This is a genomic window from Bacillus sp. FSL W8-0183, from assembly GCF_038006825.1.
GTDB classification, from domain to species: Bacteria; Bacillota; Bacilli; order Bacillales; family Bacillaceae; genus Bacillus; species Bacillus altitudinis.
Genome location: NZ_JBBOVY010000001.1, coordinates 3,912,744 through 3,961,952, shown reverse-complemented (window position 1 = coordinate 3,961,952; position 49,209 = coordinate 3,912,744). Strand labels below are relative to the sequence as shown.

The window sequence follows — 49,209 nt, the reverse complement described above, 5'->3', positions numbered from 1 at the left end:
AAGGCTTCTCCCCCCTCCTTTTCTTTTTAAAATGACCAGTATCAAACTGTTATAGAACACGAAAAAGAGCAAATGGTCATCACCATTCGTGCACATACTTTGTTGAAAACAATTAATATAGTAGAAAAACGTCTTTTCGACAAATTACACAGGTTGTGGATAAACAATTCAACAAGCTGTGTAATAACTTTCCACAGGTTATCCACAAATTGTGGATAAGATAAATAGGCCAGATAAGTAATTAAGAGTTAAAACACAAATATAATATCAAAATAAACAAGATGGTGCAATGGGTGTCACAAACTTATCCACACACTTTACATCCTGTTGAAAAATAATTATCCACATAGGTTATTTGTGTGAAAAAAATGTCGATAATGGATGTGGATAGTCAAAATATGCCGGAAAAATATCCACAACCTTGTTTTGAAGGTTTTTTTGAAGGAAAAAAAGAATAAAATGCTGGAAACTAAAAAAGAAGGTTTCTTCACTTGATAACTTGTGTTATGCTTATAAGGTTGATAATAAGAGTTTTATCATTGATATTGACAATCGATGGGTTACACAAATATAATGAGTTAGACTGTCTTAAACAGCTATTCCTCAGGGAGGTGTCATAAATGAAAAGAACGTTTCAACCAAATAACCGTAAGCGTAGTAAAGTTCATGGCTTCCGCAGCCGTATGAGTTCTAAAAACGGACGTCTAGTTTTAAAGCGACGCCGCAGCAAAGGTAGAAAAAAATTATCAGCTTAGGCCACTGAATAATGTCAGTGGTCTTTTTTACATAAAATCGTAAATGAACTGTCAGTTTTTATCGGAGTGGAAGAAAACATGAAGAAGCGAAACAGGCTAAAAAAAAATGAAGAGTTTCAAACAGTGTTCAAAAAAGGTCAATCAATGGCTAATCGCCAATTCGTCATTTATCAGCTGGACCAACCAAATCAAGAAGAACTGCGTTTAGGATTGTCTGTCAGTAAGAAGATAGGTAATGCAGTGATAAGAAACCGGATTAAACGACTGATCCGTCAGGTGTTCTTAGAGGAAGGTCATAAGCTAAAGCAAGAAAAAGACTACATTGTTATCGCACGAAAACCAGCAAGCGAATTGACCTTTGAAGAAACAAAGAAGTCTCTCCAGCATTTATTTAGAAAATCCGCTGTTTATCAACAACAACCGAAAAAGTCTTCGTAATAGAAACTTTCGTTGAATCAATTTTTAAAAGCGCTTCCTTCATCTAGTGAATTAAAATGAAACCACCACTTTGTAATGAAAAAATGTTACCATACTGATTAGGTGAGTCACTTTCGTAATCAATTCCAACTTAAATAAAGTTTGAAGTAATGGGAGGAATCTTGTTGAAAAGGCGATTATTACTAATATTTAGCTTGATTGGCGTATTGGTTCTATTGGCAGGATGTACACAAATCAATGAACCAATCACATCAGATAGTAAGGGATTCTGGAATTCGTACATTGTATACCCGCTATCTCAATTAATCACTTACATGGCAAACTTAACTGGTGAAAACTATGGTGTAGCGATTATTATCGTAACTCTTTTAATTCGTTTGCTTATTTTACCATTAATGATTAAACAATTAAGAAGTACAAAAGCAATGCAAGCACTTCAGCCAGAACTAAAGAAACTTCGTGAAAAATATAGCTCAAAAGATCAAAAAACACAGCAGCAGCTTCAACAGGAAACAATGGCTCTTTTCCAAAAGAATGGTGTAAATCCATTAGCAGGGTGTTTCCCAATCTTAATTCAAATGCCAATTTTAATTGGTTTTTATCATGCGATCATGAGAACAGCTGAAATCAAGAAACATACTTTCTTATGGTTTGACTTAGGCAGTCCAGATCCATTATTCCTGTTACCGATTATTGCAGGTGTAGCTACTTTTATTCAGCAGAAGCTAATGATGGCTGGAAATCCTTCGGACAACCCTCAAATGGCGATTATGCTTTGGGTGATGCCGATTATGATCGTTGTATTTGCAATCAGTTTCCCAGCGGCACTTTCACTGTACTGGGTTGTAGGTAACATTTTCATGATCATTCAAACGTTGGTCATTAAAACACCTCAAGTAAAAGTTGATACAAAAGAAAAAGCTGGCGGGAACAAAAAATGAAGGAAATAACTGCTGTCGGTCGCACAGTCGAAGAAGCAGTAGATTCCGGACTGAAACAAATTCAACTACTACAAGAAGAAGTGGATATCACAATAGTAGATGAAGGAAACAAAGGGTTTTTAGGATTATTTGGTAAAAGACAAGCTGTTGTCAAGTTAGTAGAAAAGCGAGATGCGCTCAAATTAGCAACACAGTATTTAGATAAAATTGTTAAATCAATTGATCCTAAAGCAAACATTGTTTCGAAAAAAGAAACGAAAAAGATCTCTTTTCACATTGATGGAGACAAAACTTCATTAATGATTGGAAAAAGAGGACAAACACTGTACTCTTTAGAAACCTTGGTGCAGTTAGTGTTTAATCGTTATTCTGATCAGTATCATCATATTACAATTGATATTGGAGATTATAGGAAGAAACGACAAGAAGCACTTGAACAATACGCAATCAAAACGGCAAATCGTGTTTTAAAAACGAAGAGAAAGGTTCATTTAGAACCGATGCCTTCGAATGAACGAAAAGTCGTTCATGATACGATTGCAGCATTTTCTAAAGAACTTGCCACGGCATCCGAAGATACAGGCAGCAAGCGTCATGTTGTGGTGATGTATAAAAAATAGCAGAAAGGCTAAGATTCAGCAAAGCTGGATTTTAGTCTTTTTTTATTGAAAAATTACCTTTTAATAGTAGATTCCTCCTTTATTTCTAAAAAGTTAGTGTGTTATTTAGATCGAAAACGTCATTTTCCCTTAGTTGCAAAGGGAGAAGGGCGTTTTAATTTATTGGATTTAGGTGTAAGATGTGAAGACAAGTTTAGAACGTCGTTATTCACATGTGGATAAGTTAAGTGTTAAAATAGACAGGGTGCAAAACTGTGGATAATTAAATGTGGGCTACTTTCGCTTCGCATGCATTTATGGTATCTTTAAATTTTGGATTAAGCGTTTTTGATATAGAGATGGACAACGTCCATTTAATAGATATAAGACTGTCTATTGAATAGAGAAAGAGGTGAATGAGCGGTGGATACAATTGCAGCAATTTCTACACCAATGGGTGAAGGGGCAATTGCCATTATACGTTTAAGTGGGCCTGATGCAGTTCAGATTGCTGATCGCATGTATAAGGGGCCTAAGGAGAAAAAACTTGTATCAGTGGATTCTCATACAATTCATTATGGTCATATTGTAGATTCAAGTACCGAGCAAGTGATAGAAGAGGTCATGGTGTCTGTATTAAGAGCACCAAAAACATTTACGAGAGAAGACGTTATTGAGATCAACTGCCATGGCGGAATTGTCACGGTCAATAAAGTCTTGCAGCTTGCTTTAAAAGAAGGAGCGAGATTAGCGGAGCCAGGTGAGTTTACAAAACGTGCTTTCCTAAATGGAAGAATCGACTTGTCACAAGCAGAAGCCGTAATGGACTTGATTCGTGCAAAAACTGACCGTGCGATGAATGTCGCAATTACTCAAATGGAGGGACGTCTCTCCGGTTTGATTAAACGTCTTCGTGGTGAGATATTGGAGACACTTGCCCATGTAGAAGTGAATATTGATTATCCAGAGTATGACGATGTTGAAGAAATGACACATCGAGTCTTAGTTGAAAAGGCGACATCTGTGAAAAAGGAAATTGAAGCGCTTCTAACGACTTCACAGCAGGGGAAAATCCTACGTGAGGGCTTATCTACTGTTATTATTGGAAGGCCAAATGTTGGGAAGTCTTCCTTATTAAATAGTCTTGTTCAGGAAACAAAGGCGATTGTGACCGATATTCCTGGAACAACCAGAGATGTCATCGAGGAATATGTGAATGTAAGAGGAGTACCGCTCCGTTTAGTAGATACTGCGGGTATACGTGAGACTGAAGACATTGTTGAGCGTATTGGGGTCGAACGATCAAGACAGGTCTTAAAAGAAGCTGACCTGATTTTACTTGTGCTCAATTATAGTGAAGAGTTATCTGAGGAAGATATTAAGCTATTTGAGGCTGTCTCAGGTATGGATATTATTGTGATTGTCAATAAGACAGATCTTGAGCCTAAACTTGAAGTAGAAAAGGTAAAAGAGTTAGCGAAGGATCGTCCGGTTGTTACAACATCTTTATTACAAGAAAAAGGGATTGATGAGCTTGAAATGGCCATTCAATCTTTATTCTTCACAGGCTCAATTGAAAGTGGAGATTTAACGTATGTGAGCAATACTAGGCATATTGCGCTCCTTCAAGAAGCAAAACAATCGATTGAAGATGCTCTAGAAGGAATTGAAATGGATGTACCGATCGACATTGTTCAAATAGATTTAACGCGCTGCTGGGAGCAGCTAGGTGAAATTATTGGGGATGCTGTTCATGAAAGCTTAATCGATCAGTTATTCTCTCAATTCTGTTTAGGAAAGTAAAGGGAGGAACAAAAGAAATGGGTTATGAAGCTGGCCAATATGATGTAATCGTCGTCGGTGCCGGTCATGCTGGTGTTGAGGCTGCTCTTGCTTCTGCAAGACAGGGCGCCAAAACACTTGTATTGACCATCAATCTCGATATGGTTGCTTTTATGCCATGTAATCCGTCCGTAGGAGGTCCCGCTAAAGGGATTGTCGTCAGAGAAATTGATGCGCTAGGCGGGGAAATGGCACGAAATATAGATAAGACGCACATTCAAATGCGTATGCTGAATACTGGAAAAGGACCTGCTGTCCGTGCGTTAAGAGCGCAAGCAGATAAGTTTCAATATCAGCACGAAATGAAAAAAACAATGGAAAATGAACCAAACCTAACAATGCTACAAGGGATGGTAGACCATTTAATTGTAGAAGATGATGAATGTAAAGGTGTTGTGACTCAAACAGGTGCAAATTATCGCGCGAAATCTGTTGTTCTAACGACTGGTACTTTCTTAAAAGGCCGCATTATTTTAGGGGATCTTTCTTATTCAAGCGGTCCTAATAATCAGCAGCCTTCCATTAAATTATCGGATCATCTAGCAGAATTAGGATTCGATTTGGTTCGCTTTAAAACTGGGACACCACCTCGAGTAAACAGCCACTCGATTGATTATAGTAAGACGGAAATTCAACCAGGTGACGATGTACCACGTGCGTTTTCTTATGAAACTGTGGAATATATTACAGATCAATTACCATGCTGGTTAACATACACGAGTTTAGAGACTCATCAAATTATTGATGAGAATCTTCACCGTTCTCCTATGTATTCAGGTATGATTAAAGGAACAGGCCCTAGATACTGCCCGTCTATTGAGGATAAGGTGGTTCGTTTTAATGATAAACCGAGACATCAAATTTTCTTAGAGCCAGAAGGGCGTAATACGCAAGAAGTGTATGTTCAAGGTTTATCTACAAGTCTGCCAGAGGATGTACAGCAGCGAATGCTGTCAACCATTCCAGGGCTTGAAAATGTACAAATGATGCGAGCGGGTTATGCCATTGAGTATGATGCGATTGTGCCTACACAATTGTGGCCGACACTTGAGACGAAGAAAATTTCTGGATTATATACAGCTGGCCAAATCAATGGTACCTCTGGTTATGAGGAAGCTGCAGGTCAAGGAATTATGGCAGGTATCAATGCAGGAAGAAAAGCATTGGGTAAAGAAGAAGTCATTTTAAGCCGATCTGATGCATATATCGGTGTTCTCATTGATGATCTTGTCACGAAAGGTACAAATGAACCTTACCGTCTTTTAACTTCTCGTGCAGAGTACCGCTTACTTCTGCGTCATGACAATGCTGATTTAAGATTAACTGAACTTGGATATAACATTGGTTTAATTTCTGAAGAGAGATTCCAAGCATTCACACAGAAAAAAGAGGCTATTGAAGCAGAGAAAAAACGTTTATATTCTGTCATTATTAAACCTACAGCAGAGACACAGGAATATATCCGTTCTCTTGGTGGAAGTGAATTGAAGGACGGTATTCGCGCTAGTGATCTGATGAAGCGTCCAGAGATGAACTATGAATCTGTTGTGAAACTAGCTCCTGCTGACACACCGCTTCCTGCTGATGTGTGTGAACAGGTAGAGATTCAAATTAAATATGAAGGTTATATTGAAAAGTCGCTCCAACAAGTTGAAAAGCTGAAAAAGATGGAAAACAAAAAGATTCCGGATCGAATCGATTATGATGCCATCAAAGGGATTGCAACTGAAGCGAAGCAAAAGCTAAAAGAAGTCCGACCGCTTTCTGTTGCACAGGCTTCTCGTATTTCAGGCGTTAACCCTGCTGATATTTCTATCCTTTTAGTGTATTTGGAGCAGGGACGTATTGCGAAGATAGCAGAGTAGAAAGGATGTCGGCATGAACATTGAACAATTTACAGCAGCACTAGAGGAGAAAGGGATCACTCTTTCTCCAGTGCAGCTTGAACAATTTGAAACTTACTTCCATATGCTTGTAGAATGGAACGAGAAGATGAATTTAACGTCCATTACAGAAAAGGAAGAAGTATATTTAAAGCATTTTTATGACTCGATATCAGCAGCATTTTTTATTGATTTTCACAATGTGACAACAATTTGTGATATTGGAGCTGGTGCTGGTTTTCCAAGCATTCCTCTTAAAATTTGTTTCCCTCATCTACATGTGACCATTGTTGATTCTCTCCAGAAACGCATTACGTTTCTCAATGAGTTAGCAAAAGGGTTAAACTTACAAGATACTACTTTTTATCATGATCGTGCGGAGACCTTTGGACAACGTAAAGATCAACGTGAAAGCTATGACCTTGTCACCGCTAGAGCAGTTGCGCGCTTATCTGTCTTGAGCGAACTATGCCTGCCTCTTGTGAAAAAGGAAGGTTTGTTTGTTGCATTAAAAGCATCTGCTGCAGATGAAGAGATGCAAGCAGGAAAAAAAGCCGTCACTGTCCTCGGAGGAGAGGTTGTTGAAAAGCATTCCTTTGTTCTTCCTTTAGAAGAAAGCGAACGGAACATCATTGTCATTGAAAAGAAAAAACAAACACCAAAAAAATATCCTAGAAAACCAGGAACACCTAATAAATCACCAATAGAGGGTTGATCATGTAAAAGGTCGGTTTTTCTTCAATATTTATGATTTTACAGAAGGAAAAAACATGAGAAAATAGAATTATAAAAAGGTAGTTTTTAAAGGTGGTGTAGGTTCATGAAGCATTCACTCTCACGCTTCTTCGGGCTTGGTGACAAAGAACATCCTGAGCGTGATACCGAAATAGAGGCAGAGATTGCTGAGCATGAAACATTAAAGGAAGAGATACAGGAGCTCCCGGTCGACACAATTATGCCTAACCGTTTTCAGCCACGCACCATTTTTTCAGAAGAAAAGATACAAGAGCTGGCCACAACCATTCATACCCATGGCATTATTCAACCGATTGTTGTTAGACCAACAGAAGAAGAAGGAAAATATGAACTGATCGCCGGCGAAAGACGTTGGAGAGCGGTACAAACTCTTCAATGGGAGAAGATCCCCGCTATTATAAAAGATTTTACTGATACGGAAACGGCATCTGTGGCATTGATTGAAAATTTGCAAAGAGAAGAGCTGTCTGCAATTGAAGAGGCTCATGCTTATGCACGTCTTTTAGAGCTTCATGATTTAACGCAAGAAGCGCTTGCTCAGCGTTTAGGTAAGGGACAATCGACTGTTGCAAACAAACTAAGACTTTTAAAGTTGCCTAAAGAGGTACAGCAAGCCATTTTGGAGAAAAAAATCTCTGAGAGGCATGCCCGTTCACTTGTACCTCTAAAGCTGCCAGAATTACAGATCACGCTGTTGCAGGAAATCATCGAAAAGCAGCTGAATGTGAAACAGACTGAAGAGCGTGTAGTGAAGATGCTTGAACAAAAAACAGATCGCAAACCGAAGCCGAAACGTAAGGCGTTTAGCCGAGATACGCGAATTGCGATGAATACCATTCGTCAGTCTCTCCACATGGTAGAAGACAGCGGACTTAAAATAAATACCGAGGAAGAAGAATTTGAGGAATATATCCAATTAACGATTCGAATTCCTAAATAGAAAGAAGCTGATGAGCATTACTCGTCAGCTTTTTTGTCTTTCTCTCCCTTCAATTCATGATATTTACTTATTATTAATTAATTGGTAAAATATGATTTTCATAGTAGAAGGGAGGTGACATATAACCGATGAAAATGAAAAAGACTATTTTTGCTATTATCTGTTATTTACTAATCTCTTTTTCTCTTTTTTCAAATGAAACGACTGTGTTTGCTGTGAGCACGTCAACGAATCATGAGACCCATTCAGCGGAAGAAACGATTACGAAAGAAGAACTGAGTACTCTGAAGAAACAAGGTGTGGTTTCGACAGATGTAACGGTTCAACAATTAAATCAAGAGCAAGCGTCTCAGGACGATGCGATCGATGTGATCACAGCTGATGATGATTTGGAGAACTATGGTTTAAGGCAAAACAAACAGGATGAAATGGTAACAGATGAAAGGCCGAATACCATTCGCCATCTTTTTGGTAAACCGTATCCTGGAACCGATATTATGCCTCAAAAAGGGGATATATTGGTGACGAGCACTGGAGCTTTAAATGGTTTAATTGGTCATGCAGGCATCGTCATTAATGAGAAAAGCTATGCATCCATTCCTGGGTTCCGGCAGCATCCCAATATTGATTCCATTCAAAGTTGGTTTCGCTATAGTGCCAATACAAAGGTGATTCGGATCAATCATCAGGAAAAGGCAGATTTAGCAGGGGATTGGGCGCATGATTACGTGAAAGACCATCCGAAGGCTCGATATTCGATCACTATGTCTATTCAATCTTTGGACCCTACATATTGTTCAAAGATTGTATGGCAGGCTTACGCGAAAACCGGGGACGCTGTTGGACATGCCACATTTACCATTAAAGCACCCTATGGGTTTTTGAAAAAGAAGAACTATAAAACAGTGACACCTAAAGTCATTGTAAGTGAAGGCCGAAAAATTGGCGGGCTAAACTTTTGATTGTATCTCCCTCACTTTTATGAAAGTGGGGTTTTTTTGTCTCGTAATCTTCTTTAAAAAGATATATTAATATATCTTCTAAGCGCATTTTTATGCATCTATTCATGTACGGAAACACAGATTCATTCACGAATTTATAATGGGGGAACAAAAAAAGCAAACGTTTCATACTTTTTTTGATAGAATAGGAAGTATGAATGAATGAGAAACTTGTTAAGTTGAAAGTGGGTGACATCGTGGGGAAAATCATAGCGATTACCAACCAGAAGGGCGGCGTTGGGAAGACGACAACTTCTGTTAATTTGGGTGCGTGTTTAGCATACATAGGAAAACGAGTGTTGTTAGTTGATATTGATCCGCAGGGAAATGCCACGAGTGGTATTGGGATTGAGAAGGCAGACGTAGAGAAGTGCGTGTACGATATTTTAGTAGACGATGCAGATGTACTTGATGTGATTAAGACGACAGAGGTCGAAAATCTTGATGTCATTCCTGCGACGATACAGCTTGCAGGGGCTGAAATAGAGCTTGTGCCTACAATCTCACGTGAAGTGAGGCTGAAGAGAGCACTTGAATCTGTGAAGCAAAATTATGATTATATGATTATTGACTGCCCGCCATCACTTGGATTACTGACGATTAATGCGTTAACTGCATCCGATTCTGTTTTAATACCGGTTCAGTGTGAATATTATGCGCTTGAAGGATTGAGTCAATTGTTGAATACGGTTCGTCTTGTGCAGAAACATCTAAATACCGACCTTGCCATTGAAGGTGTCTTACTGACAATGCTTGATGCAAGAACAAACCTTGGAATTCAAGTCATCGAAGAAGTAAAAAAATACTTTAGAGATAAAGTCTATCAGACCGTGATTCCGAGAAATGTGAGACTAAGTGAAGCGCCTAGTCATGGGAAACCTATTATCTTGTATGATCCACGTTCAAGAGGTGCAGATGTCTATTTAGACTTAGCAAAGGAAGTGGATGCGAATGGCTAAAGGTCTTGGAAAGGGTATTAATGCGCTATTTAACAATGTGGATTCCAATGAAGAAACTGTCGAAGAAATTAAGTTGAAGGATTTACGGCCGAACCCTTATCAGCCAAGGAAAACGTTTGATGATGATGCCTTGTCTGATCTCAAAGAATCGATTCAGCAGCATGGTGTTTTACAGCCGATTATTGTTCGTAAATCGATTAAAGGATATGACATTGTCGCAGGAGAACGCCGTTTCCGTGCAGCACAACAAGCTGGTTTGACAACGATTCCTGCGATCGTCAGGGAATTTTCAGAAACACTGATGAGGGAGATCGCTCTTTTAGAAAACCTGCAGCGTGAGGATCTATCTCCACTAGAGGAAGCGGAAGCCTATGCGTCCTTGCTGGATCATCTCAGTGTGACGCAAGAGGAATTAGCGAAGCGATTAGGGAAAAGCAGACCGCATATTGCGAACCATCTCCGTCTGTTGACTTTACCGGATGACGTACAAAAGCTGATTGCGGATGGAACATTATCCATGGGACATGGACGCACGCTGCTTAGTTTGAAAAACAAAAAGAAGCTGGCGCCATTGGTAAAGAAGGTCGTGGACGAAGGATTGAATGTCCGTCAGGTTGAGAAACTTGTTCAGCAATTAAATGAAAATGTTCCACGTGAAACAAAGAAAAAAGAAGCACCAAAGGATCGCGTGTTGAAAGAAAGAGAATCTTTCTTACAAAATTACTTTGGTACTTCAGTGACGATCAAGAAACAGAAGAAAAAAGGGAAAATTGAGATTGAATTTCTCTCAAATGAAGATTTAGAAAGAATCCTTGAATTGCTTTCTACGAGAGAATCATCGGAATGACCATCTTGATATGAGATGGTCTTTTTTATATTCTTCCCGTGATATTTTGAATAGGGGTAAAGAGAGAACGGCTTTTTTCTCTCGTCCAATCCATTTGATCAATGTGGGATAGACTTTCAGAAAGTGTATTGGCCATAGACATTACAAGATGAAGACGTGTGTTTTGGAGAACGAAGTATTCCATAAAACCGCTCACGTTGACGATTCCATTAATATGAATATTTCCTACTTCTGGTAGATCTTTTTGCACACCTGCACCGGGCTTTAACGGTCCTTCTCCAATTTGAAACGATCCTACACTTTTCACTCTCCCTAAACAGGCATCAACGGCTACGATAAATGGGTGTTTATGAGCTTGTTCAATTTCAGCGAGCTTTTCCTTTAAATTGACCGCATGCACTGGGTCAGAGAGAGTGCCGTATACATGCAGCTTTTTTAAATCAAGACTTGAAAGCTTTGTTCCTACAAGTGGACCTAGAGAGTCACCGGTTGAGCGGTCTGTTCCTATGCAGACGATGGCAACGGGTCTTTTTCCTGCTTTCTGGAGATGCGAGAATAAAATACTTTTAAGCTGCTGAATGGCATTTGTATCCGTATGGGACACGTATTCTTTCACCCTATTTCTTAAAAAAAGACCGTTCTTGCTATTCATAGGTCTCACTTCCTTGTCATAGTAGTTAGTATCAGTATACGGAAACAAGCTTAATTCTATACCTATGAGGTGATGATTGTGTGGAAGGCTGGTTCAAGGTGGACGCTTTTAATTTTAGGAAGCTTGATAGGAGCGGGATATGCCTCCGGTCAAGAAATTTGGCAGTTTTTTGGCCTTGATAGCGGACTAGCCATTCTACTGTTTACGCTCATGTTTATGCTGTCTACCTATGTGGTGTTAAAAATCAGTTATGAGGTTCGTGCCGATCATTTTGTGCCGGTGTTAGAGCGTCTTGTAGGTCCTTGGCTGGCCAAGGTGTATGATATTTTAATTGTTCTTTATCTATTCACGACAACAACAGTCATGATTGCCGGTGGCGGGGTGACACTTGAGATGTATCATGTGCCATTTTGGGTTGGAATCGGTGCATTTTGTTTATTTTCATTTATGATTTTTTTCTGGGATGTGAAAGGGCTCTTATCTGTGAATGCTTTCATTATACCAATTTTGGTGGCGGGGCTCATCTATGCGTTTGTTTTTTATTATATGAATCATGATCATATGTGGAGAATTGATTTTGGCCAGCAATACAATTGGCCTGCCAGTATCGTCTTTGCTTCTTTGAATATATTATCTGTTGTGGCGGTGCTGTCTTCAGTGGGGAAAGAAATGAAGGGGCTTGGAGAGGCCAAGGTTGCGAGTATATTAAGCGGTTTGATTTTTGGTGTCATTTCTTATGTGTATAACGAAATACTAGTTGATATTTCTGGGAGTCTTTCAGCAGAGGGGATTCCTTTGTTTACAGTATTAGAGGGGGCACCAACATCATTGTTTGTGTTTATGACCATTGTTCTTTGTTTAGCGATTTATACAACAACCGCTGCGGGATTATTTGGTTTATCCAGCCGCATGCTCTCTTTTGTACGAATGCCCCGCTGGTTCATTGTATTCATCATGCTTCTTTTGATGGCACCTTTAACCTCTCTTGGATTTGCTGAATTGATTGCTTTCTTGTATCCGATTTACAGCTTGCTCAATCTTTATTTGCTTGTCTGTTTAATGCTGTATCCGATTTTAAGTAAAAAGATATTTTTTCGTTCTAAAAATTATACTGATAAAATAAAATAAACACCTCTCTTTTAAAGAGAAGTGCTTATTTTATCCGAATGGAATCAATCGCTTCCTTGATATCGTCATATACAGGCATGTGCTGGAGACGCTGCATGCGTTCCTCTATTTCTGAGATGGCTTGTCCCTTTAAATGCTGGGATACATGCTGTTTGACAATGGTTGTCTGGTTCATCATGTCTTCTGTTTTGGACAATTGGTACTCCAAGTGCATGCGTGTGTTTGCCAATTCATCGTGAAGCCGCATTTTCAGCAATCGCTTTAAATCTTTTCGTTGTCCTTCTCTGCGCATGGCCTGAATAGCGGCAATTTCTTCAGGTGATTGCGATTGTGTTTGTGGTGCAGATTGACTTTCGAATACAGACATGGAGCGGCGGGCACTCACATTTTGCAAGAAACGCTGGGCGTCACTAGGAGGTTTATTTTGATTGATCATATGGCGGCTCCTTTCTTAACGAATACCCATTTGCATCGCAAGGCGTCTATCTGCCTTGGCATAGTCATCACCCATTGTGTACATATGTCTTGAAAGGGTGGAAAGTTCTTGTTCGTAGTCTCTCAAGGTGTACAAGGCATTCAGTTGTTTTTCATGAGAATAAAAGGATGATTGCGGCTGCTCCATCCTTACTTCCTCTAACAGTGCTTCTACATCGCTATGGGTTAATAAATCATAGTGACCAAAGCCGACAAGTCCTTTCAGTTCTTGTTTTACATGATGGACGGCATCTTTTACACTATCATCAATTCCATCTATTTTCTCAAATACAGTGTGTACTTCATGTTCAATAATACTTTGTAGATCATAAGATGAATTTTTTAGTAAATGGGATTTTATGATAATTTCAAGCCCGCTTTGTGCATATGCACGGCCTGAATGGATTTCTTGTAAAAGCATCGCTGTAAAACTTGTATTGTGATCAAGCTGTTCATCTAAAATACGAGCGGTTCCATTCGAATGGAATGAATACCCATTTATTTTAAACTCTCCTGAAACGAGAGCTAAAAATGCATTTGTATCAAATGATTCGTTCCATTCTATATTCATCGATGCAAAAGCTGATCTTAAAAAGGTGTCAATTTCTCTTGGTTTATATTTTATGGATTCTTGGACCGATCCCTGCTCCCGGGGCGGTACGGTGTACTTGACTTGTCCAACTCCATGATCATGGCGATTGAGTAAACCTACATAATGATTGGGTTGAATATATTCTGTGAGAACATGGGTGTATTTTCCTTCTACTGCTTTTTGCTGAATGGAAGGTGCCAGGCTGCTCCATATATTTGGGCTATCGAATGTGATGGCTTTTTTGACAGCTGGCTGTTCTGTCGCAATGTAAGCACAAACAGCACCGGCAAGCGCTTGTCCAGTGAGATAGATGGTTGCATTCGGGTGCTTCTGACAGACGTCCTCGATGTATTCCTTCCCTTTAAAAAAGACATGATCTTGCTTTCCGGCTAAGGATTTTCTTTCAATGGGGTAGGCATAATCCGTTTTTAACAATGATTGGGTAGCCGTTTGAACATCTTGTGTCGATGTCACCGTCATTTGTTTTGGCAGAGGACAGTGAAACGCGACAATGAACTCATCTGACTGTTCCTGCTGCATCGTTAAACCATATAATTGATGATCTATTTTTAGAAAATCGTTGACAGTGAGCGTATGCTGACCTACTTCTATCGTATGGTTCTGCTGGTAATTCTCTGAGTTTCCAGCGTGATCGGATATGATTTTATAATCTTTGTCGGTTAATCTATCCTTTCGATTGACCATCGTACCTGCTCCCTCACATAACATTTATGCAGATATCATAAATCAAAAAATATGGAAAAACCACAGCGTTCTACCAATAAAAACCTTTTGACCTACAGTGTTTGTGACAATATTGAAAAAAAGCGGAGTTTAAGTAACTATTGGTCACAAATAAAATGATCTAAAAGAAGGGTTTTTTCTATAAAAAAGAACGGGATTGATACATGACAGCGGCTCTTTATTTTGTGCATTGCTCTCCATCGGCGTTTTTTTGTACAATAGATTTAATGAAGTGAGCAAGAGAGGTGAATGCTGATGGCAGACAAAGCGTTTGGGTTACATGATGTTGTTGAAATGAAAAAACCCCATCCATGTGGTGCCAATCGGTGGAAAGTCATTCGTTTGGGCATGGATATTCGTATTAAATGCGAAGGGTGCGGGCACAGCGTGATGATTCCAAGAAGAGATTTTGAACGAAAAATGAAGAAAATTCTCGTCAAGCATGAGGAGCCAACTGCTTAAGTAGGCCTCATGCTTTTTTGATGAAATTTGTCTTTTGTTCAGAGAAACAGATGCAATTTCTTATTTTAAAGCTCCGATTTAGTCTTTTTGGTAATGTTTCTTCTATTGAAAATGCATGATGGTTAGCTTGTCTTTTCATGTAAACCTACTTATAATTGCTCTAGGTTCATATTACGCAGTATAACGAGCACGTTTCATATAGAGGAGATGAAAGAATGGCTTTAACAGCTGGTATTGTTGGCTTACCTAACGTCGGGAAGTCAACGCTATTTAATGCAATTACACAGGCTGGAGCGGAGTCTGCTAACTATCCGTTCTGTACCATTGATCCAAACGTCGGAATTGTAGAAGTTCCAGACGAGCGTTTGCAAAAACTAACAGAATTAGTGCAGCCGAAAAAGACAGTTCCGACTGCTTTCGAATTCACTGATATTGCTGGTATTGTGAAAGGTGCATCTAAAGGAGAAGGTTTAGGGAATAAATTCCTTTCTCACATTCGTCAAGTAGATGCGATCTGTCATGTGGTGAGAGCTTTTGCTGATGATAACATTACACATGTGTCAGGTAAGGTTGACCCAGTGTCAGATATTGAAACGATTAATTTAGAATTGATTTTGGCTGATCTAGAAACGGTTGAAAAGCGTTTAACTCGTGTGAGTAAGCTTGCGAAACAAAAAGATAAGGAAGCGGTAGCTGAATTTGATATTTTGGAAAAGCTGAAGGACGCATTTGAAGCTGGGAAATCTGCAAGATCGGTTGAATTTACAGATGAGCAGCAGAAGCTTGTGAAGCAGCTTCATTTACTCACGTCAAAACCTATTCTGTATGTAGCAAATGTGAGTGAGGACGAAGTAGCAGATCAGGACGGAAACGAATATGTACAGCAAATTCGTGAGTTTGCATCTGGCGAAAACGCTGAAGTCATCGTCGTTTGTGCGAAGATTGAATCTGAAATTGCAGAGCTTGAAGGAGAAGAGAAGCAAATGTTCCTTGAAGAGCTGGGCATCAAAGAATCAGGTTTAGATCAGTTGATTAAAGCGTCTTATTCACTTCTAGGTTTAGCTACGTATTTCACAGCAGGTGAGCAAGAAGTGCGCGCTTGGACATTTAAAAAAGGAATGAAGGCGCCGGAATGTGCTGGAATCATTCATACGGACTTCGAGCGTGGATTTATTCGTGCTGAAACGGTTGCTTATGAAGATTTACTAGCTGGCGGAAGTATGTCTGCTGCAAAAGAAGCAGGAAAAGTTCGTTTAGAAGGTAAAGAATATATAGTGAAAGATGGAGACGTCATTCATTTCCGTTTTAACGTATAGGTTCTTGTCATAGGCCAAGTAATTTGTTATAATATACAATTGTGAGTAATATAATTTATTGCTCCTTGCCCGTATAGGGCCGCTTAGACCAAAAGGAGGTGCAATCAGATGAGAAAGTACGAAGTTATGTACATCATCCGCCCAACAGTTGACGATGAGGCTAAAAAAGCAGTTATCGACCGTTTTAATAACGTGTTAACTTCTAACGGTGCGGAGATCACTGGAACAAAGGATTGGGGTAAACGTCGTCTTGCATACGAAATCAACGATTTCCGTGAAGGCTTCTACCAAATCGTAAACGTTCAATCTGACGCTGCAGCAGTTCAAGAATTTGACCGCTTAGCTAAGATCAGTGACGATATCATTCGCCACATTGTTGTTAAAGAAGAAGAGTAAATCATTGAAATATATATTTAAAGGTGGTCTTTCAATATGCTAAACCGTGTTGTATTGGTCGGAAGACTAACAAAAGACCCTGAGCTTCGCTACACGCCTAATGGTGCGGCTGTAGCCACGTTTACTCTAGCTGTGAATCGTACGTTTACGAATCAATCTGGAGAGCGTGAAGCCGATTTCATTAACTGTGTTACTTGGAGAAGACAAGCCGAGAACGTGGCTAATTTCTTGAAAAAAGGAAGTCTTGCCGGTGTAGACGGTCGCTTGCAGACAAGAAACTATGAAAACCAGCAAGGACAGCGTGTCTTCGTGACAGAAGTTCAAGCTGAAAGTGTTCAATTTCTTGAGCCTAAAAGCGGCGGTGCTGGTTCAGGTGGATACAGCGGCGGTGGCAATAGCGGAGGCCAGTATTATGGCGGCAGCCAAAATGATCAGAATCCATTTGGAAATGAACCAAGTCAAAATCCATATGGCAATCAAAACAACCAAAATCGTAATCAGGGAAATAGCTTCAATGATGACCCATTTGCGAATGATGGTAAACCGATTGACATCTCCGATGATGATTTGCCATTCTAATTGATCTGAAAAAAATGACCAAAGGAAAGGTGTGAAAACAAATGGCAGGTGGACGCAGAGGCGGTCGTGCGAAACGTCGTAAAGTATGTTTCTTTACTTCTAACGGAATCACGCACATCGATTACAAAGATGTTGATCTTCTTAGAAAGTTTGTTTCTGAGCGTGGTAAAATTTTACCTCGTCGTGTAACAGGAACTAGCGCTAAGTATCAACGTAAATTGACATTAGCGATTAAAAAATCACGTCAAATGGCATTACTTCCATACGTTACTGGTGAGTAAGTCGTTGACTTAAAAGCGAAGGGCCTTGAGCTCTTCGCTTTTTTTATTTGTCTCACTTTTATGAGAAAGTCGTTTCTGGCAGTCTAACTAGGGGAAGTATGTAAAAAGAGAGTCAACGTGACAGTTTGTTCTATACAAATACTAGGTTAATCTGTCATATTGGTATTTTAAAATATACTTGCAGTCAGGGCGTGGGAAGATGATTGAATTTAAGAATGTATCGATGCAATTTTCTGATGACCGCTATGCCGTTCAATCTGTTGATTTGGAGATTCAGAAAGGTGAATTTTTTGTATTGATTGGACCTAGTGGAAGCGGGAAAACGACGACTTTGAAAATGATCAATCGTCTCATCTCTTCTACAGAAGGTGAGATTTACATAAAGGGTCGAACCATCAGCGATTATGATATTTATGAGCTGCGCTGGGATATTGGTTATGTGCTTCAGCAAATAGCGTTGTTCCCTCATATGACCATAGAAGAGAATATTGCTGTAGTGCCAGAGCTGAAACAATGGAAGCGGACTGAGACGAATCAGCGTGTTGATGAGTTGATGTTCATGGTGGGGCTTGAGCCTTCTACCTATCGACATCGAAAGCCAGCAGAGCTTTCAGGTGGACAGCAGCAGCGAGTCGGCGTAGCACGGGCACTTGCTGCTGATCCTGAGATTGTCCTAATGGATGAACCTTTTAGTGCGTTAGATCCACTGACGAGAGAGAAATTACAAGATGATCTGCTTGAGTTACAACGCCGTATTCAAAAGACCATCGTTTTTGTGACACATGATATGCAGGAAGCCATGAAGCTTGGAGATCGGATATGTGTGATGAATGAAGGAAAAGTGGTGCAGGTTGGACGCCCAGAGGAATTGATTCAGCATCCAGTGAATCCATTTGTGCGGGAGTTTGTTTCAGGAGCTGCCCGTCATGTAGACCATCAAGCATTTGAGCTGACAACTATTTCTCAGCCCATGCCTCAAGAAGATCTGTTAGGCGATGAAGCGGTCTCCATCCATGCGACGCTGGAAGAGGTTCTATCTCGACTGGCAGAGCATGAAGAGCTTGTTGTTGAGAAGGATGGGGAACGGATCGGACTCATCACTCGTCAAGCGGTGATTCAGTATTTAGCCGGTACTTCTGCTGAGAGGGGCGAGACACATGAATGAATGGACCAGTGTGCTATGGGCTCGAAAAGATCAGCTCGGACACGCCTTACTTGAGCATATTCAAATTTCCTTCATTGCGTTATTTCTAGCGATTTTGATTGCCATTCCATTAGGGATTTATTTAACGAGAGTCCCTAAGATAGCAGAGTGGATCATTGGGGTGACGGCTGTCTTGCAGACAATTCCGTCTTTGGCGCTGCTTGGACTACTGATTCCTCTCGTTGGGATTGGTCAAGTGCCCGCAATTATCGCTCTTGTCGTCTATGCTCTTCTTCCTATTTTAAGGAACACATATACAGGCATTCGTGAGGTCGATCCGTCGCTGCGGGAAGCGGCGCTCGCTATGGGAATGAATCACCGCAAACGCTTATTAAAAGTAGAACTCCCTCTTGCTATGCCAGTGATCATGGCAGGTATCCGAACGGGGATGGTCCTCATTGTAGGGACAGCCACTCTTGCAGCTCTTATTGGGGCAGGTGGATTAGGGAGTCTGATTCTGCTTGGAATTGATCGAAATGATATGTCTTTGATCATCATTGGTGCTATTCCAGCTGCATTACTTGCGCTCTTATTTGATGTGGTCTTGCGGACACTTGAGAAAATCTCCTTTAAAAAAACCGTGATCTCTGTAACGGTCTTTGCTGTAATAGCAGGAGCAGTTGTCGCTACCCCATTGCTGTTTCAACAAGAAAAGAAAGAGATCACCATTGGAGGGAAGCTGGGGTCAGAGCCTGAAATTTTGATCTCTATGTATAAGCTTTTAATTGAGCAGGATACAGATATCCAAGTCAATCTTAAGCCTGGTCTTGGTAAGACGTCCTTTGTTTTTCAAGCACTGCGGTCTGGTGATATTGACATCTATCCTGAATTTACAGGGACAGCGATTTCTGAATTTCTGAAAGAAACAGCGAAAAGCACGGATAAGGAAAAAGTGTATGAGCAAGCGCACCAAGGTTTGGCGTCATCCTTTCAGCTTCAGCTTCTTCAGCCGATGGCTTATAACAATACATATGCTTTAGCCGTGCCTCAATCACTAGCGGATCAATATGATTTATCAAAGATTTCAGATCTGGGTCAAATCAAGAATCGTATACGTGCTGGCTTTACTTTAGAGTTTTCTGATCGTCAGGATGGATATTTAGGCATTCAAAAAGCTTATCAGTTTTCTTTTGACGATGTGGTCACGATGGAACCGAAACTTCGATATCGAGCCATTCAAAAAGGGAATATTCAGTTGGTCGATGCGTATTCGACAGACAGTGAATTGAGACAATACAAGTTGAAGGTGCTGGATGATGACAAGCATGTTTTCCCGCCCTATCAAGGAGCGCCCTTGCTAAGACAGGAGACATTAAAAGAGTATCCTGAGATTGAGGCCTCTCTCAACAAGCTCGCTGGTCAAATTACAGATGATGAGATGAGAGAAATGAATTACGAAGTCAATGTGAAGGGGAAAGATGCATTTCAAGTAGCCGAAGCCTATTTAAAAAAGAAAAAATTACTTCAATAATCAAGGGGAAGCAGGTCTGCTATATATAAAGCGGCCTGCTTTTGAAAAGAAAAAAACAAAAATCATTGACATCTATTTCAAAAAAGAATATCCTTAATTCGAGATAAATATATTTTTTGGTCATATATCTCGAATTCGAGATAATATAAAAGCGTCTGTCAAGACATAATGAGTAGGGACATGTTACGTCATGAAGAGGAGGTCATTAGAAGTGAAGAAAACAGAAGGAATTCACCATATCACAGCAATTGTTGGTCATCCTCAGGAGAACGTTGATTTTTATGCAGGTGTTTTAGGTCTGCGTCTCGTGAAAAAGACCGTCAATTTTGATGATCCAGGCACATACCATTTATATTTTGGAAATGAAGGAGGTTCTCCAGGTACCATTATTACGTTTTTCCCTTGGCCAGGTGCACAAAAGGGACAAATTGGAGCAGGTCAAGTAGGTGTGACAACATATGTCGTACCGACCGGTGCCTTCTCTTTTTGGAAGGAACGCCTTGAGCAGTTTGACGTTTCTTATGAAATGATTGAACGCTTTGGTGAGGCCTTTCTCTCATTTGAAGATCCGCACGGTTTATTGATAGAACTTGTAGAGCGTGAAGAAGGAAAACAGAATGACTGGACATTTAATGGGGTGACACCAGAAGTAGCGATTAAAGGGTTTGGCGGAGCTGTTTTATTAACTTCACAGCCTGAGCAAACGATGCAGCTACTAGAGCAAACGATGGGACTTGAAAAAGTCGGCACAGAAGGAGATTATGTGAGATTCCGTTCGTTTGGAGAAATCGGCAATGTCATTGATGTGAACAAGACACCTGTTGCACGAGGACGTATGGGCGTGGGAGTTGTACATCATATTGCGTGGAGAGCAACAGATGATCAGGATCAATTAGATTGGCAAAGCCATATTGCGCAAAGCGGATATCAAGTGACGCCTGTGCAAGATCGAAATTATTTCAATGCGATTTATTTTAGAGAGCTTGGCGGCATATTATTTGAGATTGCGACCGATCCTCCAGGGTTTGCACACGATGAATCTGTGGAAACGATGGGTGAAGCGTTGAAACTGCCACCGCAATATGAGGCGCAGCGTAGTCAAATTGAACAAATCGTGCTGCCGATTGAGGTAAGAGAAATCAAAGGGAAAGGAGATTCATGATGAAGCATCTTTTTCAAAAAGGAAAGAATGAACAAAAGCCTGTCCTTCTCATGCTGCATGGAACTGGCGGGACAGAGCATGATTTATTGCCGCTTGCAGAAGTGGTAGACCCTGAAGCATCTGTTCTTAGTGTGAGAGGAAATGTATCAGAAAACGGCATGCCGCGTTTTTTCAGGCGTTTGGCAGAGGGTGTTTTTGATGAGCAAGATTTAATTGAGCGTACAGAGGAATTATATACATTTATCGGGGAAGCAGCAGATAAGTATGGATTTGATCGTCACAATGTGGTAGCCATCGGCTATTCAAACGGGGCGAACATTGCTGGAAGTCTGTTATTCCATTACAGAGATGCGTTGAAAGGAGCGATCCTGCATCATCCAATGGTCCCAAGACGAGGGGTTTCATTACCTTCATTAGCGGGGAAACAAGTCTTTATAGCAGCTGGTGAAAATGACCCAATGTGTCGTCCTGAGGAATCTCAGGAACTGGAGCAACTGCTTCAGGAGGCGGGAGCATCCGTAACGCTTCATTGGGAAAATCGTGGACATCAACTAACGAGAGAAGAAGTCGATGCTGCGGCATTGTGGTATCGTCGTCAATTTAAATAAGGTGGGGAATACAGGTGGGATTTTTACAGAAGCTATTTGGGCAAACCAAACAAAAGGAGATGGAACAAGTGGAAAACGTAAAACTAGCGATTATTTATTATAGTTCAACAGGTACAAACTATCAGATGGCAAAATGGGCTGAGGCTGGAGCGAAAGAAGCTGGTGCTGAAGTCAAAATTTTAAAGGTTCCTGAATTGGCACCAGAAGCCGTTGTTGCATCAAATCCAGCATGGAAAGCACATTTAGATGAAACAAAAGATGTCCCTGAGGTTCAGTTAAGTGACTTAGAGTGGGCAGATGCCATTATTTTCAGCATGCCGACACGTTTCGGTAACTTACCGGCTCAAATGAAGCAATTCTTAGACACAACAGGCGGTTTATGGTTCCAAGGGAAACTAGCAAACAAAGCAGTGAGTGCGATGACATCTGCACAAAACCCAAATGGCGGACAGGAGCAGACAGTTCTGAGCCTTTATACAACGATGTTCCACTGGGGAGCCATTATTGCCGCTCCTGGATACACGGATGATTCCTTATACGGCGCAGGGGGTAACCCTTACGGTGTGAGTGTGACTGTTGACCAAAATGGAAAGATCCAAGAGGATGCAGAAGCAGCCGCAAAACATCAGGCGAAACGTACAGTGAATGTAGCGGAATGGATCAAAAAAGGTCAAAACGCTTAATAGATGTATACAAAAAGAATGCAGCCACTCCGCTGCATTCTTTTTTCATTAATAAGGATCTGAAGGTGTGCTGTTGTTGATCGCATCGTTGACAGCCTGTGCCGCGCCTGTTGATCCAATGGGACCGCTTGGCTCCTCTTGTTTGAAGGCTTTTAAGCCATCGGCCACACGTTTTCCGTAGTCAGGATCAGCTTTTGTGAAGTTTTCGATCATTTGGTCTTGGATGTCTTTTTGGCAGGTAGCTAAGGTGTTGACTAAGTTTTTAATCAGTTCCTCACGTTCCCAATCATTGAAGCGGCGATAGGTTTCTCCGGCTTGTCCGAAATTGTTCGGGCGGTCAATGGCTTCTCGCTTGACTTCACCCTCTACAAAAGGCGTATGATCCTTTCCATCTTGCTGCGCTTCTTTTAATCCTCCGAGAATGGACGGTTCATAATTCACATGTGGGTTTTGTCCTTTTCCTTGATCCACATGATATTCCATTTGCCCATCTCGCTGATTGGTGGCAACATGCTTTTTCGGTGCATTGATCGGCAGCTGTAAATAATTTGGCCCGACTCGATATCGCTGCGTATCAGAGTAAGAGAAGGTACGCCCTTGCAGCAATTTATCATCTGAGAAATCTAATCCGTCTACAAGAACCCCCGTCCCAAAGGCAACCTGTTCCACTTCCGCAAAATAATTTTCTGGATTTTTGTTTAGCACCATTCGTCCGATCGGTTTCCATGGATAGTCATCCTTGTACCAGAGCTTTGTCGGATCGAGTGGATCAAAGTCTAGATGGGGATGGGTGTCATCTTCCATGATTTGCGCGTATACTTCCCATTCAGGATGATCCCCTTGTTCAATGGCTTCATATAAATCCTGTGTGGCATGATTAAAGTTTTCCCCTTGAATGGCTTGGGCTTGTTCTTGTGTCAGGTTGCGAATTCCTTGCTTTGGTTCAAAGTGATATTTGACCAACACTGCTTTTCCTTCATGATTCACCCATTTATAGGCATGGACGCCAGAGCCTTGCATGTGCCGGTATGTGGCAGGAATACCCCATGGCGAGAAGAGAAATGTCACCATATGTGTTGCTTCAGGTGATTGTGAAACGAAATCAAAAATGCGCTCACCATCCTGACGATTGGTGACAGGGTCAGGCTTAAAGGCATGAACCAAATCAGGGAATTTCAAAGCATCTCGAATAAAGAAAATTTTGAGGTTGTTCCCAACGAGATCCCAGTTGCCGTCTTCTGTATAAAATTTGATCGCAAATCCCCGCGGATCGCGTAAAGTTTCTGGTGAATGTCCGCCGTGAATAACAGAAGAGAATCGAACGAAGACAGGGGTCTTTTTTCCTTTCTCTTGAAATAATTTGGCTCTTGTATAAGTGGAAATGGGTTCGTCACCGAATGTACCGTAGGCTTCAAAGTATCCGTGTGCGCCAGCACCTCGTGCGTGAACGACACGTTCAGGGATGCGTTCACGATCAAAATGACTGATTTTCTCTAGGAAATCGTAGTTTTCAAGCGTAGTCGGTCCTCTATTCCCAACGGTTCTCATGTTTTGATTATCTGTTACCGGGTGACCTTGGCGATTCGTCAAGGTTTCTTCTGACTCTGAAGATGATGTAGGCTGTTGATCTTCTTTCAAGGTAGAATCCCTCCTTCAATATCTCCTTAACAATATGGTCATGTTGCTCCCTATTTCATACAAGGATTGATATAATGAGTGAAAACTTTTATGAGGAGCGGACCTAATGATTCGATTACACTGCCTTCACGCACATCCATCTAATATTTCTTACATTGACGACGCTTTCTATGACACAGGATTTGATCTGCATCACATCGTCGATTCATCATTTATGGAACGAGCCAAACAAGATCCCGCATTTGATCTTGAGCAGCAGCAAACCTATGCTATCAACAGACTCATGCAAGAAGAAGAGGCTGATCTTGTTTTATTAACGTGTACACAATACATTGCGGCTTTGGGGGAGCAGCAGCACCTGTTCAAACAACCAATTGTTCCGATAGATGAGCCGTTATTTGAGCAGATTTGTGAGCGAGAGGGTCCGCTTCAGCTAGTGTTTTCAAACCCAGATACAGTAGAAGGAACGATGAAGCGACTGTCTTCATATGTAAAAGAGCGGGGAAAGCAGTTGAAGGCAGAAGTGGTTGTGCTAGAGGATGTCTTTCATCTTTGCTTGAACGGTGATATACAAGCCTACCATGAGCGAATTATGGAACAGTTAAGGCAATCTGTGAAGCAGCAGCATGGAGATATTTGTGTAATGCAGCTCTCGATGGTTCACGCTGCAAAGCAGGTGGAGCAGGAAACAGGAGTGTCCATCATTCATCCGCTTTCACCACTTAAACCATTTGTTTATCAAAAAATAACGGCTTTAAAAGAGTGAACCCGTCAGGTTCGCTCTTTTTGTATAGAAACGTAAATGGGATGACATGTTAAAAAAATAATGGAGCGCAAACTATTTTTAACAGGTACGCGTCTATCCAATATAAGAAATAACAGATGCGCATTTAAGATAAAGGAGCTCTTTGTAAAATGAAGAAACGAAAGATTGATGATCAATTTGCGGATTACGTAATGGAGCATAAACACAGTTTTTATCGATTGTCCTATAGCTATGTCAAAAACCCAGAAGATGCGATGGATGTCGTTCAAGAGGCGATTCATAAAGCACTCAAATCTGTTCACAGATTAGAGGATGCGACCAAGATGCATAGCTGGTTTTATAAAATCGTCGTAAACGCTGCCCTCGACTTTTTACGAAAGAAGAAGCGTGTGCAGGTGACAGATGATGATACGCTTGAATTCTTATCACAGGGCGAATCAGATGTATATGAGGATCAAGACGTTAGACGAGCTATAGAGGATTTGCCTGAGATGTATCGGGTGATCATTATTTTGAGATTCTTTGAAGATTTAAAACTAGAGGACATCGCCCAAATTCTCGATGAAAATGAAAACACTATTAAAACAAGATTATATAAGGCGCTGCGGCTTTTAAAAGTAGAATTATCACAGGAGGAAATATAAATGGATAAGTATTTGGAACATTTAAAAGATGAATATTTAGAAATCCCTATCCCACCAGAATATGATGCTATGGTTGAACGAACGTTAAAAAGAAAAAATAAAAAACCTCATTTTCAGCAATGGACCATCGGACTTGTTGCAGCTGCAGCTCTTTTTATCACAACTGTTAATGTTAGTCCACAGGCAGCAAGAGCGATTTCAGAGATGCCTGTCATTGGCGAGCTGGTGAAAGTCGTGACGTTTACAGAATTTAAAAAGAGCGATCAAGGCACGAATATTGATCTTAAAACACCACACGTTTCAGGACTTGGGGACGGGACATTGCAAGACAGCCTGAATCAAAAATATTTAGCTGAAAACAAAAAGCTGTATCAAGATTTTGAAAAGGAAACAAAGGGTTATAAAAATGGTCATTTAAGTGTTGAGAGCGGTTATGAAGTGAGAACGAACAATGATCAAATCCTTTCACTAGGCCGATACAAGGTGACGACTCAGGCTTCTGCGGCAGAGGAAATGACATATGATACAGTTGATAAGAAAAATCATGTACTCATTACATTACCAAGCCTGTTTAAAGATGATCGTTATATTGATGTGATTAGTGAGAATATTAAAGAACAAATGAAGAAACAGATGAAAGAGGATTCAAACAAAATGTATTGGATTGGCAAGCAAGATATGGCGGATCCATTTAAGAAAATTAAGCCGGATCAAAACTTCTATATCAATTCAAAAGGGAAGCTTGTGATTTCCTTTAATGAATATGCTGTGGCGCCTGGTTACATGGGTGTTGTTGAATTCACGATTCCAACAAGCGTGTTAAAAGATATTCTCGTTAGCGATACGTACATTCATTAAAAAGAAAACAGACAAAAAAGACTGCTGAATGATTCAGCAGTCTTATCTTGTTTTATTAAGAAAGTGCGTCTGTCAGTGCAGGTACGACTTGTTTCTTTCTTGATACAACACCTTTTAGTAACGCTGTGTTGTTTTCAAGCGTGACGTTAAATGCTTTTTCTACTTTTGCTGCTTCTGCACCGAGTGCAAGAGCAAGGGAGTCATTTTCTAAAATATCTGTGATGACTAAAACAAATAGATCAAGACCTTTTGCTGCAATGACTTCATTGATTTTCGCTTCAATGTCAGCCTGTCTTGCTGTCACTTCTGCGATATCTACTGTATTGACTTGCGCAATTTCCACTTTGCTTTTGCCTAGTGCGAATTCTTTTGCATCAAGTGTAATTAATTCTTGAACCGTTTTTTGGCTTAGGTCAGCTCCTGCTTTCAGCATATCTAAACCATATACTTCAGGGTCTACTCCTGCGATTTTAGCCAGCTCATGCGCAGCATCAACATCCTGCTGTGTGCATGTTGGGGATTTGAATAGTAAGGAATCAGAAATGATCGCAGACAAAAGCAAACCAGCGATTTCTTTTTCAATTGTGACTTGGTGCTCTTTGTACATTTTGTTTAAGATCGTTGCTGTACAGCCTACTGGCTCAGCACGATAGTAAAGAGGTTCACTTGTTTCAAAGTTGGCAATACGGTGATGGTCAATGACCTCTGTCACTTGTACTTGATCAATATCGCTTACACTTTGTTGGAATTCGTTATGATCGACAAGAATGACTTGTTTTGTTTCGTTTGCAGCCGTTTCAATGAAACGAGGTGCTTCTTGTTTAAAGAAATCTAATGCGTATTGTGTTTCTCCATTGATTTCTCCAAGTCTGACAGCTTCTGCTTGAACGCCAATTTTGTTTTTCAGATCAGCGTAAGCGATAGCAGAGCAAATCGTGTCTGTGTCAGGGTTTTTGTGTCCGAATACGAGTGTTTTTCCCATGTGAATTCTCCTTCTTACTTTTATTGATGATGTTTCTATTCTAACAGCTTTTGACCTTGAATTCAGGGTTTATAGCTAAGAATAATCTAAAAAATTGTAACATGCTGTCTGAAAAGTTGCATGTACAAGACGATCTAAGTTGTTCCACGTGAAACGTTCTTGGAATAGCCTGCATTTTACTTGCGATTTACGGCTATGGTAAAATAAAGGTTGGGTCAAGATATGACGGAGCGTACATCGTACGTATACATAGAAGTACACATTGAGCAAGATATAGAAAAATGATTGGATTGAGGTGAAGGTGTGAAACAAACAAAAGCGTTAGTAGAAGGCGCTATCATGATCAGTATTTTTGCGGTCATGACGCTGTTTTATTTGTATGTGCCACTTTTAGCCATTATTTTCTTCATGGCTGCTCCGATTCCGATCATTCTCTATACAATCAGGCATGGCTTGAAAAAAGGAATTGCGGCTGGCGCTATTGGCATAGTGATCAGCTTTTTAATTGGGTCTATTAATGGGCTGTTAAGTGCGCCAATGCTGATTGCTGTTGGAGTAGGTATGGGTGTTTTCTACAGAAGGAGGCAGCCAGGTCAGGCTATTATTACGGGTGCGCTGATCTACTTATTCAGTTTTCTCATTTACTTTGTTGTCAGTGTCCAGCTGTTTCAAGTAGATATACTGGGTGTCGCAAAGGAATCAATTGACCAAATCATGCCGATGGTAGAGAGTACCTTAAAACAATCTGGGGCTTCTGATCAGGACATAGCAAAACAACTCAAGCAGTTTAGAGAGATGCAGGATACGGCATTAAATTCTTTACCTGTAGCGCTTTTGATTTTTGTCACGCTCATGTCTTTCGTCAATCATTGGTTTGTGCGGCCGTTGATCAAACGGTTTGTTCCAGACATGCCAGCTCTTAAGAAATTTAAGGATATGCGGCTGCCAAAAAGCATGGTATGGTATTATTTACTCACACTGCTTTTGATGCTGATTCAGCCGGAGAAAGGCAGCTTTTTATCGCTCGTGCAAACGAGTGCTTTTCAAATTTTATTTATACTGGTGTTTATTCAGGGCTTTTCTTTTATCTTCTATTATTGCCACGAAAAAAACATCTCAAAAGTGGTACCCATTTTTGCCGTCGTATTGACGATTCTCTTTCCGCCAATCGGTGTGATTGTGCGTATTATAGGGATTGCTGACATAGGCTTTGATTTAAGAGAAAAAGTAAAAACAAATAATTCACTCTGAATGTTGAGGAGTTGATATCAGTGCCAAGCTTCTATCGAAAACCTGTCATCAAGTATCCGATCTTCGCGTTAATTGTTCTTGCGGTGATCACAGTCCTCCTCAACCTTTATTTTAATTGGATCATAGGAGCGGTTGGTCTTTTAGTCCTTGCGGGTGTGCTCTACTTTTTAAAGTGGGCAGATACGCAGGTACAAAAAGAGATTGATTCATATATTTCAACATTATCCTATCGAGTCAAAAAGGTTGGAGAAGAAGCATTAATGGAGATGCCAATTGGTATTATGCTGTTTAATGACCAGTATTATATCGAATGGACCAATCCATTTCTCGCTTCGTGCTTCCATGAAAGCACACTTGTCGGCAGATCCTTGTATGATACATTTGAATCCATTGTGCCTCTTATTAAACAAGAGGTTGAGACAGAAAATGTGACGCTGAATGACCGGAAATTCAAAGTCATTATTAAACGGTCAGAGCGCCTTTTATATTTCTTTGATGTCACGGAACAAGTGCAGATTGAAAGACAGTATGAAAATGAACGAACGGTGTTATCTTATATCTTTTTAGACAATTATGATGATGTCACGCAGGGTCTTGATGATCAGGTGCGCAGCGCGATTAATAGTGAAGTCACATCGCTGTTAAACAATTGGGCACAAGAATACGGCATTTTCTTAAAAAGAATTTCATCTGAACGATTTATGGCTGTATTAAACGAGAGCATCTTAGCAGAGCTTGAAGCGTCGAAGTTTTCCATTTTAGACGAGGTTCGTGAAAAAACAGGGGCACATAGCGCCACACTTACCCTTAGTATTGGAATCGGTGCGTCTGTTCCTTCTTTAAAAGAACTTGGCGCACTTGCGCAGTCGAGTCTTGACCTTGCCCTCGGACGAGGCGGGGATCAGGTAGCGATTAAACAGCCGAATGGGAAAGTGAAATTCTACGGTGGAAAAACCAATCCAATGGAAAAACGGACACGAGTACGCGCACGGGTCATTTCACATGCTTTAAAAGAAATTGTATCTGAAAGCGGTAATGTCATGATCATGGGGCATAAGTTCCCCGACATGGACTCTATCGGTGCCTCGATCGGGATTTTAAAGGTTGCTCAGGCGAATGGAAAAGAAGGTTACATCGTCATTGATGCCAACCAGATTGGGGATAGCGTTCAACGCTTAATTAGTGAAATTAAGAATTATGAAGAACTTTGGTCCCGTTTTATCACGCCTGAGGAAGCGATGGAGCTTGCAAAGGATGACACATTGCTTGTGGTCGTAGATACACATAAACCGTCCCTTGTGATGGAAGAACGACTGCTAAATAAGATCGAAAACGTCGTTGTCATTGACCACCATAGACGTGGTGAGGAATTTATCCGTGATCCTTTACTTGTCTATATGGAGCCGTATGCTTCATCTACAGCAGAGCTTGTGACAGAGCTCTTAGAGTATCAGCCGAAGAAATTGCGGATTAACATGATTGAGGCGACTGCGCTTCTTGCTGGGATCATCGTGGATACGAAGAGTTTCTCTCTGAGAACGGGGTCAAGAACGTTCGATGCAGCATCTTACCTTCGTGCAAAGGGAGCAGATCCTGTCCTTGTGCAAAAGTTCTTAAAAGAAACAGTCGATCATTACATCAAACGGGCAAAACTCATTCAGCATACAGAGCTGTATCAAAATCAGGTGGCCATTGCTTCATTGCCATCTGACAGGTCGGAGTATTATGATCAAATTACGATTGCCCAGACAGCGGATTCCCTGTTGTCAATGAGTGAGGTAGAAGCGTCATTTGCTGTCGCTAGACGAGATGACGACACGGTATGTATTAGTGCCAGATCATTAGGAGAGATCAACGTTCAAATTATTATGGAAGCATTAGACGGCGGCGGTCATTTGACTAACGCTGCTACCCAGATTTATGGTATAACCATTGAAGAAGCGGTAGGGAAGTTAAAGGCTGCCATAGACGAATATTTCGAAGGAGGGGTTCAAAGATGAAAGTCATCTTTCTAAAAGACGTAAAAGGCAAAGGGAAAAAAGGCGAAGTCAAGAATGTAGCTGACGGATACGCTCACAACTTTCTCATCAAACAAGGGTTAGCTGTTGAAGCAACTCCAACGAACCTAAGTGCATTGGAAGGGCAGAAAAACAAAGAGAAAAAGAATGCCATCCAAGAGCTTGAACAAGCAAAACAATTAAAAGAAACACTTGAGGCGTTAACAGTGGAACTCACTGCAAAATCAGGTGAAGGCGGCCGTTTGTTTGGCTCAATTACAAGCAAACAAATCGCTGATAAATTGCAAAAAGATCATCAAATTAAACTCGATAAGCGCAAAATCGAGCTGAATGATGCCATCCGTGCATTAGGTTACACAAATGTACCGGTAAAGCTTCATCCAGAGGTACAAGCAACGTTAAAGGTACATGTGACAGAGCAGGCATAAGCAGAAAAGAACCCGTCTCACGAGGAGGCGGGTTCTTTATCGAGTACAGAATTCAAATTGGCTTATTTGCTAAGGTTAGTGGGTTTGTTGAATATGATGAACCTTTATCTTGCCCCAAACACTTTTCCAATTTTTCTTAACAATACGTTCTTCATAGATTTTTGCTCTTTCTTTTGTTTCCTCAAAATAAGGTGTTGGTTTTATCAATAAATTTAATACATCTTCAATTCCATAAGGGGCTGTTAAGATAACGTCGTTCTGCTCATCTAATGTAAGCCCCAAGGCTGTCGCTGTTTCAGGAAATTTTGAGATAGCGTCTGTTGATGAAGAATATGGCGGTATGTTATTTGCTATGTGCATTCTCGCTTCATTTTTGACAGACCAGGGAATTAGAGGGTTTATACTCTTAAGTTTTTGTTCCAATTGCTTTTCTATTGTTTCATCGAGTTTGCTTTTATCGAAATAGATGACATCAACATCGGGCATTGGTGTCCGTTCAGTATAATCATGAAGCGTATCCCAAATTTTTGAACGAACAAAGCCCGCACATACCCACCAGTCAGGCAAATTCAGAGATTTGGCATCTTGTAAGATTTCCATCATCCATTCATCATCTTTTACAAGTTGTATTATGTCTTGTTCACTTTTTAATTTCAATATGATCGCCTCCCGAACGTATTTTCTTATTATAGCTCATAACAAGAAAAATTCGTATAATTTTCCTTAAAAAAGTAAATGATGTCTTTTTATCTTGTATCGCTATCTGGAAGCCGAAAATTATAGAATGTTCTAAGGATTGTTAAAGTATATTGAACATACTTGAGATTGATTTTGCGTAGATATGTCTCTTATCATCTCCATGTGCTGTTACGAGGGAGCGTGCTAATAAACCTGATACGACTTCTAATTTGATGCATAAAAGCGTTCGTTGCTTTGCCCAATTTAATTCAGTTTCCAGTTGATCTGAACTTCTATTATGAAAAAGAGGAAAGAAACATCTTTTATAGTCAATCAAGAGCTTTGCATCTCAGAAGGAAACCCGTCTCACGAGGAGGCGGGTTCTTTTTTTATGAAGGATCTGAAATATAGACACTGCGTCCGGCACGCATACCGAATAAAAACATGAAAAATAGGATGATGATAAAGATGATAATTGCTGGTGTCCATGTCTGTGTGGAATCAAAAAGGATACCAATCATGAACGGCCCAACAGCAGCTAATAAATAACCGAGAGACTGCGCCATTCCAGAGAGGGCAGCTGCTTGTTCCATATTGGTTGTACGTAAACCGATAAATGTGAGGGCAAGACTGATACTGGCCCCTTGTCCAATGCCGATCAATAGAACAGAGATGACAAGGATAGGCGTTGATCCTCCAAAAAGAAGTCCAATCATGCCGAGTAAATACACAAGGACAAGGCCGGCGACAAGCGGTCTTTGCGTTTTTAATTTTTCTGCAAGAACGGGCGTTAAGAAGGTGGATGGCAGACCAGCGAACTGCATAATGGACAGCATCCAGCCAGCTGTCGACAGGTTCATTCCATGTGATGTTAAAATATCAGGAAACCATGCGATACTGCTATAGAAAAGGAATGATTGCAAGCCCATAAAAAAGGTCACCTGCCAAGCGACACGTGAACGCAATATTGGCTGCTCTGTGAGCGAAATGCTTTTGACGGCCGCTGTGTTCTGATGAAGAAGCTGCGGCGCCCACACCATCATAGCAAGAAGGGCAAGTCCAGCCCATACAAGGAATGATGTATTCCAGCCGCCAGGCATTGCATGACTGAGCGGAACGCTGACACCAGATGCAAGTGCAGCAAAAACGGACATCGATGTCGTATACACGCTTGTCATTAATCCAGCATGTGCAGGGAATTTATGTTTCACAAGTCCAGGTAAAAGCACATTACAAATCGCAATCCCGACGCCGACTAGCGCTGTTCCCATCATTAAAAAGGTGATGCTGCCCAATGAACGAATGACAATCCCAAAGAGCAGGACAGCAAGCCCAAGCCAAAGTGTTCGTTCATTCCCAAGACGTTTTCCGATTTTAGGTGCAATGGGAGATAGCAATGCGAATGAGAGCAGTGGTAATGTCGTGAGGAAACCAGCCAGTCCATTTGAAAGCTGTAAATCAGAACGAATGGCACCGATCACAGGACCAACAGACGTAATGGCTGGCCTCAGGTTAAAGGCAATGAGTAAAATCCCAGCAATCAGCAAAATGGTTTGCCCTGTACTGCGAGGATGAAATGTTGATTTTTCTAGTTGTTGTTCCATGAATGTAAACTCCTTTATTTCTTTAAGAACGATCTTTCTTCTGTTCAAGCTCCGCTAATTTAGCTAATAAGATGTGCTGCGGCATATGCATGATTTGCTCTAACGGTACATTGAGTGATGCAGCAAGCTTTTGTGCGGTATCGGCTGAGATTTGTAAAGGTCTCATGCGCAAATCCCTCCTCTTTCAATCTATACGTTCCAATATACCATATCGACTTTGTGACTTGCTGATAAAAAATTAAGGTTTTCTTTTATAAAACCACTTGATGGCCGATAAGAAATTTTTTTGAAATTGTTTGAGATGGTGGCCCTCTCCTTGTTCAATGTGAAAGTGAAGCTTTCGTTCCTGCATCCCTTTCTGTAATAAATGATCATGGAGTTGTTTGTTGAATAAAGGCATGTGCTGTTGGACAGATGTTTTGCCTTTCCCTTCTTCACTGCCTACAGACAAATAGACAAGGTGGTCCGCAGACTGAATGCTTTGTTGTTTAGCAAATGGTAGAAAATCTTGATACCAAAATGATCCAGAGATAGATGCGATGTTTTTAAAAAGAGCAGGGTACATCAATAAAGTATAAATTGCAAATAGCCCACCTAATGAAGCACCTATGTGACTATGTTCATGACCGGTCTGTTTGACTGGGTATTCTCTTTTGATATATGGAAGCAAGTCATTTGCTAAAAATGACACATATGTCTGTGCCTCACCTTTAAAGTCAGGGAATCCAGAACGCAGTGATGATGCTTTCCATGGTGTATATTCGTCAAGTCGATTGAAGGGGTGTATACCGACGATGATGATTGGCGAGATGGTTTTGGCTTCAATCATACTTTCGATCTCTAGCAAGTGGGTTCTAAACAAAGAAGAGCCATCTTGTACAAAGACAGCTGGAACATCAATAGAGGTGCCCGGTGGAAGGTAAATATCAAGCTGCCGCCCGTTCAATTCGTCATATAGAAACGTTCCGTTCATGTGTATTCTCTCCTTCAAGTTTTCAAGCTCTGCTGAAAAGAAGAACAAAGGGCTAAAATGTTTAGCCCTTTGTCAAGATGCGCATCTTTTTAGTTGGTTTGATCTAGCCATTTGACAGCCTGATCAAGGAAGGTGGTTTTGCTTAGTGCTGTTCCTCCCTGAAGCATAGGATCAACGACATTTTCATTGATGTGCCCATTTTTCACAGCTTTTAGACTGTTCCAAATTTTATTTCCCTCTAAGTCCTTCAATGCATTTGGATTCGATGAGTTTTCCTCTTGGGAGAACTGAACAAAGATATAGTCAGGATTGAGTTCGCCTAGGCGTTCCAATGAAATCATTGCTTGTGCTTTGGCTTTTTTGATATCACTTGGTGCTGTAAACCCTAAGTCCCCATATAAAGTAGAGTTGAAGTATACGTCTTCAGGGTACACGTACAGGTCGCCCTGTCTAATGCGTAAAATGACAGCTGTTTTGTTGTTGCTTTTGTCTTTCAGGGTTTCTTTCGCTTGTTTGAGATCTTTCTGATAATCAGAAATGATGCTTTTCGCTTCTTCACTTTTTCCAGTCAGTTCACCGAGTAATAAAAGGTTGCTTTCCCAGTCGGAAGAGACATGTGATACTGGGATCGTCGTTTGGACTTTATCTAGTTTTTTAATTGTTGCAGGCGGGAACTTGGTTGATCCGAGTATCACGTCTGGTTTTAGCTTTAAAATTTTTTCTAGGTTCGGTTCTGTTTTTTCACCGATGCCTTCTGTTTTCGCTGTGATGTCCTTAAATAATTCAGGGAAAGTGCCGCCTACAGTAGAAGCACCAATAGGTTGGATACCAAGTAATTTTGCATCTTCCATTGATTCTAGGCTTCCAGCAATGACGATTCGTTTCACTGGTGTTTTGAGTTTGTACGTTTGATCTAAATATTTGATGTTTGTTTCTGCTGCTTCAGCTGACTTGTTTTTGGTTGTGTTTGAAGCGGGTTTATTTTCTGCCGCACCACAGGCTACTGCGGTGATTGTCATGATACAAAGGATAAGCAATGCTAACCATTTTTTCATTTGTTTTCTCCTTTAACTGATAATTGTTCTCAATTAAAGATTGTAGTAGTCTTTCGTCCTTTTATCCATAGACAATGATCTGTCAAATGATGGACTTTTTACGGAAAAAAAGATAAAAGGTCCTGAATGACTCGTTGGTGACTTGCTGCTGTGTATTCACGCCAAGGGTCAGAAGTGAGCGGATAGACGGCTTGTTGCGTCACAGCCTTGAGATTTTGCCAAGCCTCCTGTTGCTTTAATTTTTGATAAAAAGCAATGGTTTTTGGTTCTTTATGCAACAAGAGGAAGATGGCATCTGGGTCTAGCTGCTGTATAGAGTGAATGCTGATTTTTTTTTCGATGAGCTGGCCATCATTCTGAAAAGCTGGCAGAAGGCCAATGTCATGAAAAATTACTTCTGACAAGGTGCGATTGACAGATAAGTAGAGCTGATCTTGAAAGATACGAAGAGGCAGGACGGTTCTTGGTGGATGATCAACAAGGCATGCCTTTTTCGCTTGAATGACGAGTTCTTCGTAATGAAACAGCCATTCTTCTGCTTCCCTCGTTTCGTTTAAGAACAGAGCTGTTTGTCTGAATTGAGTGCGCCAATCCAATTGTGTGAATGGAACAAAGTGCACAGGACAGATGGTTTTCAACGCTTGTTTTTCTGCCTCTGTCACATGATCATTGGCAATGATCAGCTCAGGTTGCGCTTCCTTCAATTGCTGTAAATTGGCTTCAGCGTGCTCGTTGATACGATGTGCACTCAGATGGATCGGAATTTCTTCTGCATAATGCTCAAAATCATGTGCTGTCCATTTAGGGTGAAGAGGGGCAGCATATGGGATGATATGAATGGGTGTGAGCTGCCCGAGTATGGAATGGCCATAGGCAGCCATTTTCCGTTGACGGCTTTTCATATAAGCAGAAGGAGTGATACCCGTTTTTTTCTTAAAGATGCGGCTAAAGTAATAGGGGTCTTGATAGCCGATGTCCTGTGCAATGTCTTTGAGCTTTGCATGACCTTTCGCCATTAACTGTTTGGCTCTAGCCAGTCTTTTCTTGGTGATATAATCAGTGACACTCACATCAAAATGCTTTTTAAATAGCTCGCTGTAATGATTGGCGCTGATACCAGCCATATGAGATAGACTTGTAAGGCTGAGAGGTTCTTCGGAATGTTGATCGATATATTGTTTTGTTTTGAAAAGGGCGTGTGTTGTGTCACAAATGTCTTCTTTATGCAGTGTGAAAAGCTGCAGGATGAGCTGTTGAAAAAGGGTTTGGCTTCTAAAAAAGCTAATGGATTCAGGTTTTTGCCATTCTGTTGTCATGTCGGACAGTAAAGAATGAATTTGTTCAATCGAGCTAATATCGATAAATTGCCATACATTCAGTAAAGAACGGGCATGTTCAGTTGATACTTCTTCTATGCTTTGACCTTGTAGCGTGTACATCTGAAATCGAAACAGATAGAGCTCGTGTTTTTGATAAGGCTCTGTTTTCAACATAAATGTTTCCCCAGGCATCATCGTATAGAGTGTCAGATTTTTCAATCGCCATCTTTGATCATTCAATGTAAGTAAACCATTGCCGCTTATGCTAAAGAGGAGGCAGAATGTATCTGACAACTGCTGCTCCGTATGTGGAAGATCTGCATTATTTATTTTTTCAGTATATGTTAATCGATAAATGCATTGTTCAGCATTTACCTTTGTACATAATTGATGATTGTTTCCCATAAAACCACCTGATCTCTTATTAATTGATAAACATTCTCAATTGAATTGTATCAGAAAGAGCTGGAAAATGGTGTGTTTATTCTGTCAAAAAAGCACCCTGATGGAGATCAGGGTGCGTAGGGTGTAGAGAAACACTTGTATTCGTTGTCCGTCCTGCGCCTGTGATAAGGGCGATCTTTTGAGATAGGTCACTATGTTTCGTGTGTTCACTAGCTTTTTTTCATATCTGTGGTTGTTAAAGGATCATCATGATAGAGTGCAAAACGAAAAGCATAATTCATCAGCACCGGCAAAACGGACGTATGTCCTTCTTCAGGGAACTCGTGATAGGTCGTATGCAAGCCGTATGACGATAAAGGCAACATACGATTTGCTAGTGAATTGGCATGATCATTCATTTGACATGGATGATGTTTTTCTAACTCACCTACACCTACAAGCAGCCTGACATCCATAGGCACCTGACGTATATAGTTGGTGAATTGGTGTTCTTTTTCTAGAAATAATTTTTTGTTCCAGTGGATAGAAGGGCTCCCTGCAATATATGTCTGATAAGCATCAGGGTGCTCAAATAGTGTGTGTAATACAAAAAGACCGCCAAGAGAATGCCCAAACAGTGTTTGACGACTTTGGTTGATTGGAAAGCGTTGTTCGATATAGGGCTTTACCGTCTTTTCTAAAAAAGAAAAGAAAGTAGAAGCGCCGCCATATGTATGGTTGGAGAAGTCCTTTCTTTTCCTCCCAATGGAAGCATCAGGGGCGGTAAGAGTGAGATCATAATGCCTAAGCGGATGATAGGGCGCTTCTGTCTGATAGCCAATTCCAACAATGATAGCAGGTGCGACACCTGTTTTTTCAGGTCTTCTTGACTGTAAACGAATGGCTTCGACCATTGTACCAAAAAGCGAATTTCCATCAAGTACGTACATGACTGGAAAACCAGCCGCTGGAGGAGTAGCATTCGGTTTAAATATAAAAAGTCTGTATGGGTGTGCTGTGATATCCAGTTGCTCCGTCCCAGGTATAAAAAAGGGACGGCTTTCTCCGAAAAGTGAATTCTCAGTACCCATTCCTTCAGGGCGTTTCAACATATATAAAAATTCCCTTCCTCAAAATGATCCTCATATGGTGATAAAAGCAGACTTGTGAATATTGGTTGGATGAGAGTATTACTTGAAAACTTCACATGAAAATGATTCTCAATTATCATGTGAGCAAACCAAATAATAATAGTTATTAATTATAAAGTCAAATGTTCATAAAGTTGTATAAATGTTAATTTTGTCCAATTAATTAATACGGCCTGCTCTGCTTCTATATTTTGCGTCGGCAGCCGGTCATCGAGAAGTTCCGCCATACCAAGCACCGTCCTTTCATACAAAAATACACTACTCTTCTTTTTAACATTTTCATTCATAACAAAATGAAATGGTCAGTCGAGGTTCTGCTGGAGAGCGTGTTGAAAGAGGAGGGGCTGTTTTAAAAATGGCAAAATATCATATAACATCAAAAATGAGGCAATAAAAAAAGTAAGGGATGCTCCCTTACTTTTTGATCAATTAGTGTACATATCTGTAAACACCATTCAATTAAAATCCATCTGTGACATCATATTCGTAACGGATATCGGCTTTGACATTGCTCATAGTAGATCTCGCCGTAGCTTTTGCGTTGTACTTAAAGCTCCATTTTTGAGCGACTCTTAATTGATCATCCAGAGATATACGATAAGAACCACTTGTTGCAGAGGAGAAAAGTGATTGATACCAAATGTTACTATCACTAGCCATCAGTTTGTGTGTGACATTCCCTTGGTTTGGTGTTTGAGTGCTAGTTGTCGTAATTGATTTAACGATTGCATTTTTAGGAATTGAAGAATTGTTCGTTAAATCCATTGTAATGATAGAAGAATCAACCCCTAAAAAATTTAAAGATGAATTCCCCAAGTTGGTAGCCGTCCCCGAAAAATTGAATGTCCCATTTCCAGATTTAATACGATCTTCAATGGAAACAGTAAAATACATATTCCCTGTATATGTACCACGGGTCACTTTCACAAAATAAGTTTCTGAAGTTGAAGTCACGTCACCAGTATTTGCAAAAATAAAGGGTGTGACTGAATTAGGATTAATCACCCTGGAACCTGGCTTAGAACCCTTCGAATTATACACCTCGATTTTCATACCCGTATATTGCTTATTATAAGAACTTCGTACATAAACCCTTTCACCTTTATTAATCGTGAACTGATAATACGCTTCATTTTCACCTTCAGGTAAGATTGTCGTGTCTGAACGATTATTTTTCCAATATCCCATTGAACTTGCAGTGTTAGGACTGTTATTCCCTGTAATAGCTGCTTCCGCTGACGTAGGTACAAAAAAACTAGTAACAAGCGCCAATAATAATGATGGTAATAATAAATGTTTAAAGATAGTATTTTTCATATATTAACCTCCCTTGTAATAATTACTATATCGACATTAAACTAACAAATTTTAACTGAAATGCCGATATATTTAATAATCACTATTTTCTTAAAAAAGGAGAATCAAAATGAATATTAATACGTCATACACAGCCCGTGCTTCGAACACTTTGAACCAAATAGACGCTAAAGGTCAATCAGCTATTAAAAGTACAAACGAAGTGATGACCGAATCTGATAGACGAATGAAAATATTAGATGAAAAATACGAAAAAATAAATGAACAAAATAAACGATTCAAAGATCCTCATGGTCACATATTTGATAAGTATCGAAATCAACACTCTCCTTATTTCAGAAGTGATCTAACTAAAGTGGAGAGAGAAGCTGCTTATACGATGGAAATTGGATGGGCTAATTCTGGAACAGGTGGACAATATGACTTCAATGACGCTATATTCCGTAATGAAAAACGGTACGATCCTACCCAAGAAAGTGTAGAAAAGAAACTATTAAATCGTCAGAAGGTAAACGAACAACTGCAAGCTTTGTTTTCTACCAATGGTTTGAACATTCCTAAAAACGCCAATTTAACTTTTACCATTGATCCGAATCATTTTAAATTAGTGGTGAGTGGATCAACTGACGAGTCGCTGGTCAAACAAATAGAAGACATATTGAATACAAGCAACAATACAAGAGAACTATTTTTTCATATTATGAAAAGTAGAAATGATGATTCGACTCAATTCACGCCGGATTCACTTGCAAAGTTTCACCTTGTCAATCAAATCAAAACGGTGACAGGCTACAATTTAAAAGATTTAAGCATTGTAAACGGTCAATTTGTAACGGATACCGGAGCGAATATTTTTGATATCTACAAAGAAGAACTTCTGAAAAACCCATACACAGCAGAAAATGCCCGCATTGCTGCATCACATTATGGTGCACAGCTCTTTGATCTAGCGAAGAACGGGTATGATTCTATTCCTGATTTGGTGCTATCTATTGGGTATGAAAACGGGTCTTTATATGACATTGGACAAAAGGTAAATTACGGAGTATCAAAGTGAAGATCAATACATCAAACGTAGCAACTGTTCTTAACAATCAGAACTTTACCGACTTCAATAGCCAATCAGCTATTAAAAGTACAAACGAAGTGATGACCGAATCTGATAGACGAATGAAAATATTAGATGAAAAATACGAAAAAATAAATGAACAAAATAAACGATTCAAAGATCCTCAGAGTCATATATATGATAAGTATCGAAATCCATACTCTTCTTATTTCAGAAGTGATCTAACTAAAGTGGAGAGAGAAGCTGCTTATACGATGGAAATGAGTTGGGCAAGGAATAATAAAGGTGGACAATATGACTTCAATGACGCTATATTCCGTAATGAAAAACGGTACGATCCTACCCAAGAAAGTGTAGAAAAGAAACTATTAAATCGTCAAAAGGTGAACGAACAACTGCAAGCTTTGTTTTCTACCAATGGTTTGAACATTCCTAAAAACGCCAATTTAACTTTTACCATTGATCCGAATCATTTTAAATTAGTGGTGAGTGGATCAACTGACGAGTCGCTGGTCAAACAAATAGAAGACATATTGAATACAAGCAACAATACAAGAGAACTATTTTTTCATATTATGAAAAGTAGAAATGATGATTCGACTCAATTCACGCCGGATTCACTTGCAAAGTTTCACCTTGTCAATCAAATCAAAACGGTGACAGGCTACAATTTAAAAGATTTAAGCATTGTAAACGGTCAATTTGTAACGGATACCGGAGCGAATATTTTTGATATCTACAAAGAAGAACTTCTGAAAAACCCATACACAGCAGAAAATGCCCGCATTGCTGCATCACATTATGGTGCACAACTCTTTGATCTAGCGAAGAACGGATATGATTCTATTCCCGATTTGGTGTTATCTATTGGGTATGAAAACGGGTCTTTATATGATATTGGACAAAAGGTGAATTACGGAGTTAAGAAAACGATAGATTAAAAAACGCACCTGATATTTTCAATATTTGATCATGTGCGTGTTCATGCCATGTTGGAGTATCGATCACATGTGTGAACAACATCAGCTACAAATCCCATTAGCGATACAAAGGACTCTATAACAATTTATGTTACAGAGTCTTTTCTATTTGAAGTGTGTTGTTTCGCTGTTCATTGAAACATCGACATGGTAATTTTGACTATAGTTGATGTTTTTCACTTTTTTATTGATGAAAATGTTAAAATGATGAGTAGCGTATTTTTTTATGAAAGGACGGTGCTTGGCATGACGGAACTTCTCGATGACCGGCTGCCGCCGCAAAATATAGAAGCCGAGCAGGCCGTATTAGGTGCTGTTTTTTTAGAACCATCTGCGCTAACGCTCGCTTCTGAAGTATTAATTCCAGAGGATTTCTATAGAATGTCGCATCAAAAGATTTACAATGCGATGCTTGTACTTGGTGATAGAGGGGAACCGGTTGACCTTGTCACGGTGACATCAGAACTTGCCAATACAGACTTACTAGAAGAGGTAGGCGGGATTTCGTATTTAACAGATATTGCGAACTCTGTCCCAACTGCCGCAAACATTGAATATTATGCAAAAATTGTAGAAGAAAAATCCATTTTAAGACGTCTGATCCGTACAGCGACAACCATTGCACAGGATGGATATACGCGTGAGGATGAAGTAGAGGATCTGTTGAGTGATGCTGAAAAGACCATTATGGAAGTGGCTCAGCGTAAAAACTCAGGAGCTTTCCAAAACATTAAAGACGTTCTTGTTCAGACATATGATAATATTGAACAGCTTCATAATCGAAAAGGTGATATCACTGGGATTCCAACGGGTTTCTCAGAGCTTGACCGGATGACAGCTGGCTTCCAGCGAAATGACCTGATTATTGTAGCGGCTCGTCCGTCCGTAGGGAAAACAGCCTTCGCGTTAAATATTGCACAAAACGTTGCGACCAAGACAGATGAAAGTGTCGCCATCTTTAGTTTAGAGATGGGCGCTGAGCAGCTGGTCATGCGTATGCTTTGTGCCGAGGGAAATATCAATGCACAAAACCTAAGAACCGGTAACCTCACAGAAGAGGACTGGGGTAAGCTGACAATGGCGATGGGTTCGCTATCAAACAGTGGGATTTTCATTGATGATACACCCGGCATTAGAGTCAGTGAAATTCGCTCTAAATGCCGCCGTTTGAAGCAAGAAAACGGGCTTGGCATGATCCTGATTGATTACTTACAGCTCATCCAAGGGAGTGGACGATCAAGCGATAACCGTCAGCAAGAGGTATCTGAAATTTCTAGGGCTTTAAAGTCACTAGCAAGAGAACTTGAAGTGCCGGTCATTGCCTTATCACAGCTTTCTCGTGGGGTAGAGCAGCGTCAGGACAAACGTCCGATGATGTCTGATATTCGTGAATCAGGAAGTATTGAGCAGGATGCCGATATTGTGGCGTTCCTTTATCGTGATGATTACTATGATAAAGAATCAGAGAATAAGAACATTATTGAAATTATTATTGCGAAACAGCGTAACGGTCCAGTTGGAACGGTATCACTGGCGTTCGTGAAAGAATATAACAAATTCGTCAACTTAGAAAGAAGATTTGACGATGCGGGTGTTCCGCCCGGTGCTTAAAGCCCAGCTCAAGAAGCTGGGCTTTTTTTGATCCATCTACATCGAAAGAATGACTGAAAAACAGTCGAAATGAGGAGGAGTGGGAGAAAAAGAGAGCGTATACTAAAGGGAGAGAAAAGGAGTGATGACTGATGAAGTTTCAACAATTCGAAGCCGCTCAATTACGCATCGCACGTCCGACCGTCAACATGAAAGAGGTTGTTTCTTTTTATGAAGAAGGTTTAGGGCTGAAACGAATTGGCTCATTTGATCAGCATGAAGGGTATGATGGGGTCATGCTTGGGCTTCCTCACCAGCATGTTCATCTGGAAATCACCAAACATGAAGAAGACGAAAGCTTGCCTGTTCCCCACCCAGAGCAACTACTTGTATTCTATATTCCGGATGAAGAAGAATTTCAGCAGATGAAAAAGAGACTGATCGCATTTGGCGGACGGCAAGTCACCTCTACAAACCCGTACTGGGATCGAGGAGGCGTGACGATTGAAGATCCAGATGGATATCGAGTGGTGCTCATGAATACAGAAGGAATTACACCTGATTAAGAAAGACTCCCATCTTGTGGGAGCCTTTTTTGTTACCAACGAGGCGTGACACGGAGCTTCAGTGCTTTTAGTCCATACATACCGCTGCTTGTCATTGGGACGTAAGAGAGAAGCTCTAGTGATTCATATCGTGACTGTATGGCTTTGATGGCAGTGCAGGCTTCCAGGCGAGCAAGTGGTGCGCCTAGGCAGAAATGAATGCCGTGGCCGAAGCCAATATGAGGATTAGGGTGCCGGTGTATATCGTACTCATGTGCGTTTGGAAATTGACGCTCATCCCGGTTCGCAGAAGCAAGAAAGACGATCACACTGTCTCCCTTTTTCAAGACTTTCCCTCCAAGTTCGGTGTCTTCTGTGACATACCGGACGATGGTAGGCGCAGGGGCACGAAAACGGACAGCCTCCTCCACAGCACGAGGAATGAGGTCAGGTGATTGAGCGAGCGCTTCATACGACCCCGGATTTTCTAACAAACTAAAGATCATATTGGAGATCAGGTTGGTGGTCGTTTCGTTGCCTGCTAACAGGAGCAGATTGCAGAAAGGAATTAATTCGTCTGCGGACAGCTTGTCTCCATCTTCCTCCGCTTGAATTAAAAGCGAAATCAAATCATCACTAAGGTTCTGCCGCTTCTTTTCAATGATGTCAGCAAAAAACGCCATCATGTCCGCTTCGCCTTGATCCCGTGTTTTTTGCCATTCAACGACATCTCTTTCTTCTTCACTTTTAGGCATGCTGACGAGAATATCGGACCATTCTTTAAAGGATTGTTTATGTTCTGTTGGCACACCTAAAAGCTCTGCAATGACAATCACAGGAAGCGGATAGGAGATGTCTTGAACAAGATCAATCTCTTCCTTACCTTCTATTTGTGCAATGAGATCATCCATTAACTCTTGAATGCGTGGTTCCCACAATTTCATCACCCGGGGTGTAAAGGCTTTGCTCACAATGGAGCGGATTCGTGTATGTTTTGGCGGGTCCATCATGACCATTGTTTTCATCAGTGAATGTTTCCGGTGGTCTTGAGGAGGTTGACTAGAAAAGGTATCTTTATCGATGGTGACGCGCTTTGCTTCTTCATAGGTGAAGACACTCCATGTTTGGCTGTGTTCATCAAAATGAACAGGAGATTCTTGACGCATTTTGGCGTACCAATCAAATGGGTGATACGGGTCCTGCTTATTTTTCCCTCTTAATAACGCTTTCTGAACGGCACTAGGTGTTGTTGTTTCCATGATCATCACTCCTTATGGGTTGTCAGATGATTCCTTTTTTTCACTGTGTTAGATTTAAAGGTAATTCATCAGGAGAAAGGATTCAACCAACAGAAAAGCGAAATCTGTTGAAGAAAATGGGAAGGGGAGAGCGGCTTGTGGCGGACTGCTACAGAGGGGATAAGCGCGCAACTGAATCAAAGCAACAATTAAGAAAAGCATTATTTCAGTTATTAAAGGAGAAGGAATGGGGGAAGGTTTCTGTACAAGATTTGACGAACAAGGCAGGGATCCATCGCACCACCTTCTATCAGCATTATGAGGATAAGTTTGACTTAGCTCAGCAGGTCATGGATGAGATGTTTGATGTCATGAAAACCGCTATTTTTGCTCCTGTACATGAAAATGAGTGGAAGAGCGATCATGCAGCATATGTGTATATTTACCGCTTTTATCAGCATCTGCAGGAACATGAAGAGGAGTATCAGATTCTCTTGAAAAGGGGAAGAGAGCTTAATATTCATCAGACGGCCAGTGCTTTTTTTGAAGAAAGCTTTACTTTGGGGCTAGAAGAAGTCACAGGTTCACCACCTGATCCACAACACGTTCCTCTCGAGATGCAGAAGCAATTTGTCATTTCTGCTTATGTTGGAACAGCTGAGTGGTGGCTGAGAAAAGGCAGACCATATTCACCCGACTTTATGGCAAGTTCGATGATTCAATTGATTGAAAATCACTGAACAAACGGAAATGAGAAAAACAGTTATTTTGATCGAAATCTTCTTGTTTAAGCGTAGAATGAGCAATTAAAGCGCTTTTCCTCACATGTAAAACGAACAAAATTTGATTTCGAGATATTAATGTTCGGATTTCACGTTGACTTTTTCATTGTCCATTGATAAAATAAATGTGTTTGAAAGAGATAACGTTTTGAAAGGTTAACGGAGGTGCACGATATGTCTTCAGTAGTCGTAGTAGGTACGCAGTGGGGTGACGAAGGGAAAGGGAAAATTACCGATTTCCTTTCAGAAAATGCAGAGGTGATTGCCCGTTATCAAGGGGGAAACAATGCAGGTCACACAATCAAATTTGATGGAGTGACTTACAAGCTACACCTCATTCCGTCCGGTATTTTTTACAAAGAGAAAACTTGTGTCATCGGTAATGGAATGGTGGTTGATCCTAAAGCGTTGGTCACTGAGCTTGCGTATCTTCACGAACGGAATGTGAGTACAGATAACCTCAGAATCAGCAATAGAGCCCATGTCATTCTGCCTTATCACTTAAAATTGGACGAGGTAGAAGAAGAGCGGAAAGGGGCTAACAAGATCGGTACGACGAAAAAAGGAATCGGACCAGCTTATATGGACAAAGCTGCCCGCGTCGGAATCCGTATCGCAGATTTATTAGATCGTGAAGTATTTGAAGAGAAGCTTGCCCGTAATCTAGAAGAGAAAAATCGTCTTTTAGAGAAAATGTACGACACAGAAGGCTTCAAAATTGAAGATATTTTAGATGAGTATTATGAATATGGTCAGCAAGTGAAAAAATATGTCGTGGACACATCTGTTGTATTGAACGATGCTCTAGATGAAGGCCGCCGTGTTCTTTTTGAAGGGGCACAAGGCGTTATGCTTGATATCGATCAAGGGACATATCCGTTCGTGACGTCATCTAACCCAGTGGCTGGAGGCGTGACGATTGGTTCTGGTGTAGGTCCTACGAAAATTCAACATGTGGTCGGCGTATCAAAAGCTTACACAACTCGTGTAGGTGATGGCCCATTCCCGACAGAACTCCATGATGAAATTGGCGATCAAATCCGTGAAGTTGGCCGTGAATACGGTACGACAACTGGCCGCCCGCGCCGTGTTGGCTGGTTTGACAGTGTTGTTGTCCGTCATGCGCGCCGTGTGAGCGGAATTACAGATTTATCTCTTAACTCCATCGATGTACTGACAGGGATTGAGAAATTGAAAATCTGTGTTGCTTATAAATTGAACGGAGAAATCACTGAAGAATTCCCAGCAAGTCTAAATGAATTAGCGAAATGTGAACCTGTCTACGAAGAAATGCCAGGATGGACAGAGGATATTACAGGTGTGAAGAATTTAAGTGAACTGCCTGCAAATGCCCGTCATTACTTAGAGCGCATTTCACAATTAACAGGTATTCCACTTTCTATTTTCTCAGTCGGACCAGACCGTTCCCAAACGAACGTTGTCCGCAGCGTGTACCGTCCATCATTATAGACTGATCAGACACCAGTAAAATCACACATTTTACTGGTGTCTTTTTTGTTTAAATATTCCTTAATTTCTACGGAACTGACTTCCCGATATTACCAAAATATGATAACTGTATAAAAGGGAAGGAGCATTCTAGTGAAAGAAAGAATACGATTATTAGATATTTTACGAGGTTTTGCGATATTAGGTACATTGGGTACAAACGTCTGGTTTTTTGCATACGCAGGGGATACTTTTGCGACAGATCAGATTGCGGATGAATATGAAAATGGCAGTTTTCTTGAAAGTCTTGTCTCTATGTTCGTTTATGGCAAAATGCTATCGCTGCTCACAATCATGTTTGGCGTAGGGCTAGAGCTGAAATACCAGCAGGCGAAAAGAAAAAATATGACTTGGCCGGGTACATATTTATGGATTCTTTTATTCTTATTGATTGAAGGCTTTGTCCATTTTGCGCTAGTGATGGAATATGATGTGCTCATGAGTTACGCCGTCACGGGTTTGCTTGTGGCGTTTATTGTCCGTGGAGGAAGTCGGCGTATCAAAAAAGGCATGATTGTCTCGGGTGGCCTTCATTTGTTGGTGATGGTTTTTCTCGTTGTATTTTCTTTCTCTGAATTGGAAACTGAATCCTATGACGAGAGCAGTGAACCAGCGTACGAAGAACAACTGCCGGAGACATGGATATCTCAAGTTCAAGACCGATTACAGCACTTTTTGATGTACCGAGAAGAAGCGATCTTTATTATCCCAATGAATACCTTTTTGTTTTTATTAGGTGTGCGGATGATGAGAGCCGGTGTATTTTATGCAAATGAGCGTGGGCAATCTCTGCGGAAAACATTGTTCCGAATGGGTTTGTGGATTGGACTGCCGCTGAATGCGCTCGTCTTCGTACCAAATGACATAGTAGAATTTGTGGTGCGCTATGTGTTTTCGCCATTCCTCTCTATTTTCTATATTGCTGTCGTGGCGAAGCTTCTAGCACGCACGGAGTCATGGTTCATGTGGACTTGGTTTGAATATGTAGGGAAAATGGCGCTTAGCTGCTATATCCTGCAAAATGTCATCTGCTCGCTTCTTTTTTACAGCTGGGGATTGGGTCTTGGCGGTCAAATCAACGCCCCCCTTATCGTCTTGTCATGGTTGTTGATCTCCCTGCTGCAAATCGCCATTTCAGCCCTTTGCTTACACGTCTGGCGAATTGGGCCAATGGAGTATATCCGATCACGGGCACTTCGCCGTGTGACAATGAAGAAAGCATCTTAAAGGGGAATAGATACAATGTTTTTCAAAAAAACGACGAAAAGAGAACAAGCCAATGCACAAAAAGCAGCAGGATCGGCGTTTGTTTTTTATCTTCTAGCATTAGGAGGACATGCGTCTTACGCTTTTTTTCAAGGTGAGAGCACACCTGTGACTTTTGTGATTTTAATGACAGGTCTTCTTGTGTTTTTCACCGCAGATTGGCTATACAACAAAAAACATTCATAAAAAAGAAGCCCTCTGATGAGAGCTTCTTTTTTATTTTAGGCTTTTATATTGGCCTTTTAAATTTTTACGAATGTATTGAATGATTTTGCGCAGTTCGTTGGCATGCGGTCTGCCAAATGGACTTGTTTGTCTTTGCTGATAGAGGACTTGGCCTTTTTCATTTAATAAGAAATAAGCAGGTTCTCCGTGCACCCCATGATCTTCATATGGGGCATCTTCCCCGTGATAGAAGACTTCATAGGCTTTCAATGATGTGAGGTCTTGG

51 protein-coding genes (1 of these 51 cut by a window edge) are annotated in these 49,209 nt (G+C 40.7%); 36 read left to right on the top strand and 15 right to left on the bottom strand.

What is annotated here, in order from left to right; all coding sequences use genetic code 11:
• Positions 1-620: 620 nt before the first annotated feature.
• The 11 genes from rpmH to NSQ64_RS20805 all read left to right on the top strand — a co-directional run bounded on the left by rpmH (position 621) and on the right by NSQ64_RS20805 (position 10,961).
• Complete coding sequence (gene rpmH / locus NSQ64_RS20855) at positions 621-755, top strand: 50S ribosomal protein L34 (RefSeq protein ID WP_008360908.1); 135 nt, start codon at positions 621-623, stop codon at positions 753-755.
• A gap of 78 nt (positions 756-833) precedes the next feature.
• Positions 834-1,193: a ribonuclease P protein component gene (gene rnpA / locus NSQ64_RS20850; RefSeq protein WP_008347592.1), complete on the top strand. Its 360-nt coding sequence runs from the start codon at positions 834-836 to the stop codon at positions 1,191-1,193.
• 158 nt (positions 1,194-1,351) lie between these two features.
• Positions 1,352-2,134, top strand: a complete 783-nt coding sequence (spoIIIJ, locus tag NSQ64_RS20845) for a YidC family membrane integrase SpoIIIJ (RefSeq protein ID WP_087976621.1) — start codon at positions 1,352-1,354, stop codon at positions 2,132-2,134.
• Complete coding sequence (gene jag / locus NSQ64_RS20840; RefSeq protein ID WP_035390148.1) at positions 2,131-2,754, top strand: RNA-binding cell elongation regulator Jag/EloR; 624 nt, start codon at positions 2,131-2,133, stop codon at positions 2,752-2,754. Before spoIIIJ ends, jag begins: the two co-directional genes overlap by 4 nt.
• 402 nt (positions 2,755-3,156) lie before the next feature.
• Positions 3,157-4,536, top strand: coding sequence for a tRNA uridine-5-carboxymethylaminomethyl(34) synthesis GTPase MnmE (gene mnmE, locus NSQ64_RS20835; protein WP_341018204.1), 1,380 nt, complete (start codon positions 3,157-3,159; stop codon positions 4,534-4,536).
• Positions 4,537-4,553: 17 nt separating this feature from the next.
• Positions 4,554-6,440, top strand: coding sequence for a tRNA uridine-5-carboxymethylaminomethyl(34) synthesis enzyme MnmG (mnmG, locus tag NSQ64_RS20830; RefSeq protein WP_039169033.1), 1,887 nt, complete (start codon positions 4,554-4,556; stop codon positions 6,438-6,440).
• Positions 6,441-6,453: 13 nt separating this feature from the next.
• The gene (gene rsmG, locus NSQ64_RS20825; RefSeq protein ID WP_007497477.1) at positions 6,454-7,173 is read left to right on the top strand and encodes a 16S rRNA (guanine(527)-N(7))-methyltransferase RsmG; all 720 of its coding nucleotides are present in this window, start codon (positions 6,454-6,456) and stop codon (positions 7,171-7,173) included.
• A gap of 105 nt (positions 7,174-7,278) precedes the next feature.
• Positions 7,279-8,154, top strand: a complete 876-nt coding sequence (noc, locus tag NSQ64_RS20820) for a nucleoid occlusion protein (protein ID WP_160758321.1) — start codon at positions 7,279-7,281, stop codon at positions 8,152-8,154.
• A 128-nt stretch (positions 8,155-8,282) separates the two neighbouring features.
• Positions 8,283-9,116: a YiiX/YebB-like N1pC/P60 family cysteine hydrolase gene (locus NSQ64_RS20815; RefSeq protein WP_039169031.1), complete on the top strand. Its 834-nt coding sequence runs from the start codon at positions 8,283-8,285 to the stop codon at positions 9,114-9,116.
• Between the two features lie 236 nt (positions 9,117-9,352).
• Positions 9,353-10,114, top strand: a complete 762-nt coding sequence (gene soj / locus NSQ64_RS20810; RefSeq protein WP_008360890.1) for a sporulation initiation inhibitor protein Soj — start codon at positions 9,353-9,355, stop codon at positions 10,112-10,114.
• Positions 10,107-10,961: a ParB/RepB/Spo0J family partition protein gene (locus tag NSQ64_RS20805; RefSeq protein ID WP_144680337.1), complete on the top strand. Its 855-nt coding sequence runs from the start codon at positions 10,107-10,109 to the stop codon at positions 10,959-10,961. The genes soj and NSQ64_RS20805 overlap by 8 nt, the downstream gene beginning before the upstream one ends.
• A 25-nt stretch (positions 10,962-10,986) precedes the next feature.
• On the opposite strand, the gene yyaC is transcribed toward NSQ64_RS20805, so the two are convergent.
• Positions 10,987-11,613, bottom strand: a complete 627-nt coding sequence (gene yyaC, locus NSQ64_RS20800; RefSeq protein WP_135009457.1) for a spore protease YyaC — start codon at positions 11,611-11,613, stop codon at positions 10,987-10,989.
• 72 nt (positions 11,614-11,685) lie between these two features.
• On the opposite strand from yyaC, the gene NSQ64_RS20795 reads away from it, so the two are divergent.
• Complete coding sequence (locus NSQ64_RS20795; protein WP_341018195.1) at positions 11,686-12,741, top strand: YkvI family membrane protein; 1,056 nt, start codon at positions 11,686-11,688, stop codon at positions 12,739-12,741.
• A 25-nt stretch (positions 12,742-12,766) separates the two neighbouring features.
• Here NSQ64_RS20795 and NSQ64_RS20790 read toward each other — a convergent pair whose 3' ends face one another.
• The gene (locus NSQ64_RS20790) at positions 12,767-13,177 is read right to left on the bottom strand and encodes a hypothetical protein (protein WP_007497462.1); all 411 of its coding nucleotides are present in this window, start codon (positions 13,175-13,177) and stop codon (positions 12,767-12,769) included.
• A gap of 15 nt (positions 13,178-13,192) precedes the next feature.
• Entirely contained in the window at positions 13,193-14,512 is a 1,320-nt protein-coding gene (locus tag NSQ64_RS20785) for a hydrolase (protein WP_341018192.1), read from the bottom strand.
• Between the two features lie 294 nt (positions 14,513-14,806).
• Between NSQ64_RS20785 and NSQ64_RS20780 the strand changes: the two genes are divergently transcribed.
• From NSQ64_RS20780 to wrbA, 10 genes are all read left to right on the top strand, one after another.
• Positions 14,807-15,013 (top strand): DUF951 domain-containing protein, encoded by a 207-nt coding sequence (locus NSQ64_RS20780; RefSeq protein ID WP_008347561.1) that lies wholly within the window; start codon positions 14,807-14,809, stop codon positions 15,011-15,013.
• Positions 15,014-15,228: 215 nt separating this feature from the next.
• Entirely contained in the window at positions 15,229-16,329 is a 1,101-nt protein-coding gene (gene ychF / locus NSQ64_RS20775; RefSeq protein WP_007497458.1) for a redox-regulated ATPase YchF, read from the top strand.
• 108 nt (positions 16,330-16,437) lie between these two features.
• Complete coding sequence (rpsF, locus tag NSQ64_RS20770; protein WP_008347557.1) at positions 16,438-16,725, top strand: 30S ribosomal protein S6; 288 nt, start codon at positions 16,438-16,440, stop codon at positions 16,723-16,725.
• Positions 16,726-16,761: 36 nt separating this feature from the next.
• Positions 16,762-17,304, top strand: coding sequence for a single-stranded DNA-binding protein SsbA (gene ssbA / locus NSQ64_RS20765; RefSeq protein ID WP_007497456.1), 543 nt, complete (start codon positions 16,762-16,764; stop codon positions 17,302-17,304).
• A gap of 41 nt (positions 17,305-17,345) precedes the next feature.
• On the top strand, positions 17,346-17,585 hold the full coding sequence (gene rpsR, locus NSQ64_RS20760; RefSeq protein WP_008347556.1) for a 30S ribosomal protein S18: 240 nt from the start codon (positions 17,346-17,348) through the stop codon (positions 17,583-17,585).
• Between the two features lie 199 nt (positions 17,586-17,784).
• Positions 17,785-18,750, top strand: coding sequence for an ABC transporter ATP-binding protein (locus NSQ64_RS20755; protein ID WP_341018188.1), 966 nt, complete (start codon positions 17,785-17,787; stop codon positions 18,748-18,750).
• Positions 18,743-20,260, top strand: a complete 1,518-nt coding sequence (locus NSQ64_RS20750) for an ABC transporter permease/substrate-binding protein (RefSeq protein ID WP_341018186.1) — start codon at positions 18,743-18,745, stop codon at positions 20,258-20,260. Before NSQ64_RS20755 ends, NSQ64_RS20750 begins: the two co-directional genes overlap by 8 nt.
• A 190-nt stretch (positions 20,261-20,450) precedes the next feature.
• Positions 20,451-21,422: a ring-cleaving dioxygenase gene (locus NSQ64_RS20745; RefSeq protein ID WP_172793269.1), complete on the top strand. Its 972-nt coding sequence runs from the start codon at positions 20,451-20,453 to the stop codon at positions 21,420-21,422.
• Positions 21,419-22,030: an alpha/beta hydrolase gene (locus NSQ64_RS20740; protein ID WP_146271919.1), complete on the top strand. Its 612-nt coding sequence runs from the start codon at positions 21,419-21,421 to the stop codon at positions 22,028-22,030. The genes NSQ64_RS20745 and NSQ64_RS20740 overlap by 4 nt, the downstream gene beginning before the upstream one ends.
• Before the next feature lie 59 nt (positions 22,031-22,089).
• On the top strand, positions 22,090-22,713 hold the full coding sequence (wrbA, locus tag NSQ64_RS20735) for an NAD(P)H:quinone oxidoreductase (protein WP_045034926.1): 624 nt from the start codon (positions 22,090-22,092) through the stop codon (positions 22,711-22,713).
• A 48-nt stretch (positions 22,714-22,761) separates the two neighbouring features.
• Here wrbA and katX read toward each other — a convergent pair whose 3' ends face one another.
• Positions 22,762-24,261, bottom strand: coding sequence for a catalase KatX (katX, locus tag NSQ64_RS20730; RefSeq protein ID WP_230677060.1), 1,500 nt, complete (start codon positions 24,259-24,261; stop codon positions 22,762-22,764).
• Positions 24,262-24,457: 196 nt separating this feature from the next.
• Between katX and NSQ64_RS20725 the strand changes: the two genes are divergently transcribed.
• The 3 genes from NSQ64_RS20725 to NSQ64_RS20715 all read left to right on the top strand — a co-directional run bounded on the left by NSQ64_RS20725 (position 24,458) and on the right by NSQ64_RS20715 (position 26,619).
• Positions 24,458-25,117 (top strand): hypothetical protein, encoded by a 660-nt coding sequence (locus NSQ64_RS20725; protein ID WP_268382564.1) that lies wholly within the window; start codon positions 24,458-24,460, stop codon positions 25,115-25,117.
• Between the two features lie 149 nt (positions 25,118-25,266).
• Entirely contained in the window at positions 25,267-25,761 is a 495-nt protein-coding gene (locus NSQ64_RS20720) for an RNA polymerase sigma factor (protein WP_341018181.1), read from the top strand.
• The gene (locus NSQ64_RS20715; protein ID WP_341018179.1) at positions 25,762-26,619 is read left to right on the top strand and encodes a DUF3298 and DUF4163 domain-containing protein; all 858 of its coding nucleotides are present in this window, start codon (positions 25,762-25,764) and stop codon (positions 26,617-26,619) included.
• A 55-nt stretch (positions 26,620-26,674) separates the two neighbouring features.
• Here the strand turns inward: NSQ64_RS20715 and NSQ64_RS20710 are convergent, their stop codons facing one another.
• Entirely contained in the window at positions 26,675-27,601 is a 927-nt protein-coding gene (locus NSQ64_RS20710) for a manganese-dependent inorganic pyrophosphatase (protein ID WP_341018177.1), read from the bottom strand.
• 303 nt (positions 27,602-27,904) lie between these two features.
• On the opposite strand from NSQ64_RS20710, the gene NSQ64_RS20705 reads away from it, so the two are divergent.
• From NSQ64_RS20705 to rplI, 3 genes are read left to right on the top strand one after another with little or no spacing between them, the layout of a single operon-like run.
• Positions 27,905-28,852, top strand: a complete 948-nt coding sequence (locus NSQ64_RS20705; RefSeq protein ID WP_341018174.1) for a YybS family protein — start codon at positions 27,905-27,907, stop codon at positions 28,850-28,852.
• 20 nt (positions 28,853-28,872) lie between these two features.
• On the top strand, positions 28,873-30,852 hold the full coding sequence (locus NSQ64_RS20700) for a DHH family phosphoesterase (protein WP_341018172.1): 1,980 nt from the start codon (positions 28,873-28,875) through the stop codon (positions 30,850-30,852).
• Entirely contained in the window at positions 30,849-31,298 is a 450-nt protein-coding gene (gene rplI, locus NSQ64_RS20695) for a 50S ribosomal protein L9 (RefSeq protein ID WP_008359128.1), read from the top strand. Before NSQ64_RS20700 ends, rplI begins: the two co-directional genes overlap by 4 nt.
• A gap of 75 nt (positions 31,299-31,373) precedes the next feature.
• Here the strand turns inward: rplI and NSQ64_RS20690 are convergent, their stop codons facing one another.
• The 8 genes from NSQ64_RS20690 to NSQ64_RS20655 all read right to left on the bottom strand — a co-directional run bounded on the left by NSQ64_RS20690 (position 31,374) and on the right by NSQ64_RS20655 (position 39,779).
• Entirely contained in the window at positions 31,374-31,955 is a 582-nt protein-coding gene (locus NSQ64_RS20690) for a nucleotidyltransferase family protein (protein ID WP_341018169.1), read from the bottom strand.
• A 410-nt stretch (positions 31,956-32,365) separates the two neighbouring features.
• Positions 32,366-33,580: a CynX/NimT family MFS transporter gene (locus NSQ64_RS20685; protein WP_341018167.1), complete on the bottom strand. Its 1,215-nt coding sequence runs from the start codon at positions 33,578-33,580 to the stop codon at positions 32,366-32,368.
• A gap of 22 nt (positions 33,581-33,602) precedes the next feature.
• Positions 33,603-33,746 carry a YycC family protein gene (locus NSQ64_RS20680; RefSeq protein ID WP_008347524.1) on the bottom strand — a complete coding sequence of 48 codons (144 nt, stop codon included), beginning with the start codon at positions 33,744-33,746 and terminating at the stop codon, positions 33,603-33,605.
• Between the two features lie 72 nt (positions 33,747-33,818).
• Positions 33,819-34,553, bottom strand: coding sequence for an alpha/beta hydrolase (locus tag NSQ64_RS20675; RefSeq protein ID WP_341018165.1), 735 nt, complete (start codon positions 34,551-34,553; stop codon positions 33,819-33,821).
• Positions 34,554-34,642: 89 nt separating this feature from the next.
• Positions 34,643-35,608 carry an iron-hydroxamate ABC transporter substrate-binding protein gene (locus NSQ64_RS20670; RefSeq protein WP_341018163.1) on the bottom strand — a complete coding sequence of 322 codons (966 nt, stop codon included), beginning with the start codon at positions 35,606-35,608 and terminating at the stop codon, positions 34,643-34,645.
• A 98-nt stretch (positions 35,609-35,706) separates the two neighbouring features.
• Positions 35,707-37,332: a helix-turn-helix domain-containing protein gene (locus NSQ64_RS20665; protein WP_341018161.1), complete on the bottom strand. Its 1,626-nt coding sequence runs from the start codon at positions 37,330-37,332 to the stop codon at positions 35,707-35,709.
• Between the two features lie 209 nt (positions 37,333-37,541).
• Entirely contained in the window at positions 37,542-38,423 is an 882-nt protein-coding gene (locus tag NSQ64_RS20660) for an alpha/beta hydrolase (RefSeq protein WP_341018159.1), read from the bottom strand.
• A gap of 498 nt (positions 38,424-38,921) precedes the next feature.
• Positions 38,922-39,779, bottom strand: a complete 858-nt coding sequence (locus NSQ64_RS20655; RefSeq protein WP_341018157.1) for a hypothetical protein — start codon at positions 39,777-39,779, stop codon at positions 38,922-38,924.
• Between the two features lie 109 nt (positions 39,780-39,888).
• Between NSQ64_RS20655 and NSQ64_RS20650 the strand changes: the two genes are divergently transcribed.
• From NSQ64_RS20650 to NSQ64_RS20635, 4 genes are all read left to right on the top strand, one after another.
• Positions 39,889-40,836, top strand: coding sequence for a DUF4885 family protein (locus NSQ64_RS20650; protein WP_341018155.1), 948 nt, complete (start codon positions 39,889-39,891; stop codon positions 40,834-40,836).
• Positions 40,833-41,789, top strand: coding sequence for a DUF4885 family protein (locus NSQ64_RS20645; protein WP_341018154.1), 957 nt, complete (start codon positions 40,833-40,835; stop codon positions 41,787-41,789). The genes NSQ64_RS20650 and NSQ64_RS20645 overlap by 4 nt, the downstream gene beginning before the upstream one ends.
• 285 nt (positions 41,790-42,074) lie before the next feature.
• Entirely contained in the window at positions 42,075-43,439 is a 1,365-nt protein-coding gene (gene dnaB / locus NSQ64_RS20640; RefSeq protein ID WP_003214779.1) for a replicative DNA helicase, read from the top strand.
• 131 nt (positions 43,440-43,570) lie between these two features.
• Positions 43,571-43,984, top strand: coding sequence for a VOC family protein (locus NSQ64_RS20635; RefSeq protein WP_178929678.1), 414 nt, complete (start codon positions 43,571-43,573; stop codon positions 43,982-43,984).
• A gap of 32 nt (positions 43,985-44,016) precedes the next feature.
• Here the strand turns inward: NSQ64_RS20635 and NSQ64_RS20630 are convergent, their stop codons facing one another.
• Positions 44,017-45,222 (bottom strand): cytochrome P450, encoded by a 1,206-nt coding sequence (locus tag NSQ64_RS20630; protein ID WP_341018151.1) that lies wholly within the window; start codon positions 45,220-45,222, stop codon positions 44,017-44,019.
• Between the two features lie 137 nt (positions 45,223-45,359).
• On the opposite strand from NSQ64_RS20630, the gene NSQ64_RS20625 reads away from it, so the two are divergent.
• The 4 genes from NSQ64_RS20625 (at position 45,360) to NSQ64_RS20610 (ending at position 48,944) form a co-directional block, all read left to right on the top strand.
• Positions 45,360-45,941 carry a TetR/AcrR family transcriptional regulator gene (locus NSQ64_RS20625; protein WP_341018147.1) on the top strand — a complete coding sequence of 194 codons (582 nt, stop codon included), beginning with the start codon at positions 45,360-45,362 and terminating at the stop codon, positions 45,939-45,941.
• A 216-nt stretch (positions 45,942-46,157) separates the two neighbouring features.
• Entirely contained in the window at positions 46,158-47,453 is a 1,296-nt protein-coding gene (locus NSQ64_RS20620) for an adenylosuccinate synthase (RefSeq protein ID WP_007497400.1), read from the top strand.
• A 132-nt stretch (positions 47,454-47,585) separates the two neighbouring features.
• A complete protein-coding gene (locus NSQ64_RS20615; protein WP_125590775.1) occupies positions 47,586-48,719 on the top strand; it encodes a DUF418 domain-containing protein in 1,134 nt (377 codons plus the stop codon).
• A 15-nt stretch (positions 48,720-48,734) separates the two neighbouring features.
• The gene (locus NSQ64_RS20610) at positions 48,735-48,944 is read left to right on the top strand and encodes a hypothetical protein (RefSeq protein ID WP_024718463.1); all 210 of its coding nucleotides are present in this window, start codon (positions 48,735-48,737) and stop codon (positions 48,942-48,944) included.
• Positions 48,945-48,974: 30 nt separating this feature from the next.
• Here the strand turns inward: NSQ64_RS20610 and NSQ64_RS20605 are convergent, their stop codons facing one another.
• A protein-coding gene (locus NSQ64_RS20605) for a peroxiredoxin family protein (protein ID WP_039170410.1) crosses the window boundary here: on the bottom strand, positions 48,975-49,209 show its 3' end. 290 nt of this gene lie beyond the right edge of the window; the window shows 235 of its 525 coding nt (coding positions 291-525); its start codon lies beyond the right edge, outside the window — the gene reads right to left on this strand; it ends in the stop codon at positions 48,975-48,977.

Bases quoted from the DNA above. Each gene is read 5' to 3' on its own strand.
- rpmH (WP_008360908.1), top strand. From the start codon at position 621: ATGAAAAGAACGTTTCAACCAAATAACCGTAAGCGTAGTAAAGTTCAT.
- rnpA (WP_008347592.1), top strand. From the start codon at position 834: ATGAAGAAGCGAAACAGGCTAAAAAAAAATGAAGAGTTTCAAACAGTG.
- jag (WP_035390148.1), top strand. From the start codon at position 2,131: ATGAAGGAAATAACTGCTGTCGGTCGCACAGTCGAAGAAGCAGTAGAT.
- mnmG (WP_039169033.1), top strand. From the start codon at position 4,554: ATGGGTTATGAAGCTGGCCAATATGATGTAATCGTCGTCGGTGCCGGT.
- rsmG (WP_007497477.1), top strand. From the start codon at position 6,454: ATGAACATTGAACAATTTACAGCAGCACTAGAGGAGAAAGGGATCACT.
- noc (WP_160758321.1), top strand. From the start codon at position 7,279: ATGAAGCATTCACTCTCACGCTTCTTCGGGCTTGGTGACAAAGAACAT.
- NSQ64_RS20815 (WP_039169031.1), top strand. From the start codon at position 8,283: ATGAAAATGAAAAAGACTATTTTTGCTATTATCTGTTATTTACTAATC.
- NSQ64_RS20805 (WP_144680337.1), top strand. From the start codon at position 10,107: ATGGCTAAAGGTCTTGGAAAGGGTATTAATGCGCTATTTAACAATGTG.
- yyaC (WP_135009457.1), bottom strand. From the start codon at position 11,613: ATGAATAGCAAGAACGGTCTTTTTTTAAGAAATAGGGTGAAAGAATAC.
- NSQ64_RS20795 (WP_341018195.1), top strand. From the start codon at position 11,686: ATGATTGTGTGGAAGGCTGGTTCAAGGTGGACGCTTTTAATTTTAGGA.
- NSQ64_RS20790 (WP_007497462.1), bottom strand. From the start codon at position 13,177: ATGATCAATCAAAATAAACCTCCTAGTGACGCCCAGCGTTTCTTGCAA.
- NSQ64_RS20785 (WP_341018192.1), bottom strand. From the start codon at position 14,512: ATGGTCAATCGAAAGGATAGATTAACCGACAAAGATTATAAAATCATA.
- NSQ64_RS20780 (WP_008347561.1), top strand. From the start codon at position 14,807: ATGGCAGACAAAGCGTTTGGGTTACATGATGTTGTTGAAATGAAAAAA.
- ychF (WP_007497458.1), top strand. From the start codon at position 15,229: ATGGCTTTAACAGCTGGTATTGTTGGCTTACCTAACGTCGGGAAGTCA.
- rpsF (WP_008347557.1), top strand. From the start codon at position 16,438: ATGAGAAAGTACGAAGTTATGTACATCATCCGCCCAACAGTTGACGAT.
- ssbA (WP_007497456.1), top strand. From the start codon at position 16,762: ATGCTAAACCGTGTTGTATTGGTCGGAAGACTAACAAAAGACCCTGAG.
- rpsR (WP_008347556.1), top strand. From the start codon at position 17,346: ATGGCAGGTGGACGCAGAGGCGGTCGTGCGAAACGTCGTAAAGTATGT.
- NSQ64_RS20755 (WP_341018188.1), top strand. From the start codon at position 17,785: ATGATTGAATTTAAGAATGTATCGATGCAATTTTCTGATGACCGCTAT.
- NSQ64_RS20750 (WP_341018186.1), top strand. From the start codon at position 18,743: ATGAATGAATGGACCAGTGTGCTATGGGCTCGAAAAGATCAGCTCGGA.
- NSQ64_RS20745 (WP_172793269.1), top strand. From the start codon at position 20,451: ATGAAGAGGAGGTCATTAGAAGTGAAGAAAACAGAAGGAATTCACCAT.
- NSQ64_RS20740 (WP_146271919.1), top strand. From the start codon at position 21,419: ATGATGAAGCATCTTTTTCAAAAAGGAAAGAATGAACAAAAGCCTGTC.
- wrbA (WP_045034926.1), top strand. From the start codon at position 22,090: ATGGAACAAGTGGAAAACGTAAAACTAGCGATTATTTATTATAGTTCA.
- katX (WP_230677060.1), bottom strand. From the start codon at position 24,261: ATGAGAACCGTTGGGAATAGAGGACCGACTACGCTTGAAAACTACGAT.
- NSQ64_RS20725 (WP_268382564.1), top strand. From the start codon at position 24,458: ATGATTCGATTACACTGCCTTCACGCACATCCATCTAATATTTCTTAC.
- NSQ64_RS20720 (WP_341018181.1), top strand. From the start codon at position 25,267: ATGAAGAAACGAAAGATTGATGATCAATTTGCGGATTACGTAATGGAG.
- NSQ64_RS20715 (WP_341018179.1), top strand. From the start codon at position 25,762: ATGGATAAGTATTTGGAACATTTAAAAGATGAATATTTAGAAATCCCT.
- NSQ64_RS20710 (WP_341018177.1), bottom strand. From the start codon at position 27,601: ATGGGAAAAACACTCGTATTCGGACACAAAAACCCTGACACAGACACG.
- rplI (WP_008359128.1), top strand. From the start codon at position 30,849: ATGAAAGTCATCTTTCTAAAAGACGTAAAAGGCAAAGGGAAAAAAGGC.
- NSQ64_RS20685 (WP_341018167.1), bottom strand. From the start codon at position 33,580: ATGGAACAACAACTAGAAAAATCAACATTTCATCCTCGCAGTACAGGG.
- NSQ64_RS20680 (WP_008347524.1), bottom strand. From the start codon at position 33,746: ATGAGACCTTTACAAATCTCAGCCGATACCGCACAAAAGCTTGCTGCA.
- NSQ64_RS20675 (WP_341018165.1), bottom strand. From the start codon at position 34,553: ATGAACGGAACGTTTCTATATGACGAATTGAACGGGCGGCAGCTTGAT.
- NSQ64_RS20670 (WP_341018163.1), bottom strand. From the start codon at position 35,608: ATGAAAAAATGGTTAGCATTGCTTATCCTTTGTATCATGACAATCACC.
- NSQ64_RS20665 (WP_341018161.1), bottom strand. From the start codon at position 37,332: ATGGGAAACAATCATCAATTATGTACAAAGGTAAATGCTGAACAATGC.
- NSQ64_RS20660 (WP_341018159.1), bottom strand. From the start codon at position 38,423: ATGTTGAAACGCCCTGAAGGAATGGGTACTGAGAATTCACTTTTCGGA.
- NSQ64_RS20655 (WP_341018157.1), bottom strand. From the start codon at position 39,779: ATGAAAAATACTATCTTTAAACATTTATTATTACCATCATTATTATTG.
- NSQ64_RS20650 (WP_341018155.1), top strand. From the start codon at position 39,889: ATGAATATTAATACGTCATACACAGCCCGTGCTTCGAACACTTTGAAC.
- dnaB (WP_003214779.1), top strand. From the start codon at position 42,075: ATGACGGAACTTCTCGATGACCGGCTGCCGCCGCAAAATATAGAAGCC.
- NSQ64_RS20635 (WP_178929678.1), top strand. From the start codon at position 43,571: ATGAAGTTTCAACAATTCGAAGCCGCTCAATTACGCATCGCACGTCCG.
- NSQ64_RS20630 (WP_341018151.1), bottom strand. From the start codon at position 45,222: ATGGAAACAACAACACCTAGTGCCGTTCAGAAAGCGTTATTAAGAGGG.
- NSQ64_RS20620 (WP_007497400.1), top strand. From the start codon at position 46,158: ATGTCTTCAGTAGTCGTAGTAGGTACGCAGTGGGGTGACGAAGGGAAA.
- NSQ64_RS20610 (WP_024718463.1), top strand. From the start codon at position 48,735: ATGTTTTTCAAAAAAACGACGAAAAGAGAACAAGCCAATGCACAAAAA.